At 35.4% G+C, this 57,671-nt stretch carries 28 protein-coding genes and 1 pseudogene (2 of these 29 only partly in view); 28 read left to right on the top strand and 1 reads right to left on the bottom strand.

Features of this window, described 5'->3' with window-relative positions; translation table 11 throughout:
* The 24 genes and pseudogenes from E1J38_RS01710 to E1J38_RS01600 all read left to right on the top strand — a co-directional run.
* Window positions 1–333, top strand: partial view of a geranylgeranylglycerol-phosphate geranylgeranyltransferase gene (locus E1J38_RS01710; protein ID WP_133354506.1) — the 3' end only. The gene continues 570 nt to the left of window position 1, outside the view; only the last 333 of its 903 coding nucleotides appear in the window; its start codon lies off the left edge, out of view; the stop codon is at window positions 331–333.
* A gap of 218 nt (window positions 334–551) precedes the next feature.
* Window positions 552–1,358 (top strand): pseudouridine synthase, encoded by an 807-nt coding sequence (locus tag E1J38_RS01705; RefSeq protein WP_133354508.1) that lies wholly within the window; start codon window positions 552–554, stop codon window positions 1,356–1,358.
* Between the two features lie 266 nt (window positions 1,359–1,624).
* Window positions 1,625–2,626 carry a GntR family transcriptional regulator gene (locus E1J38_RS01700; protein WP_133354510.1) on the top strand — a complete coding sequence of 334 codons (1,002 nt, stop codon included), beginning with the start codon at window positions 1,625–1,627 and terminating at the stop codon, window positions 2,624–2,626.
* Window positions 2,627–3,111: 485 nt separating this feature from the next.
* Complete coding sequence (locus E1J38_RS01695) at window positions 3,112–6,285, top strand: SusC/RagA family TonB-linked outer membrane protein (protein WP_186525797.1); 3,174 nt, start codon at window positions 3,112–3,114, stop codon at window positions 6,283–6,285.
* Window positions 6,286–6,295: 10 nt separating this feature from the next.
* Window positions 6,296–7,012 (top strand): annotated as a pseudogene (locus E1J38_RS15245) (RagB/SusD family nutrient uptake outer membrane protein); the annotation flags it as partial.
* A gap of 207 nt (window positions 7,013–7,219) precedes the next feature.
* Window positions 7,220–8,170 carry a RagB/SusD family nutrient uptake outer membrane protein gene (locus tag E1J38_RS15185; RefSeq protein ID WP_255449754.1) on the top strand — a complete coding sequence of 317 codons (951 nt, stop codon included), beginning with the start codon at window positions 7,220–7,222 and terminating at the stop codon, window positions 8,168–8,170.
* Window positions 8,171–8,215: 45 nt separating this feature from the next.
* The gene (locus tag E1J38_RS01685; RefSeq protein ID WP_133354516.1) at window positions 8,216–11,278 is read left to right on the top strand and encodes a SusC/RagA family TonB-linked outer membrane protein; all 3,063 of its coding nucleotides are present in this window, start codon (window positions 8,216–8,218) and stop codon (window positions 11,276–11,278) included.
* A gap of 25 nt (window positions 11,279–11,303) precedes the next feature.
* Window positions 11,304–13,022 (top strand): RagB/SusD family nutrient uptake outer membrane protein, encoded by a 1,719-nt coding sequence (locus E1J38_RS01680; protein ID WP_133354518.1) that lies wholly within the window; start codon window positions 11,304–11,306, stop codon window positions 13,020–13,022.
* A gap of 35 nt (window positions 13,023–13,057) precedes the next feature.
* On the top strand, window positions 13,058–14,110 hold the full coding sequence (locus tag E1J38_RS01675; RefSeq protein ID WP_133354520.1) for a DUF5627 domain-containing protein: 1,053 nt from the start codon (window positions 13,058–13,060) through the stop codon (window positions 14,108–14,110).
* A gap of 380 nt (window positions 14,111–14,490) precedes the next feature.
* Window positions 14,491–18,009, top strand: a complete 3,519-nt coding sequence (locus tag E1J38_RS01670) for an alpha-L-rhamnosidase-related protein (protein ID WP_133354522.1) — start codon at window positions 14,491–14,493, stop codon at window positions 18,007–18,009.
* A gap of 6 nt (window positions 18,010–18,015) precedes the next feature.
* Window positions 18,016–19,869, top strand: coding sequence for a DUF5060 domain-containing protein (locus E1J38_RS01665; protein WP_133354524.1), 1,854 nt, complete (start codon window positions 18,016–18,018; stop codon window positions 19,867–19,869).
* A gap of 178 nt (window positions 19,870–20,047) precedes the next feature.
* The gene (locus tag E1J38_RS01660; protein WP_133354526.1) at window positions 20,048–21,019 is read left to right on the top strand and encodes a Gfo/Idh/MocA family protein; all 972 of its coding nucleotides are present in this window, start codon (window positions 20,048–20,050) and stop codon (window positions 21,017–21,019) included.
* A gap of 4 nt (window positions 21,020–21,023) precedes the next feature.
* Entirely contained in the window at window positions 21,024–22,376 is a 1,353-nt protein-coding gene (locus tag E1J38_RS01655; protein ID WP_255449753.1) for a family 43 glycosylhydrolase, read from the top strand.
* Between the two features lie 23 nt (window positions 22,377–22,399).
* Window positions 22,400–24,661 carry a glycoside hydrolase family 3 N-terminal domain-containing protein gene (locus E1J38_RS01650; RefSeq protein ID WP_133354528.1) on the top strand — a complete coding sequence of 754 codons (2,262 nt, stop codon included), beginning with the start codon at window positions 22,400–22,402 and terminating at the stop codon, window positions 24,659–24,661.
* Window positions 24,662–24,666: 5 nt separating this feature from the next.
* On the top strand, window positions 24,667–25,812 hold the full coding sequence (locus tag E1J38_RS01645) for a glycoside hydrolase family 88/105 protein (RefSeq protein ID WP_133354530.1): 1,146 nt from the start codon (window positions 24,667–24,669) through the stop codon (window positions 25,810–25,812).
* A gap of 96 nt (window positions 25,813–25,908) precedes the next feature.
* Window positions 25,909–29,934: a hybrid sensor histidine kinase/response regulator transcription factor gene (locus E1J38_RS01640; RefSeq protein ID WP_133354532.1), complete on the top strand. Its 4,026-nt coding sequence runs from the start codon at window positions 25,909–25,911 to the stop codon at window positions 29,932–29,934.
* Between the two features lie 159 nt (window positions 29,935–30,093).
* Entirely contained in the window at window positions 30,094–30,840 is a 747-nt protein-coding gene (locus E1J38_RS01635) for a T9SS type A sorting domain-containing protein (protein ID WP_133354534.1), read from the top strand.
* Window positions 30,841–31,045: 205 nt separating this feature from the next.
* On the top strand, window positions 31,046–32,620 hold the full coding sequence (locus tag E1J38_RS01630) for a heparin lyase I family protein (RefSeq protein ID WP_133354536.1): 1,575 nt from the start codon (window positions 31,046–31,048) through the stop codon (window positions 32,618–32,620).
* A 142-nt stretch (window positions 32,621–32,762) separates the two neighbouring features.
* Entirely contained in the window at window positions 32,763–34,493 is a 1,731-nt protein-coding gene (locus tag E1J38_RS01625) for a sulfatase family protein (RefSeq protein WP_133354538.1), read from the top strand.
* A gap of 30 nt (window positions 34,494–34,523) precedes the next feature.
* Window positions 34,524–37,124, top strand: a complete 2,601-nt coding sequence (locus tag E1J38_RS01620) for a glycoside hydrolase family 2 TIM barrel-domain containing protein (protein WP_133354540.1) — start codon at window positions 34,524–34,526, stop codon at window positions 37,122–37,124.
* A 65-nt stretch (window positions 37,125–37,189) separates the two neighbouring features.
* Window positions 37,190–39,493, top strand: coding sequence for a T9SS type A sorting domain-containing protein (locus tag E1J38_RS01615; RefSeq protein WP_133354542.1), 2,304 nt, complete (start codon window positions 37,190–37,192; stop codon window positions 39,491–39,493).
* 260 nt (window positions 39,494–39,753) lie between these two features.
* Window positions 39,754–43,221, top strand: coding sequence for a glycosyl hydrolase (locus E1J38_RS01610; RefSeq protein WP_133354544.1), 3,468 nt, complete (start codon window positions 39,754–39,756; stop codon window positions 43,219–43,221).
* A 160-nt stretch (window positions 43,222–43,381) separates the two neighbouring features.
* The gene (locus tag E1J38_RS01605; protein WP_133354546.1) at window positions 43,382–44,953 is read left to right on the top strand and encodes a T9SS type A sorting domain-containing protein; all 1,572 of its coding nucleotides are present in this window, start codon (window positions 43,382–43,384) and stop codon (window positions 44,951–44,953) included.
* A gap of 136 nt (window positions 44,954–45,089) precedes the next feature.
* Window positions 45,090–47,003, top strand: a complete 1,914-nt coding sequence (locus E1J38_RS01600) for an ulvan lysase-like protein (protein WP_133354548.1) — start codon at window positions 45,090–45,092, stop codon at window positions 47,001–47,003.
* A gap of 1 nt (window position 47,004) precedes the next feature.
* Here the strand turns inward: E1J38_RS01600 and E1J38_RS01595 are convergent, their stop codons facing one another.
* Window positions 47,005–47,880 (bottom strand): AraC family transcriptional regulator, encoded by an 876-nt coding sequence (locus tag E1J38_RS01595; RefSeq protein ID WP_133354550.1) that lies wholly within the window; start codon window positions 47,878–47,880, stop codon window positions 47,005–47,007.
* A gap of 177 nt (window positions 47,881–48,057) precedes the next feature.
* Between E1J38_RS01595 and E1J38_RS01590 the strand changes: the two genes are divergently transcribed.
* The 4 genes in view from E1J38_RS01590 to E1J38_RS01575 are tightly spaced (at most 26 nt apart) and all read left to right on the top strand, a layout consistent with a single transcriptional unit that may run on beyond the window.
* Window positions 48,058–51,324, top strand: a complete 3,267-nt coding sequence (locus tag E1J38_RS01590; RefSeq protein ID WP_133354552.1) for a family 78 glycoside hydrolase catalytic domain — start codon at window positions 48,058–48,060, stop codon at window positions 51,322–51,324.
* A 26-nt stretch (window positions 51,325–51,350) separates the two neighbouring features.
* A complete protein-coding gene (locus E1J38_RS01585) occupies window positions 51,351–53,876 on the top strand; it encodes a family 78 glycoside hydrolase catalytic domain (protein WP_133354554.1) in 2,526 nt (841 codons plus the stop codon).
* Between the two features lie 16 nt (window positions 53,877–53,892).
* Window positions 53,893–57,141, top strand: coding sequence for a family 78 glycoside hydrolase catalytic domain (locus E1J38_RS01580; RefSeq protein ID WP_186525796.1), 3,249 nt, complete (start codon window positions 53,893–53,895; stop codon window positions 57,139–57,141).
* Window positions 57,142–57,151: 10 nt separating this feature from the next.
* Window positions 57,152–57,671, top strand: the 5' portion of a protein-coding gene (locus E1J38_RS01575; protein WP_133354558.1) for an L-fucose/L-arabinose isomerase family protein. The gene runs 890 nt beyond the window's last position; 520 of the gene's 1,410 nt are visible here — the first part of the coding sequence; it begins with the start codon at window positions 57,152–57,154; its stop codon lies off the right edge, out of view.

Raw genomic sequence — 57,671 nt, 5'->3', positions numbered from 1 at the left:
AAAGATTTAGAAAATATTAAAGGTGATTTAGTACTAGACTACCAAACTATCCCTGTAACTTATGGCGAAAAAGTATCAAAACTAATGCTAACTGTTTTAGCTATTTTTACGTTGCTGCCAACCTATTTATTGTTGTTTCATTACACAGTAGGTTATATGTATATCTTCTTTTACTCAGCCACAGGCTTGTTAGGTTTGTTCTTAATTCTGCTATGGCGTTCAAAAACCAAAATACATTACCTAATCTTGCATAACATCTTAAAGTTTATTTTACTTGCAGGAGTATTTAGTATTTTGCTTATTGATGTCAGTGTAATTCTAAATAGAATATAAATCATTGGGTTGCTATTAAGTCTGATAGGGCTTTTATAGATAATTTTATTCTTGTATTTGTGGGTATATATTTTTCGTGTTTAAAAGAGAAGCAAGAGTCTATTTCTAAGCATAAAAGTTCATCTTTATTACTAGTAAACAGTCAATTAATTAACTAATTGCAAATCGTAAATTAAAAATCATTTATTATAGCATATCTTTGTCGAAAATAAAATTCAATGAACAGGCAACGCGGAGGAAAACCACAGGGTAAACGTTTTAATAAGAGTCAATCAAAGCCTCATGTAAAACCAAAGGCTGAGGTAAATAAAAGTAACTCTAATGAAATCCGATTAAATAAATACATAGCAAATTCAGGCATTTGCTCAAGACGCGAAGCCGATGTTCATATTGCTACCGGTTTGGTATCTGTAAACGGAAAAATTATCACAGAAATGGGTTATAAAGTAAAGCCAAGTGATGAGGTACGTTATGATGGTGCCAGAGTAAATCCAGAGCAAAAAGTTTATGTACTTTTAAATAAGCCAAAAGGATTTGCTACAACTACAAGTGAGGGTAAGGGGCGCACAGTCATGGACTTGGTTGCTAATGCTACCACGTCACGAATTAAACCTATTGGGCGTTTAGGTAGAAACTCTAAAGGATTACTGCTATTTACAAATGATAAGGATATTGAAGATAAATTCAAAAATTCTAAACATGGTGTACCACGTTTATTTCATATAGAGTTGGATAAAAACCTAAAGCTAGAAGATTTAAAGAAAATTCAGAACGGATTTAAGATACAAGACAAACTCATTTCGGTTGAGGAAATTAGTTATATAGATGGTGCTGCAAAAAAAGAAGTTGGCCTTAAAATAAAGAACACGGGTAATACCATCATACGCACTATTTTTGAGTATTTTAATTATGATATCATTAGTGTAGATTGTGTTGCAATTGGACATCTTACTAAAAAGGACATTCCTCGCGGTCATTGGAAACACTTATCAAAAGATGAACTGAGCATGCTTCAAATGCTTTAACGAGTTTTATTTTTAGTTTTTTTATTTATAAATTTCTCTTATAGGAAATGTTATTTGCTGTATTCAGAAAGCTTAAGGTGTTTCTAGGAGCACTAGATCTTAGCTTTATTCCCATTGATACATTCTTGAATAATAGACAAGGATAGAGCAGGATAGATTATATTTTGAATTTTTATTTATTTGATTCATTCTGCGGTCTTCAAGTGTGAATATGAATTTCAATACACTTTATTTTTATAGGTTAGACTGTTTATTTAAGAAAATACATGGTAGATCAAAAAATTACAATAAAAAACTTAAGTGACAATGATAGTCCTAAATATATTAAAATAGCCAATGCAATAAAAAGCTCCATTGAAAGTAACAAGCTTAAGCAAGGAGACCGAATACCTTCAATAAATGAGTTTAGTAAAGACTACCGAGTTTCCAGAGATACCGTTTACAAGGCTTATGCCTTATTAAAAAAACAAGGTTTAATTAATTCTACTCCAAATAAAGGATATTACATCACAGAAAGTAGAAAGAAGGTGCTTATGTTAATAAGTACATTCAAAGCTTACAAAGAAGTATTTTATCATTCTTTTATGAGTTGTATACCAGATAACATTGCTGTTGATTTACAGTTTCATCACTATAATGTAAAAAACTTTAAGACCATGTTAGATGTTGATAATGCAAAGTATTACAAATACATCGTTATGGGGTTTGATCACCCCGGAGTCAGAAAAAGCCTAGCTATGATAGATAAAAAGAAACTACTATTAATTGATTGGAAAGCTAACTTACAGGTTTCAGGAGGGTATGTTTTTCAAGACTTTGGAAAAGCTTTTTATGCTTGTCTTGAAGAGGCAAAATGCTTATTAAAAAAATATAAAAAATTAGTATTCGTTTATCCGGAGTATACGTACCATCCTTATGAGAGTGTTGATTATTTTAAAGCGTTTTGTGAATCTAATAAAATAGATCATAGTGTTTGTGTTAACTCAGAAATGCTCACAGTAGAAAAAGGTACTGCTTACATTTGTGTGAATGATCGTATTCTTTACGAGCTTTTAAGTCAGAGTGCCAATGCAGATTATGAAATTGGTAAAGACGTAGGTATTTTGTCTTACAATGATACACCGCTTAAAAGATTCACGTATAAAGGAATATCTGTCATCTCTATAGATTTTAAAGAATTTGGAACTAAAGTAGCCGACTTTATTTCTTCAGATGAAATTCCAAAAACATATTTAGATACCAAACTTATTGTTAGAGACTCGCTATAGTATTTGTGTGTAACTTTCAAATGAATGACTATTTAAATATGTTATCATGTTTGAAGTTGGATAATTGTTTCCTTTTCAGTTTCTATATTATAGTGTAATTGTTCTTTCTTTATTTATCCTCAATAATAACAGGGTGTTAAATTCTAGTAAAATGCTAAATGGTAACTTTTTTTGGTAGTTAAATTATAGACATTAGTATTATTTACTTTGACAGGTTTTTTAAAATAAGTTAATGAGGTAAGGCGTAAATCAAATTTGTGTTTTAAAAGTTTTATTTTAAATTTAGGCAGCTTATTGTTTAACTATTAATCTAAAAATTAAATATTTTATGAAAAAATAACTACATATCAGGATAGAACAGGATAGGATAGAATGTCTTAATTTGTAACATTGTTGTTGATTACTATGACTTTTTTAGAATTGATTGTTCATTCTGGTCATACTAACTAGTAAAACTATAATATATGTTAAAACTAAAACTCAAAATGAAACAAAAATTTAAAGGACAATTTTCTGTTTCTGCATTAGCGCTTTTAGTAGCACTGGTCTTTTCCAGTTTTACAGTTGCTAATTTACAGGCTCAGGAAAAAATTTCTGGTGTTGTTACAGATGTTGGCGGTATACCTTTACCTGGGGTAAGTATATTGCAAAAAGGAACTACCCGCGGAGCGTCAACAGATTTTGACGGGAATTATTCGCTTGAATTAACGTCTGGTCAAAAAACCTTAGTGTTTTCTTACTTAGGTTTTAAATCTGTTGAGATTCAAGTAAACAACAGAACAACCATTAATGTAACTATGGAAGAAGACGTGGAAAGTCTTGATGAAGTGGTTATTGTTGGTTATGGTGCCCAGAAGAAAGAAAGTGTAGTTGGGGCTATTTCCCAAATTAAAGGTGATGACTTACAAGAGTTAAACTCAGGTATTACTAACGTTGAGCAAGCCTTACAAGGTAATTTGCCAGGTGTGGTTGCTATACAAGGTAATGGTGTGCCGGGTAATAATGATGTGCAAATCTTTATTCGTGGTCAGGCATCATGGAATGGTGACGGGCAGCCTTTAATACTTGTAGATGGTGCGCCAAGGGATATTGATAATATCGATTTTAACGATATTGAAAATCTATCCGTGCTTAAAGATGCCTCTGCTACAGCTGTTTTTGGTGTTCAGGGTGCTAATGGTGTTATTTTGATTACAACTAAAAGAGGTCAAAAAGGGAAAGCACAACTGTCTTTGCAGACCAACGTTACCACAAAGTTTGTTTCTAAGTTGCCAGAAAAACTAGATGTTTTTGATGCTATTATGGAAGCAAATTCATCCATATTGCGTGAGCTTGCTCAGAGGGAGGAAGCTTGGAATAATTATCGACCTATAGCCATTGCAGATAGATTTCGTAATCCGGCTAGTCCAGAGGAGGCTTTAATTTTTCCTAACGTAGATTGGCGTGATGCGCTTGTAAAAGATTTTGCTCAAGACTATCGTGTTAATTTATCTGTTCGAGGTGGCGGAAATAATGCTAGGTATTTTGGTAGTTTAGCTTACCAAAAGGTGTCCGATATTTTTGATGGCAATAGCTATGATACTGGTAAAAGCTATGAGAGTGGTTATGCTTATGATAGATTTAACTACCGTACTAATATTGATTTTGATATCACAAAAACCACGCAGTTTTCTGTTAGACTTGGTGGGTTTTATGGTATTCAAAAAACGCCTGGAAATATAAATTTGGTAACAAATTCCATATACGAGTTGGCTCCTAATGCTTTTACACCCATTTTTCCTGATGGGGCATTTGGTAGAGACGACGCAGATATTTTTGCAAACACAAATCCTTTAGTTATTTTAACAAATACAGGATATACTACCACCAATACCTTCAGTATAAATACTGACTTTGTTTTAAATCAGAACTTAGACTTTATAACCAAGGGTTTATCGTTTCAAGGACGTTTGACCTTAGATAATAGATCTACAAGCAGACAGCGTTTGTTAGACAATGGAGCAGATAGTCAAGAAAATGTGAGGTATCGTATATATAATCAAGATTTTGAAGAGCGAATAGAATCTCCAAATGGGGTGAATGATTTTGGTTTTGTGCCATTTCCATGGAGTTTGGAACCTGCACAAATACTTGATGGTAATGAAGGTTCTGCTAATCAACGTATGAGACGTAATTTATTATATGATTTTTCTTTTAACTATAACAAGACCTTTGCTGAAAAACATGCTGTTACAGGATTGTTTTTGGTAAGACGTCAGCAACGTGCTACAGGTAATGGTTTTCCTGTTTTTCGTGAAGACTGGGTAAGTAGGGTTACTTACGATTATGATAAAAGGTACTTCTTAGATATTAGTGGTGCTTACAACGGTTCTGAAAAATATGGTCCAGGATTTCGTTTTGATCTCTTTCCAGCGGTAGCAGCTGGTTGGACAGTATCTAATGAAGCATTCATGGAAGACATAGATTGGATAAATCTATTAAAATTTAGAGGGTCTTACGGTTTAATTGGAGATGATAGTGGAGGAAATAGATTTGAATATCAGAAAACTTGGACTAACAATGGTGGTGCTTTTATAAACCCTAATGCCTCTAATACACGTTCAGATTATGTGTTTTTCTCAGAGGCTAATGTTGGTAATCCTAATCTACAATGGGAAACAGCTATAAAGTATAACTATGCAGTAGAGCTAGGATTGTTTAATAATGCCATTAAGGCAGAAGTAGACTTTTTTGGGGAAAATCGTAATGATATCCTAATACCTAGTGGTCAAAGGGCCGTGTCAGAATTGTTTGGAGCTAGCCCACCTGCTTTTAATAGAGGTAAAGTTGAAGTGCGTGGTTATGAAATTGTGTTAAGTGCTAACCATACCTTTGCTAATGGAATTAATATTTTTGGTAATTTTAACTTTACGCAAGCTAAAGATCTAGTAATCGATAGAGAAGATCCAGAATTACGTCCGTTCTACCAAAAAGCTGCTGGTTTTCCTATTGGTCAGCAAAGAGGTGCTATTCCCGGAGATATTTTGGCAAGTTTAGATGATTTATATAGTTCAACGCCATTATTAAATAGACAAGGGGATATTCGTACAGGGTATTATAACTTAGTTGATTATGATGGTGATGGTGTATATAATCCTGCTTTAGATAACGTGCCATTTGGTTTTCCAACACGTCCACAAAGAACATGGGCTTCTACAGTGGGAGTAAAATACAAAGGATGGAGTCTTTCTGCTCAGTTCTATGGTACACAAAATACCAATAGAAATTATTCTAGTAGAACGTTCTCAAATGAAATAGATACATTCTTTGCGCATGAGAGAAACTATTGGACTAAAGATAACCCAACAGCTACAAGAACACAACCGCAGTTTTCTGATGGTAGTGTGCTAGGAGGAGATACCGATCCAAGAAGAGTATGGTTTGATGGGTCTTTAACAAGGTTAAGGGCTATAGCACTAAACTACAAAGTCCCAAAAACGATATGTGAAAGTATAGGGGTTAAAGCGCTAAGTATCTTTGCTAATGGTAATAACTTGTTCTTATGGACAGATTTACCAGATGATAGAGAATTTAACAGTAGTCAAACTCAAGATTCGACTTTTAGAGGAGACTATCCTACTATGGCACAATTTAATGTCGGTTTTAATTTAGATTTTTAAAAAAAGAGATATGAAAAATTTTAAAATAAAAATAGCATTGCTTCTAGGTTTGCTTTTTGCATTTTCTTGCGAAGAATATTTAGATATTGCACCAGAAGCTGAAATAGATATTACAGATGTTTTTGCGACCTTCCGTAGCTCTCAAGGTTTTGTTGAGGAGATGTACAATTTGGTTGTGGAGTATGGTACTTCCGGACATTCCTTCCAGGACTATACCTTTGGTGATGACACTTACAGGCAAAACCAATTCAGTGGCGCCGTAGACCGAGGTCTGTTGGACAATTGGGTAAGACAACGATTTGCTTACTTAGGTAAGAACACACACCAAGGCAGACCTGGTGACACCAATAACCCTCAAGCTAGACGTAGGCCCAGAGTATGGCGCGGAAGTTTATTAGGTATTCGTAAGGCCAATATAGTACTAGCCAACCAAGATTTGATGGAAGGTCTCAGCACTGAGGAAAAGAACGTAATATTGGGGCAGGCCTACTTTTTCAGAGCGTTTTTCCATAACGAGATCATGAAGTTCTGGGGGCGTTTTCCTCACATCACCGAAGTATACGAGGGTGCAGTTACCACACCACGTCCAGAGACCTATAAAGAGGTTGCATTATCCGTTAATGAGGATTACAAAAAAGCCATCGAGCTATTGCCCGTAAACTGGGACAATGAGTCTTACGGAGAGGTAACATTGGGCAACAATGCCGGTAGGGTAACAAAAGGAGCTGCTTATGCATTTCAAGGTAAAAATTTACTTTGGGCGGCTAGTCCGTTAATGCATTTCAATAACCAACCAGGAATCGACACCTATACCTATGATACGGAACTGGCCTCTATGGCCGCCGAGGCTTTTGCAGAGGTGCTCAAGTTGGAACAGGCAGGCGAATATTCACTGGCAAAGAACATGGAAGACTACAAAAAGGTATTATGGGAAGTGCCAGCAAACAGGTGGCCCGGCCTTGCTCCAGAAGCTCATGAATTAATCTTTGCAGGTTCGGGAGGTTCATCTGCTGGTCAGACAAGAGCTTTTATGGTAGCAGGTGTCCCAAGACCGATTGCTCAAAACTTGTCTGGAAATGAACAGGCTACCCATAATTATGTATACAACAATTTTGGAATGGCCAATGGTCTATCCATTGAGGACGATTTGAGCGGTGCTTATGGCCCTACGCTATACGACGCGACCAAGCCGTTTGATAACCGTGACCCACGTTTCGATGCATGGATTTTTGCCGATAGGGACACGATTTCTACCAGAGGAGGCGTACCAGCGGCAAATAAATTTGCCCAGTTATGGGACGATGGGAGCGGTAATTCTGGTGCTCACCGTGATGGGAGAGGTCTTTCGCGTACAGGATATATGTTCAAGAAGTTCTATCCAGAAATCAATGGCCAGCACCATGTACAGCGTGGGAACAATATCATTAGAAGGTTTACAGGAATGCGCATCCATATGAGGTTGACCGATGTTTACCTAATGTATGCAGAGGCTCTTCATGTAGCCAAGGGAGCAACTACGCCATCCAATGGTTTTGCATTAACTGCAGAACAGGCTATAAACACGTTAAGGGACAGAGCTGGAATACCCAATGTACACCCTGCAATTGTTGCAGACAACATCAAGTTTATGGATGAGCTGAGACGTGAGAGAGCAGTGGAGATGTCTTTCGAGGCACACAGATGGATGGATATCCGTCGTTGGGGAGTAGCCCATGAGGACAAATACAAAATGAAAACAGGATTATATTTTGATAAGGATTGGACCTTCTTCGAAGAATACCTGATTGTAGAAAGAGTTTGTGAGTATCCAAAACATTACTGGTTACCATTTGAACCTAACCAAACACAGTTTTATGAAGGTTTCCCTCAAAACCCAGGGTGGTAATAAATTTGTACAAACTATAAATATTAAAATACTAAAGAAAATAAAATGAAGATAAATAAAATATATAGGATGTTTGCCCTCATATGCTTCACCATGTTGTGCTTTGGTGGTATTGCCACTGCTCAATCGGCGGGCGTGGAAGTATCGGCAACCGTCGTTGATGAACAAGGGAACCCTTTAGGTGATGTCAACGTTTACGGTCCTAGCGGTATTAAAACGTCTACCGATGCCAACGGGGTATTCATTATAGCATTAGCTAATGACGAAACTGTTGTTATACAGAAAAAAGGATATGAATCACAGCTTGTTAGATTAACTAACATAGCTGGTAACGTAACTCTAGAAAAATCTGATTTCCTTGCTTCAGAAGACGATGAAATAAATATGGGTGTGATTACCAGAGACAGACGTGATATGGTTGGTTCTGTATCGTCAGTAAATACAAAAGACCGTTTAACGTATGATAATACGCAGTTTGTAAGAGATTATATTAATGGTTTAACAGTGGGTGTAAGAGGCTCAGGTAGTATCAGAGGCATTGGAAATGCCCTGTTTGTAATTGATGGTGTATTTGGAAGAGATCCTAACGTGTTAAACATGGAAGAGGTAGAGCAAATCACCATACTTAAAGATGCTAATGCCGTGGCCCTATATGGGAGCCAAGGACAAAATGGTGTCATCATTATTAACACTAAACGTGGTAAAATAAACAAAAAGGAGGTAAATGTGAATGTGCGTTCTGGTATTAGAACACCTTTAGCTTTACCAAATTACTTAGATGCTGCTACGTTTATGGAATTACGTGATGAGGCACGAATTAATGATGGTGCGTCACTTGATGATGGTGCCTTATTTAGAAACAGTATTGATGAAAATGGAGTAAATCGAATTGATAATACAAGAAGCGGTTTAGATCCGCTTACATATCCAGACACAGACCTACTAGATTTTGTGCAACCATTTATTAATACTCATAATGTTATTGCTGAATTTTCTGGAGGTAATGATAAATCACAATACTATGTTAACACAGGGTGGCTTTACAATGAAGCTTGGGTTAATATAAATGAAGATATCAATGCAGGGCTTAATCGCTTTAACGTAAGAGGAAATATAGATTTTAAGGTAAGCGACTGGATTACCAGTAGTATTGATGGGGTGGCAATCATACAAACTAATAAAAGTTCTAGATCCAACCTATTAAGTGCAAATACTACATTTTTACCGTTTGATTATGCACCTTTAATTCCTGTGAGTGCCTTAGATACTGAAAATAACCCAGATTTAGCAACGCTATTATCTGGAGCTAATGTTTTTAATGGTAATTTGCTTGGTACGGCTCAGCAAATTCGAGAAAATGCGCCCGTGGCACGAGCTATCGCTGGTGGTTATCAAAATAATGTATTTCGTGTAACGCAGTTGAATAATTCTATTAATTTTGATTTGTCTAAGGTTACAGAAGGACTGTCAGCAAAAACCTATTTAAGTTTTGATTTCTACGAGGCTTATACTACCTCAATAGCGAATCAATACAGAGCTTATGCTATTACTGGACAAGACAATGGAAAAATAACTGGTTTACAGGACTTTGGACAAGACAGAGGAGATTTATCCGAGAATGTAGCTTCTAATGGATTTGTTACTAGAATAGGTATGTATGCATTAGTTAATTATGATAAAACTTTCGCTACCAATCACTCAATCAACACTACGGTTTTAGGATATTACAATTCTGAAAGGAGAGATGGAGCCATTCAAACCGATAGAGATTCTCATTTAGGGTTTCAATTGACTTACGACTTCAAGAAAAAATTATTTGTTGATTTTTCTGGAGCTTATGCACACTCAATTAAATTAGCCGAAGGTAACCGAGGAGGTTTTTCACCAACAGTTGGGTTAGGCTACATTGTAAGTGAAGAGCCGTTTTTAAAAGATAGTGATTTTGTAAATTATCTTAAATTAAAGGCTTCTGGAGGAATTATTAGTTCAGACAGAGGAATTAATGGTTACTATTTATATGACGAAAATTATAGAGATGGGGCTAGTTTTACTTGGGCAGATGGATTGAATTCTAACAGAAGACAAACTATTACACAAGGAGCTAATCCTGATATGGGATTTGAAGAACGTATAGACTTAAATGTAGGTTTTGAAAGCTATTTAATGAATTCACTTTGGTTAGAAGCTAATTATTTTAGAACAGAATTAGATAAACAGCTGGTGTTTTTAGCCGATCAATATCCGTCATACTATAACACGTTTAGACCTAGAGATAATTTTAATGCTAATATATATACTGGTTTTGAATTAGGATTGAACTTTAACAAAACCTTTAATGACTTTTCAGTTGGTATTGGAGCAAACGTACTATACAGTCAAACAGAAGCTTCAAAACGTTCTGAAACTAATGAATTTGCATATCAAAACAGACAAGGTTTAGAACTATCTACTATTTTTGGGTTAGAAGACTTAGGGTTCTACTCAGAATCTGATTTTGATTTAGTAAATGGAGTTTATGAATTAAAGGATGGTTTACCTGAACCACAGTTTGCAGTACAACCTGGAGATATAAAATATAGAGATCAAAATGGTGATAATGATATAGATCAAGATGACCAAGTAGCTCTAGGGCAAAGTGCCAGTCCTTGGACTTATGGTGTAAACCTTAACTTGAAATACAAAAGATTTAATTTATTTGTATTAGGAACTGGTCAAACAGGAGCACTTGCTAATAAATTAACTGGGTTTAATAATTACTTTAGCCCAAATGGAAACGATAAATACTCTGAAGAAGTATTAGGACGTTGGACACCACAAACAGCTAACACAGCAACATTCCCAAGATTATCAGCTGTAGATAATCAAAATAACTTTCAAACTTCATCGTTCTGGTTATATGACAACAGTTTTTTCAGAATTAATAGAGCACAGTTAACGTATGAGTTTACGGATGCCTTATGTAATAAAATTGGAGTTCAAGATTTTAGTTTAAATTTACAAGGAACTAATTTGCTAGAAGTAGCTGAAAACAGAAGGATCCGTCAGTTAAACGTTGGTACTGGACCTCAGGCTAGATCATATACACTAGGTATAAGAATGTCATTTTAATAAAATAAAAAATTAGATATATAAAATGAAAAATTTAATAAAATATATAGTAATTATAGCGGTCTTTACGGGCGTAATTAGCTGTGATAATTTCTTAGAACCTATTGATGAAAACCGATTGGACTATGACTTTATTAGTTCAGATCCGGCATCTGCCGAAGGTATATTATTGAATGGGTATTCGCGTTTAATAGATCAGTTCTCATTTATTGAGGCTGCAACAGATGATGCTGTAAATAATCAATTAGATAATGACTTTAAGCGTATGGCAAGTGGTGGCTTAAATGCGCAGTTTAATCCTGCTTCACGTTGGAATAATTATGAAAGTGTGTTATGGGTAAATAAATTTTTGGAAATTATCAATGCTGGTGAGATTTTATGGTCTCCCAATGAAGAGATAAACCAAATGTTTTATATGCGTATGGAAGGAGAAGCGCTTGCTCTAAGAGCTTTGCATCATTTTTATATTTTACAAGCACATGCAGGTGTTGGTGCTTCTGGGCAATTGTTAGGAGTACCATACTTAACAGAGTTTATAGAGGCTGATGGTGATTTTAATACACCGCGTTTATCTTTCGAGGCTACTGTTCAAGCTATTATGGCTGATTTTGATGCGGCATTGGCGCTATTACCAACAGATTATTCAGATGATCCCGGTGCTGTTGATCCAATATATCAACAATATGATTTTGACAATTATCAGGTTGTTAATGGTTCTCCCTATAATTTGCGAATTTCTGGTAGAATAGTAAGAGCTTTAAAAGCACGTTTAGCGCTTTTTGCGGCCAGCCCATCGTTCTTGAATGATCAATCATATTACACAATGGCGGCCTCATTGGCAAGTGAATTATTAAATACTATAGGAGGTGTTTCTGGATTATCATCTAATGGAGTCGATTATTTTACAACATATAGTCCATCGACTACAGACGAAATGATTTGGAGAGGTTCTATACCAAATAATGTAAGTTCTGGTATTGAAAGACGTATGTTTCCACCTTCTGTAAATGGAAGAGGAGAAGTTAATCCTACTCAAAATTTTGTAGATGCGTTCCCTATGCAAGATGGTTTCCCTGCTACAGCAGCTAATGGTTATGACCCACAAAATCCATATGCAAACAGAGATCCTAGATTGGCTCAATTTGTTGTGCGTAATGGAGATTCTTTTGGAGGTGGTACCATTAACACTGGAGAAGGAGGAGGTATTGATAGATTAGATTCTATTCCTGAGTTTTCAACAACTACAGGTTATTATCTAAAAAAGACATTACACCCAAGCGTAAGATTAAATGATGATGGAACTGCTGTTGGTCAGAGAACATATGATGTATATTTTAGATATACAGAACTATTCTTAATATTTGCAGAAGCAGCTAATGAAATAGGGGGTCCAGATCATCAAGTTAATGGTATCACACCTCGTCAAGTTATTGCAGCAATACGAGAAAGAGCAGGGCTTGATCAACCTGATAATTATTTGGCATCTATTACATCACAAGCAGCTATGCGCGAGCTTATTAGAAATGAACGTCGTTTAGAACTTAGTTTTGAAGGTCACAGATTTTGGGATTTAAGACGATGGGGCTTATCTTTAAATGAATCAGCTGAAGGGTATTTCTTTAATGGAACCAATTATAATAGTATTCCGTCTGTAGAGAACAGAGATTTTCCTTCATTATATATGCCAATTCCTAATGATGAAGTTTTGAGATTTCCTGAAATAGAACAAAATGCAGGCTGGTAAAGCTAAACTTTAAAAAGAATTAAAAAATATTTAACATGAAAATAAAATTAATTATAATTTTCGCAGTCCTTCTAAGTATTATGGCTTGTGAAAATCAAGATAATATAGCTGCAGATTTTGGATCAACTTCGGTCTTTTTTCCTTATCAAAGACCTGCTAGGACTTTAGTTCAGGGTAATTACGATTTGGGATTTAATGACAATGATAATAATGGTCGTTTTGAAATTGGCGTTGTAATGTCAGGAGTTGTTGAAAATCGCATGGATAGAAGAGTGTTTTTTGAATTAGCTCCAGACTTAATAGATGCAGATTTATTAGGAGTAGATTCTGTGAATGTACAAGTACTACCAGCTTCTTATTATACAATAGAACAGTCAAGCCCAGTAACTATTCCCGCGGGTTCTATAAATGGACGTATTCCGGTTCAGTTAGAAGATGCCTTTTTTGACGATCCTTTAGCTTTTGCAGGAGTAGATGAAACACATTATGTAATTCCTCTGAGAATAACAGATTATGAGGGATTAGATTCTCTACTAACAGGAGTTCCTCTTATTGATAACCCTATTAAAATAAAAGATGAAGATTGGAACCCTGTTCCTAAAGATTATACGCTTTTTGGTATAAAATTTATGAACAAATATCAGGGTAAATATCTACGTCGTGGAGCTGATGTTATGACAAATAGTTCAGGTGAGGTAACGACTTCTGAATATAGAGCAGAATTTGTTGTTGATGATGAGGTGATTGATTTAATTACAAGTGGAAGGTCTAGTGTAAATTATGATAATCGTGTACGTAGAGGAGAACTTACTAGTCCAGGAAATGTTAATATCCAATTACTATTTAATAGTGATGAAACATGTACTATAACTAGTGCTGAAGACGATCCTTACAATGTGTCTGGATCTGGACGATTTGTTGAAGATGGTGATGCTTGGGGAGGTGAACAACGTGATGTTATCTACTTAGATTATACTTATACAGATGCTGTTAATAATGAAACACATGCAGTTAAGGATACGTTAGTAATTAGAAACAGAAATGTGGTGTTTGAACAGTTTACTATCGAACTTATAAACGAAGATTAGTTAAATAAACCTTAATTACTAATAAAAAAGCGAGCTATTATGGCTCGTTTTTTTTGTTTAGGATTACTTTGAAAATAATAGGCTGTATTAGTTTTTAGAATTATAGAATGAATAATTTCTGGTAAATTTTTAATATTCAGGATACTACAGGATAGATATAATTTTATATCCCCCTATTTTTGTTACATATTCGAGTTTAAATTTTTAGAGTAAGTAAAATTATTTGAGTTAGTCATTACTCTCCATGATAGAAATAATTTATCATGGAGAGTTTTTTTGGTTAAAAACCTATCTTTTTCAGGATAGTGCAGGATAAAGCAAGATTAGAAATAATTTAGTTTTATACACTATTAAAATTTTTAACCGTTAATAATAATTTAATGTCTAAAACCAATTTTTTCTTCGGACTTGTAATAGCAATTTTTAGCTTAAATGTTGTAATTGCTCAAGACAAACCAAATATCATTTTTATTCTTACAGATGATCAGCGTTTTGATGCGATTGGCTATGCAGGAAATCAATTTGTTGAGACTCCAGAAATGGATGATTTAGCAAAATCTGGAACCTATTTCCATACAGCTATTGTTACTACACCAATTTGTGCAGCTAGTAGAGCAAGTATTTTTACAGGTTTACACGAACGTACCCATAACTATAATTTCCAAACGGGGAATATACGTGATGAATACATGGCAAACTCGTATCCAACCCTCCTCAAAAATAATGGATATTACACAGGTTTTTTTGGAAAGTACGGTGTACGTTATAACGGTTTAGAGAAACAATTTGATGAATATGATGAGTATGATAGAAACAATCGTTTTAAAGACCGAAGAGGGTATTATTACAAAACTATAGACAATGACACGGTACATTTAACAAGATATACAGGGCAACAAGCATTAGATTTTATAGATAAAAATGCCACCAATGAAAAACCGTTTTGTTTATCCCTAAGTTTTAGTGCTCCACATGCCCATGATGGTGCCCCAGAGCAGTACTTTTGGCAAAATACCACAGACGGGCTTCTTCAAGATACTACCATTCCAGAACCAGCACTAGGCGATGATAAATATTTCTTAGCACAACCAAAAATGGTAAGAGATGGTTTTAATAGATTACGTTGGACTTGGCGTTATGACACCCCAGAAAAATATCAGCATAGTTTAAAAGGGTATTATAGAATGATTTCTGGAATTGATTTAGAAATCAAAAAAATTCGAGAAAAACTTAAAGCAAAAGGTATAGATAAAAATACGGTGATTATCTTAATGGGAGATAATGGCTACTTTTTAGGCGAACGCCAATTTGCTGGAAAATGGTTAATGTATGACAATTCCGTTCGTGTACCATTAATTATTTTTGATCCTAGAGTAGATAAACATCAAGATATTAAAGACATGGTACTCAACATAGATGTGCCACAAACCATTGCTGATATAGCGGGAGTAAAAGCGCCTGATACCTGGCAAGGTAAAAGTTTACTGCCTATTGTGAATCAAGAAACTAATAATATAGGCAGAGACACCATTCTTATAGAGCATCTATGGGATTTTGAACCCATTCCACCAAGTGAAGGGGTGCGTACAAAAAAATGGAAGTATTTCAGATATGTAAACGATAAATCTTTAGAAGAGTTATACGATTTAGAGAAAGACCCACAAGAGGTTAAAAATTTAATAGGTAAGAAAAAATATAAAGCTGTAGCCGATAAGTTAAGAGCTAAACTTGACGAACTTATTAAGAAAAATAGTGATGAATACCGTGCTGCACCAACAGATTTAACAGTTGAATTAATTAGAGAACCACAGTCTGATGTAGAAATTTTTGATTTAAAGCCTGAGTTTGGTTGGACGGTACCATTAGGTTCTAAGTTCCAAGGGGCTTACCAAATATTGGTGGCATCAAGCTTGAAGAATATTGATAACAACAATGGCGATGTTTGGGATAGTGGAAGAGTAGCCTCCAGTAAATCAACAGATGTTGAGTATGGAGGTAGTCCTTTAGAAATTGGAAAAAGCTACTATTGGAAAGTTAGAATTTGGGAACAAGAAAACAGAGTAGTCGATTATTCAGAAGCTCAAAAATTCACCACAGGAAAAAGTGATAGCTATATCATTTCAACAGAGAACAAATATCTTATAGATAAGGTACATCCAGTTAAAATCGAAAACAGAGGAGACTTTTACTTTATGGACTTTGGCAAGGCAGCTTTTGCAACCATCGATTTCAATTACACAGCTACAGAACCCCATACCCTAACGGTTAGAATTGGCGAAATGTTGGATGGCGAAGGGAATGTAAATAGAACACCACCAGCAAAAAGTAACATTCGCTATCAAGAAATTAAGGTTGATGTAACCCCTGGAAAAACAAAGTACCAAATAGCTATTGATCCTGTTCCAGATAAGCGCTTTAAAGGGCCAAGTAAAGCAATTCCTTTGCAAGAAGGGTGGCCTGTTTTGCAGCCGTTTAGATATGCGGAAGTTGAAGGTGCTCAAACAGCTTTAAAAGCAGAAGATTTCGAACAATTAAGATACACTAGCTATTGGGATGATAATGCAAGTAGCTTTGAAAGTAATGATGATATTTTAAACCAAGTTTGGGATTTCTGCAAATACTCCATTAAAGCAACCACGTTTGCTGGTCTTTATGTAGATGGCGACAGAGAACGCATTCCTTATGAAGCCGATGCGTATCTTAATCAGTTAAGCCATTACACCACAGACAGGGAATACGCAATAGCAAGACGTACTATTGAATATTTTATGAAAAATCCTACGTGGCCAACAGAGTGGCAACAGCATGTAGCGTTATTAATTTATGCAGATTACATGTATACTGGAAATACAGAATTAATAGAGCGATACTATGAGCCACTAAAACATAAAACGCTTTTTGAACTGTCTAATGAAGATGGCTTAATAACCTCTACAAAAGTTACTGAAGAGTTTATGTATAAGCTTGGGTTTGAAAAAGGTTATAGGAAACCATTAACGGATATTGTAGATTGGCCATCAGCTAATTTTGCAGGAAGCAAAACCAAAGGAGAACGAGATGGTTTTGTATTTAAGCCTTATAGTACAGTTATTAATTCATTCTTTTATGAGAACATGAAAATTATGGCTGAGTTTGCTACCATATTAGGAAAAACGCAAGAAGCTTTAGATTTTGAATATAGAGCAGCCAAAGCTAAAAAAGCAGTGAATGAACAAATGTTCGACAAAGAACGTGGCATTTATGTAGACGGTATTGGTACAGACCATGCTTCTTTGCATGCCAATATGATGCCTTTGGCTTTTGGACTAGTACCAGAAGAACATTTTAGTTCTGTTGTAGATTATGTGAAATCTCGAGGAATGGCTTGTAGCGTATACGGTGCACAGTTTTTAATGGATGGTTTGTATAATGCTGGTGAAGCAGATTATGCACTTGAATTATTAGCTAGTAAGGCTAAAAGAAGTTGGTACAACATGATTAGAGTAGGCTCAACAATTAGTCTCGAAGCCTGGGATTATGAATATAAAGTAAATTTAGACTGGAATCATGCCTGGGGAGCGGCACCAGCAAATGTAATTCCAAGAGGTATGTGGGGTATAAAACCAAAAACACCTGGTTTTGGTATAGCCACTATTAAACCACAAATGAGTAAATTGAAATCTAGTGAGATAACAGTACCAACGGTTAGAGGCCCCATAAAAGCGAGTTACAAGTTCAATAGTGCTAGATTACAAACTTATGAAATTGAAATTCCAGGGAATATGGTGGCTGAATTTTCTTTAAACGATTTAAATGGAAAAGATTTAATTCACAATGGAGAAAAAGTGCCGTCTGCTTTTGAATATATTAGATTATCACCAGGGAAGCATACGATTCAGCTTAAAATTAATTCCTTTTAATAGGCGATGATAAAACGTTTTTTTTCAATACTATGTGCTGTTTTTGCCTTAGTTTCTTGTAAAGACTATAAAGAAGTAAACATTGATGGCGAATTAAAAAAATGGCATAGAGTTACCCTAAACTTTGAAGGCCCACATACCAGTGAAATGGACGACAACAATCCATTTTTAAACTACCGGTTAGATGTTACTTTCAACAATGGTGAAGAAACTTTTGTTATTCCTGGATTTTTTGCTGCCGATGGTAATGCAGCTAATACCAGTAGCGATACTGGTAATATCTGGCAAGTTAGATTTACACCAAATATTACAGGAGAATGGACGTATACAGTTTCTTTCAAAGAAGGCGAAAATGTTGCCATAGCTGAAGATATTACCAATGCCTCCAGCGCTGGTTTTATGGATGGTCAAGCAGGTAATTTTATGATTACTGAATCTGATAAAACAGGTATTGATAATAGGGCTAAAGGTAAATTACAGTACGTTGGAGAATCTTATTTGAAATTTGCCGATAACCAAAAGTATTTTATAAAATTGGGAGTGGATGCGCCTGAGAATTTATTGGCTTACATAGATTTTGATGTATCTACAAATGCACTCGGATTTCAAAAGGCTTGGGAACCACATGCCAAAGATTTTGAAGAAATTGCAACACCTTATTTATGGCAACAAACCAAAGGTAAAAACCTTTTGGGTGCTATTAACTATTTGGCTAGTAAAGAATTAAATGTGTTTTCATTTTTAACCTTCAATGTAGATGGTGATGATAGAAATATCTTTCCGCACCTTTTGAAAGTGCCTATTGAAGACTATGAAAGGTATGCCAGTGTAAAGAAAAATAAAGAAGCCTGGGAAACCATGTTTTATAAAACACGTTTCGATGTGTCGAAATTGGATCAATGGGAGCGTATTTTTGAATATGCCGAAACTAAAGGTATGTTTTTACACTTTAAAACCCACGAAACTGAAACAGATCATTTAATGGACAAAGGTGTGTTTGGTGTAGAGGGTAAATTATACTATCGTGAACTTATTGCACGTTTCGGGCATCATTTGTCCATGAACTGGAATCTAGGTGAAGAGAATAATCAACCTACAGAGGAAGTATTGAAAGTAGCTAATTATGTTTCAAAATTAGATGCGTATAAGAGTCATTTAGTGTTGCATACGTTCCCTAATAAAGACGATAGATACCATGATTTTGTTGGCGATAAATCCCCATTAACAGGAGCATCTCTCCAGTTAAGTCATCCTGATTTTAACGATGTTCATGGTAGAGTTTTAAAATGGCGAAGATTGTCAAATGCCACTGGAAAAAAATGGGCATTGGCTGTTGATGAACCAGGGAAAGCTAATATTGCACTGTTACCAGACGATGAAGACCCAGAACACAATTATGCTAGAAGTAGAGCTATGTATGGGACACTCATGGCTGGTGGTTATGGTGTAGAATGGTATTTTGGTTATGCCAGTCCTAATTCAGATTTAACCTGTCAGGACTTTAGAAGTCGGGATTTATTTTGGGATCAGAATAAACATGCTTTGGATTTTTTCAACAACTATATCCCATTTTGGGATATGGAGCCTAAAGATGGTTTAGTATCTTCAGAAGACATTGCTTATTGTTTTGCTAAGGAAGGAGAGGTTTATGCAATTTATGTAGAGGCCAATGCAGATCATGTGACTTTAGATTTAGGAAACTCAGGTGAAGACTTTGAGATTAAATGGTTTGACCCCAGAAATGGGGGTAGCCTTCAAGAGGGTTCAATAACTTCGATTAAGTCTGATGGCTTAAAGCAATTAGGTGCGCCACCCTCTCTACCTGAAAAGGATTGGATTATTTTAATTCAAAAGCTATAAAGAATAGGCCTTAGCATTATCAAGATAGTGTCTAGATGGATTAGATTTTAACATCATAATCTCGAAATAGACATGGCTTTAATTAACCAATTGACCTTGTTTTACCATAACAGTACAGGACGGATTTTGGGGTGTCCTATTATATCTTTAGCCTTTAAATTATATTGTGATTAATTACATGAATTCTAACGTTATTAATTGGGGAATTGTTGGTTGTGGCGATGTTGCCGAAGTTAAAAGTGGCCCTGCGTTTCAAAAGGTGAAAAACTCTGCCTTAATTAGCGTCATGCGTCGAAATGAGGAAAAAGTAAAAGATTTTGCCACCAGACATCATGTGCCTAATTACACTACTAGTGCTTCAGAGTTAATTAATGATAAAAAGGTCAATGCGGTTTATATAGCAACACCTCCTTCTTCACATTTAAACTTTACAAAACAAGCTATTAAAGCAGGTAAAAATGTGTATTTGGAAAAACCCATGGTGCTTAATAGTAAGGAAGCCGATGAGCTTTTAAAGGTGTTGAATCAAAGTGATGTAAAAGTTACTGTAGCACACTATCGTAGAAATTTACCTCTATTCATGAAGGTAAAGGAATTGCTAGATGCCAATGTAATTGGTAAAGTATCTTCGGCAGAAATTAATATTGCACAATCTCAAAACGCCAATTTAATAGCTAAAACTGATGAAAATTGGAGACTTAATCCAGAGATTTCGGGTGGTGGCTATTTTCATGATATAGCACCACATCAAATAGATTTAATGTATTATTATTTTGGTGAAGTTGCCAAAATAACAAAAGGTAATGTTACTGGTAAAGCTCCCTCAAATGATTTAGTTGAGGGTGAAGTGGCATTTAAAAACGGTGTTCATTTTAAAGGTAGTTGGGATTTCGCTGCTTCTAAAGATAAGGATAGATGCATTATTACTGGAGAAAAAGGTACTATTTCGTTTTCTTTTTACAGTGATGAAATTAGTGTTGAAACTAGTAATAAAACGGAGACTTTTAAGTTTGAAAATCCTAAACATGTGCAGCAACCTATGATAGAACAAGTGGTTAGTTACTTTTTAGGACAAAATGAAAATCCATGTTCGGTTGAAGAAGCCGCAGTAGTCACTAAAATTATGGATGTCTTTTGCGGAATTGAATAAGATAATGAAAAGAGTTTTTAAAATAACAAATGGAATTGTCGGTGCAATGTTATTGGTTGTAACATCCGTTTACGCGCAAAATCCAATAGTCCCAAACGTCGGGTTAAACGATCCACATATTCATATATACAACGATACTGCTTACGTTTATGCTTCGCATGATAAATCTATTGACAATGATAAATTTATTATGGAAGATTGGTGGATATGGTCCTCACCGGATTTGATTAACTGGACCAAGCGCAGTGTTTTAAGTCCCAAAGATACCTATATTGGAAAAGAATTTTCAAGATGTTGGGCTACCGATGCGGCCTATAGAAATGGGAACTATTATTTTTATTTTTCCGAAGGTAACGAACAAACAGGGGTGGTAGTTGGAGAAACACCAGTAGGCCCTTGGAAGGATGTTTTAGGTAAACCACTATTGTCCTCAGATTTAACACCTACACATGAATACGATATGGCCATTTTTGAAGACAATGGTGAACATTATATCATATTTGGTGTATGGGATTATTATATAGCTAAACTAAATGAGGATATGATAAGTTTAGCAGAATCACCAAAGAAAATTGAAATAAATAACCCACGAGGGCCCTATAATCCCTATGGAGACAACAAAAAAATGCCAACAGACGATAAGCCTTTTGTGCATAAATATAACGGCAAGTATTATTTATCATGGGGTTGTTTTTATGCTATGGCTGATAATCTTTATGGACCGTATGATTATAAAGATTCTGTGATAAAGGAATCTAGTTTTGCAGAAGGTTTTGAGGCGCCCACATGGCCTAATGGGTTTTTACAAGGGCGTCATGGGTCTTTCTTTGAATGGCATAACCAATGGTATTATATTTATTGTGATGTTAGTCAAACAGGAAATCGTTATTTTAGGGATAGTTTTATAAGTTATATTCATTATAAGGACGATGGCGAAATGGCGGCCATAAGAGTTGATGGTATTGGAGTAGGTAATTATGATGCCGATATGAGTATTGAGGCAGAGGATTATTTTAATGCCAAAGGTGTCAAAAAAGTTGAAAACACGTTAGGAGGATTTTCTATTCAACCATTAAAAGATATCAGTTATGTGATTTACCCTAATGTGAAAGGGTTGGATGATAAAACAGTGTTGGAGTTAGAAGTTTTATCAAGCGAGGCTAGTAAAATTGAATTAAGAGAATCCAATGCAGATGGTAAATTATTAGCAATCCTAGAAATACCTAAAAATGATATTTATACCTTTCAAAAAAGACAATTTGATATAAAAAATTTAAACGATGTAAACTCAATTTGCTTTGTGTTTAAAAATAATCATCAAACCTTAGCAATAAATCGATTTACATTTAATAACTAAAACTATACAAACATTACAAACTAATGAGAAAATTACTTTTTTTAGCGTTATTGGCAGTTTTTGTTTCATGTGAAAAGGGAGACTCAAATTCCAAAGATTACAAAGATGCTTCTTTGTCAATAGATGAACGTGTAGAAGCACTATTACCAAAGTTGTCCATTGAAGAGAAAGTGGCACAAATGCGAATTTTTCATGCCAATATTGGTACAAAACCTGATGCTAATGGCAACTTAAAATTGTCAAAAAAAGTTATAGAAAAATTAAAGTTGGGCATTGCAGGAATTAAAAACCCTGGAGAGCATATTGATGCCGTTGCCGCCGCAAAAATGAACAACGAACTTCAAAAATACATCATTGAAAATAACCGTTGGGGTATTCCAGCGTTATTCGTAACAGAGTCATACAACGGTGTTGATGCAGAGGGTTGTACTCGATTTGGACGCCCAATGACATCTGCAGCATCTTTTAACCCAGAATTGGTGCAGCGCCAATGGGATGTTGTGGGTAGAGAAGCAAGACTACGAGGAATGCACATGTGCCATTCACCTGAAGCAGATTTAGTGCGCGATCCTCGTTTTGGTCGTATGAGTGAGGCCTTTGGTGAAGACACATATTTGACCACGCAAATGGTAAAAAACGCTGTTATTGGTGTACAAGGTAATTACGAAGGCTTAGGTAATGGTACCCATATTGGTGCAGTGACTAAACATTTTGCAGCTTACGGACAAGTGTTAGGTGGCTCTAACTTTGCAGCTATTGAAATTTCTCCTAGAACATTAATTGATGAAATATATCCGCCCTTTGAAGCTGCGGTTAAGGAAGCTAAAACTTTAGGTATAATGGCATCACATGGTGATATTAATGGTGTGGCGTCTCATGGTAATCCAGAGTTGCTTACTGGTGTTTTAAGAGACCAATGGGGATTTGAAGGTTATGTAGTTTCAGACTCAAATGATATAGCCCGTTTATTTTATTTTATGAATGTTGCCGAATCTCCAGAAGCTGCTGCACAAATGGGACTAGAGGCTGGAATTGATATCGATTTATATGCAGAAGATTCTTATGCCTATCTTCCTGAAATGGTAAAGAAAAATCCAGAACTTGAAAAACTAATTGACAGATCTGTAAGACGTGTTTTAAGAACAAAATTCATTTTAGGGCTTTTTGATAATCCTTACATTAATATCGAAGATGTAGAGAAAGGAAACAGAGCCGAATCGTCTTTAGAATTAGCAAAAGAATCAGATTTAGAGTCTATTATTCTCCTAAAAAATGAAGCTAAAACGTTGCCACTTGATGCTAAAAAACCTACTAAAATTGCTCTTTTAGGTCCTCTTGTTACAGAAAATACCAAAGCTATGTTTGAATCTGTGGTAGGCGACAATATTAAATTTGTTGCAGAAAAAGGGTTTCATTTAACAGATGAAAAAGGTGGTGAACCAAAATTGTTGCCAAGAGATGGAAAAGCCTTAGATAAATTGGTATCCATTGCTAGAAGTTCTGATGTTATTGTTTTATTTATGGGAGGCGATGAGTTTACCTCAAAAGAAGCTTTCTTTAATCATGCTTTAGGTGATAGAGCCACCATAGATCCGGTAGGCCCACAGGATGAATTAGTAGAGCGTGTAAAAGCCTTGGGTAAACCAGTTATTGTGGTATTAAAGCATAGAAGAACACTTTCTATTAATGCCATTGCGGAGCATGCCGATGCTATTTTAGACACTTGGGATTTAAGTGAATTTGGTGATGAATCTACCGCCAGAATTATTTTTGGAGAAGTTTCTCCTTCTGGTAAATCGCCTGTAACCATTCCAAGGTCTATAGGGCAATTGCCTTTTCATTATAGTATGAAAGAAATCAATTATAAAAAAGAATATTTGTTCCTTGGTAAAGGGCCTTTATACCCATTCGGTCATGGTTTAAGCTATGCTAATTTTGAATATTCTGATATTAAAATTTCAAATTCTGAAATGACACCAGATACTGAATTGGAAGTTAGCATAACAGTTACAAATACAAGCGATGTTAAAGCTAAGGAAGTGGTTCAAATGTATATTAAGGATGAAATTGGTTCAGTTACACGTCCTGATAAAGAACTAAAAGGTTTCCAAAAGATAGCATTTGATGCTGGAGAAAGCAAAACGGTGTCTTTTAAAATAACCCCAAAAATGCTGGAATTTACAGGAATTACAATGGAAAAAGTATTAGAATCTGGTGATTATACGGTTATGATTGGTACGTCTTCAAAAGACTATTTAGAAACAACATTTAAACTAAAAAAATAAATATCATGAATAAAACCATTTTAACATTAGTAGCGGTAGTGTTATTATTCAACTGCTCTACAGCTCAGAAAGTAACACCAGTAGAAGCTCCAAAAGTAGTTTCAACAATTGATAAGTCCGATATAAAAGCATCAATGATTAAAGCTTTAGAGTGGCAAGAAGCACACCCTATTTTTGCTATTTCACCAACAGATTGGACGGCAGGAGCTTATTATGTTGGTGTTGCTAGAGCGCATAAGTCCACCAATGATATGATATACATGGCAGCCCTAAAAAACCAAGGGTATTGGAACAATTGGCAAACATATAAACGTTTACATCATGCCGATGATGTGGCCATTTCATACAGTTATATTTATATAGATATGAAGGGCGGAAGAAGAAATTTTGTGGACTTAGAACCAACCAAAAAATTCTTGGATGCACATCTATATGATGACGATAATTGGAAAGCAGGTACTGATAAAAGCAGCATGGGTAAAACCATTTTGTGGTGGTGGTGTGACGCCTTATTTATGGCGCCTCCGGTTTTAAACTTGTATGCAAAACATACTAAGCAACCAAAGTATCTAGATGAGATGCATAAGTTTTATATGCAAACTTATAACCAATTGTATGATGAGGAAGAACAACTATTTGCAAGAGATATGCGTTTTGTTTGGCAGGGCAATGACAAAGATACTAAAGAACCAAACGGTAAAAAAGTATTTTGGTCTAGAGGTAATGGTTGGGTATTTGCTGGTTTAGCCTTAATTTTAGATGATATGCCAACAGATTATGAACACCGTCCGTTTTACGAAAAATTATACAAAGAAATGGCTGATAAAATACTAGAAATACAACCAGAAGACGGTTTATGGCGAACTAGTTTGTTGTGTCCGGAGTCTTATGATCACGGTGAAGTAAGTGGTAGTGGTTTCCATACCTTTGCTTTAGCTTGGGGTATAAATAATGGTTTATTGGATAAGAAGCATACACCAGCAGTTAAAAAAGCATGGAACGCTTTAAAAGCCTGTCAGCATGAGGATGGTCGTGTAGGTTGGGTACAAAATATTGGTGCCTTCCCAGAGCCAGCATCGGTAGATAGTTGGCAAAACTTTGGTACTGGTGCCTTTTTAATGGCAGGTAGCGAAGTTTTAAATTTGGATTAAAACTATAATTTTCATAATATAGAACGGGAACATGTTGTTCCCGTTTTTTGGCTATACACAGTTTTGAAACTATTTAAACTTAGAAATATTTGTTTTTTGTTCGCTCTTGTTTTGTTGCATTTAGGGCAAGCACAACATACAGATTATAATTTCAGTCATATTACTGATGCAGACGGATTGTCTCAAAACTCCATTATGGCTATTCATCAAGATAATTTGGGTCAGATGTGGATTGGTACAAAAGATGGCTTAAATAAGTATGATGGTACTGATTTTAAAATTTATCGTCATGAAAAAGATAACCCCAACTCCATAAGTAATAATGGTATTTTATGTATAGAAGAAGATAGCTCTGGTTTTATTTGGGTTGGTACATCTTTTGGGTTAAATAAATTTAATCCTCAAAGCAACGAATTTAAAACCTATTTTTTAAACAATTCTAATGCTCCCTTAGGTAATAGCATGATAGGAGTAGTAAAAGAACTTTCTAACAAAGATATTTGGGTGTGTCATTTTGGTGGGGTTTCAATATATGTCCCTTCTACAGATGTTTTTACAAAAATTATCAACTTACAAATAACAACATCTCTTATCCAAACCAAAAAAGGAGCGATTTATATTGGCACAAATAAAGGATTATACCACTGTTTTAAGAAAAGCGATGGCACGTATAAAGTTATATTAGTACCACAATCTAAAAGTTTTTATATTAATGATTTACTAGAATCCCATAACGGTAACATTCTTTTAGCAACAAAAACTCAGAGTGTAGTAGAATTTAATTTAGACACTAAAAGCATTAAACCATATTTTACTGAGAGAGAGCTAACAGGAAAAAGTAGAAACGTAAGGAAACTTATTTATGATGATGATGGGGCTTTGTGGTTAGCAACCTTTAACGGTCTTCACATTGTAGACAATCAAAGAAAGATCAGTGCCATCTATCATAATGGGAATGATTCTAAATCTTTAAACGATAATTTTATAAAAACGTTATTTAAGGATAAAGTAGGTACAATATGGGTGGGTACCTATTACGGAGGGTTAAATGTTTACAATAAATTTAATGCCAACTTTAGTAATATCAATCAGAATTCTTATCAAAAAGGGTTAAGTTTTAGGGTTGTAAGCTCCATAGAAAATTATAAAAATTTAATGCTATTTGGTACAGAAGGAGGTGGAGTTTCCATATTAAATAAAGATACAAATACAACGGTTCATTTAACATCCAAAAACCATTCAGAATTAAAAAGCGATAACATAAAATCATTATGTGTGAGTAATGACGGGGATTTGTGGATAGGTACTTTTGATAAAGGATTATTTGTATATAACATACAAACAAAACGATTTGTCAAAAAAATGTTGCCAGAGAGATTAATTCAATATCTCGACGATTCTGGAGTTCTAAAAATCACCCAATATTCTGATGATACCATGTTAATTGGTACCAATGGTAAAGGGCTGATTAAGTTCAATTTCAAGGACCATACATTTAAGATTTTTAATTCCAGATTAAAGCCCGTTGGTCTTACCAATAGTAATATCAAGACTATAATGGTAGATAGCGATAAAAATATTTGGTTAGGAACAGTACGCGGTTTAAACTGTATTACTCCTAATAATAAAGTAAAAAATTTTGTTTATGAGAATGATTCTAAAATTAAGTTTGAAATAAACACCATTTATGAAGATGTTAATAAAGACCTATGGATTGGTACTTTTGAAGACGGTTTATTTAAATTTACAAACAACCAGTTTGAATATATAGATCTAAAAGTAGGTAACGAAAAAATTGATGGTATAAGAAGCATTGTTAGAGCTGATGATAACAGCTTTTGGATGAGTACCTTTACACAAGGTATTGTGAAATATAATTTTACGAGTAAGACCGTAGTAGCGCATTATACAATAAAAGAAGGTTTACCAAGTAACGAGTTTAATAGAGATGCCGGTTTGCGATTGGGTGATGACTTTTATTTTGGAGGTACATCAGGGGTAACTGTATTTAATGAAGGTAAAATTGTGAAAAACCATTATGCACCACAAGTGATACTTACTGATTTCAAAATTAATAATCAGTCGGTTTTGGTGAATGATACACATAAGGTGCTTCAAAATACAATAAGTTATACCAAAAGTATAGAATTGCAACACCATCAAGGAAATTTTAGTCTGTCGTTCTCTATACCAAGTTTTGTGAATTCAAAAAGTAATAATTATAAATACCGTCTTAAGGGTTTAGAAACCGATTGGAATGAAACACCTAATAATGAAGTATCTTATACCATACAAAAGCCGGGAGACTATGTTTTTGAAGTTAAAGGTGTTAATAGCGATGGTGTTATTAATGAAACACCAACAACATTAAATATTTCTGTTAGGCCTGCGCCTTGGTTTACTTGGTGGGCATATGCTATATATATATTAATAGTTATTTCAATAATTTATTACTTATATAGTATTTCAAAATCTCGAACCAAATTAAAACACGAATTAGAATTAGAGCATTTAGAAGCAGAACAAATAAAAAAGATAAACCAAGCTAAACTTGAGTTTTTTACCAATATATCTCACGAGTTTAGAACACCTTTAACGTTAATCTTAGGGCCATTACAACAAATTATAGATAACTATCAGGGGAGTAGCAGTATATATAAAAAACTTCAGGTTATTAAAAGAAATAGTAATCATCTGTATCAACTTATCAATAGGTTAATGGATTTCAGGAAATATGAAAGTAATCAAATGGCATTGCAAGTAGCAGAGCATAATGTAGTAGATGTCTTAAAGAAGGTTTTCGAATCTTTTTCAGATTATGCTATTAGTGAAGGCTATCAATATAATTTTGAAACTCCTTCAAATGAAATACGGCTTTACTTTGATGAAAATAAGTTAGAACGCGTGTTCTTTAATTTAATTTCTAATGCTTTTAAATATACAGATAGTCAAGGTCAAATAACCGTTAAAATAAAGGAGGAAGGAGAAATGGTATTGCTTCTGGTTGAAGATAATGGTATTGGTATTCCTGAAACGTATAGGGAAAAAATATTTGACCGCTTTTTTGAGTTAGTTGATAATAATGCTGCTGATAGAGCTCTTAAAAAAGGAACAGGAATAGGTTTGGCTATTGTAAAAAATATAGTGGAGCTTCATCAAGGAAACATTAGTGTAACACCTAATATTGAGGAACAAGGTTCTATTTTCAAAGTTGAACTACTAAAAGGAAAGTCGCACTTCAAGGCACACGAGTTTTCTGAAGATGAGTCTCCAAAAGAATATATGGTTTATCATCAGAATCAATTAAAAGTCTCTGATATTGAAATTGAACCAAATTTCTCTTCAAAAATTCGTTCAAATAAAAAAATGTCTGTTTTATTGGTAGAAGATAACGAGGAACTTAGAACGTTTATGCGTACTGTTTTAATTGAAGAATACAATGTTTTTGAGGCAGAAAATGGTAAAATAGGGTTTAAAAAGGCAATACAAGAATCTGTAGATTTAATTGTGAGCGATGTAATAATGCCAGTTACTACAGGAACCGAACTGTGTAATTTAATTAAGAATGATATTAGAACAAGTCATATTCCGGTTATTCTATTAACGGCAAAATCAGATGTAGTACATAAAATAGAAGGATTAGAAAGTGGTGCCAACGACTATATTAGTAAACCGTTTGATATTCAGGAGTTAAAGTTGCGTATTAATAATTCCTTGACGTCTATACAAAATCTAAAATCTAAGCTAAATACACATGAGGTATTTAGTGCCGAGGACATAAAAATGTCATCTCTTGATGAAACCTTATACAAAAAGGCATTAGATATCATAGAGAGTAATATTGGTAATTATGATTTTGATATCCCCTTCTTTTGTGAAGAATTGGGAGTAAGTAAATCAGTATTATTTACTAAAGTTAAGGCTTGGACAGACTTTTCGCCTAAACAATTTATTCAGCACATAAGGCTTACCAGAGCAGCCCAATTATTAGAAATAGGAAAAGCTAATATCAATCAAGTAAGTGCTAAAGTTGGGTTTAAAGATCAAAAATACTTTAGTAGAAGTTTTAAGGCCAAGTTTGGTAAATCTCCACGAGAATACTCTAATTCCTTTATAGAGTAATGCATTAAGCTATCTGCACCGCATTCAACTCAATTCTTTAGTTGTAATAGCTTTTAAATGTTGTTAAAAAGGAGTTTTGTCCACGTTTTTAGGATTTTTAAATACTCGTTAGTCAATAATTTTGAATAAAATTTAACTAAAAACCTAAAACACGTATTCATGAAAAAAATTACTTTTATTCTATTTTTATTTAGTGCAACATTTACTTTTGCACAATTTTCCGGAGCAGGAGAATATTATTTGTTAAATAATTTCACCACAAATGGCGTTGTCTATTTGTCACATGATGGAGCTAAGGCTGTTAGAGCAACAGCCAATTCTGCAGAGGCTACAAAATTTGATTTTGTTTCAACAGGAGTTGCAGATCAGTATAATATTGTTGTTAACACAGACGATGGTATACTTAGAGCAAATAGTACTTCAGAAATCCCTGTAGTATCCTACAGTGGTACGCCATCTACTTCAAACCCTAATGTTTGGACTGTTACCGTAACGGCTAGTACAGGACCAAATGGAGAACCTACATACAATGTATGGACACCAAATACCAGTTCTGGAAGATTTTTAGTTTACAATAATAGTACAGACGCCATAGGCTATTCGGGTAGTAATTTTACCAGAACACAGTGGATTTTTACATCCACCAACCCATTAAGCAATAAAGAGTTTAATCAAAGTTCAATTTTTGTGTCAAATCCAATTAACAATGCAATTGAAATCAGTGGGCTAACATCAAACATTAATAAAGTTGAGGTGTATAACTTAGTTGGTAAGTCTTTAATTGTTAGAGATACAAAAGGTTTGTCATCTTTAAATTTAGACGCAACAGCCTTATCAAGCGGTGTTTATGTTGTTAAGTTTATTGGAACAAATACATTTGCAACAAGAAAAATTGTGAAGAGATAACATACTAAAGTACTGGGTGTAGTTTTTTGCTTAAGCAATTAGAACAACTCGGATTAATAATGATAAAAAGGCTTGGTTTATAAACCGAGCCTTTTTTGAGTCTAAGTGGGGCTAAACAAGTGATGTTTAATACGCGCTTCGGGAAGTTTAATAAATCTAAGTGAATAGCTCCATGTAACTCCAATAATCGATTTAAAAAATAGCTATGAAAACTAAAAGCATTAATACCTATTTGTTGTATTTAATTGTTATATTCCTGTCAAATACATTAAATGCACAAGTATTATGGTACGGAGATCCAAATTTATCAGTTAATGACAATTTTAGACGCCTAGACCCTAATGGCAATAGCAACCCAAGTGGTGATGATTGTGTTGATGATCCCAATAATCCACCTTTTGTCACTACACCAACAGACGCAGAATACGGCAAATTTTGGCGTATAACTAAACCTGTTTCTAGAAAGCGGGCTGAGTTTGCCAGAACTACAGGAGACGTAAATACATTTACCCCTCAAAAAGGCGGAACTTATTATTATGGTTGGCGTTGGAGATTTAATTCTGAACCAAATTTAAATGCTGGTATTGCAGTTTTTCAATGGAAAACTGCTGATGGTGGAGATATTGATACCAATAAACAGAATTATCCCTTCAGTATGGCTTATGATGGTACAATTTTAAGTTTAAATGCCTTCGGACCAGCAGAACCGAATTGGAACAGGCCAGGGTCTATAACCCAGCGAAGAACAACCTTATGGCAACATGTAATTCCCGAAGATGAATGGGTGACTTTTGTTATAAAAGTCAAGGTTGATGATAATTTTGATGTGGTTAATAATAGATATGAAGGCTATTTGGAGTTCTGGTTTAATGGAGTACAGCAAACACTTTCAAATCTTAATTTTAATGAATATCAAGTGGTTTTGGCAGATTCTGATAAAAGAGCCTATCATAAAACATTTGATGGTGTTGAAGTTTACCCAAAGTGGGGTTCTTACAATGAAAACGCATGTAATTTTGAGGTGATAACAGATTTTGATGATATGCGCGTCACAACTACTTTAGAATCTGCTTTACCTGATGATTCTGCCGGTAATAATGGATCAGAAGGACTTGAAGGGCTTTATAAAATAAAACATAGCGTAACTGGTAAGTACTGGACGGTAGCGGCATCTCCAAATCAAAATATAATCACCGCAGATGAGATTTTACCAGATAGTGAAACACAAATTTTTGAGATAAAATCTGTTGGAACTGCTGGTTATTACAATATTTCATGTTCAGATGCTAATTGGGATGCTGTAAGGTTTGAAGGGCAAAATGTGTATCCTACAACAACTTTAACACCAACTTCTGATACAAATAATACAAGAATTTTTGAATTTATTTCTAATGGTTCTGGTGCCTATGATATTCATACTCCGCAAACAACCACTCCAAGAATTTCCTTTGATGATTCTGGTAATGTTAGGTATATAACTTCATTTGGAACTAATACAAAATGGTTTTTAGAAAGTGTTAATTCACTTAGTAGTTTGGAATTTGATAAAAGTTCAGTTTTTGTAGCCAACTCGGTTAATAATACAATTCAAATTAAAGGTTTATTAAGCAATATAAATAAAGTTGAGGTATTTAATTTGTTAGGTAAATCTCTCATAGTAAAACAAACGGAAGGCGTTTCTTCATTAAACTTAGATGCTAGTGTATTATCAAACGGTATTTACTTGGTTATATTATCTGGGGAACGGTCTATTATAACTAAAAAAATTATTAAAAGATAGGATTAAAAAGTCAAAGTAGTTTTTTATACCAAAACAGTCGGGTTTTTTTAAATCTGGCTGTTTTTTTGTTTAGAAGTGTCAGGACAATGCAGGACAGTAATTTATAGGAATAGAGGTAATTTTAACACATTAAAACAAGCAAATGAAAACTATAAAATTAGCTATTCTTTTACTGTGCTTGCTTACATTAAGTTGTGGTAAAACTACTAATAATAGCCCTAGTTCAGAAAATGTAAAAACTTCACAAAATCTTCCAGAACGCCCAAACATACTTTGGTTAGTTACCGAGGATATGGGGGCTTATATCCCTCCTTTTGGCGATTCAACCGTAGTAACACCCAATTTAAGTAAACTGGCGAGTGAAGGTGTTATTTATCCAAATGTATACTCCACCTCTGGTGTTTGTGCACCTAGTAGAGCGGCCATAGCTACCGGTATGTATCCTTCCAGTATTGGTGCCAACCATATGCGTACCAATTCGTATACCGAAGTAACAGGTTTGCCCAAATATGAAGCGGTGCCACCAGCAGATGTTAAAATGATAAGTGAGTGGATGCGCACACAAGGGTACTATTGTACCAATAATCTTAAAACAGATTATCAATTTAAACACCCTGTTACGGCATGGGACGAAAGTAGTCCCTACGCGCATTGGAGAAACCGTGAAAAAGATCAACCATTTTTTGCAGTATTTAATTTTACCGACACGCACGAATCGGGTCTGTTTGAACCCTATGGACATAGGTATATAGAAACACGACATTATAAAGCTGGCGATAGAAGCTATCAATGGGGTAGAGGCAATAAAACGGAAGAAGAAACATCTGTATATCTTCCAAAAGATACCGAATTTAATATTCCACCATACCTTCCAGATACCGATGTTGTAAAGCGAGATATGTGGAAACTTTATAACAATATTGGTGAAATGGATCATCAAGTGGGAGCCATTTTAAAACAGCTTGAGGAAGATGGTTTGTTAGAAAATACCATCATATTTTTCTATGGAGACCATGGCGGTCCGTTACCTAGAGAAAAACGTTTGATTTACGATTCTGGTTTAAACACCCCCATGATTATTCGTTTTCCAAATAAATTAAAAGCAGGTACGAAAGACGACCAACTTATCAGTTTTGTTGATTTTGCACCAACATTATTGTCTTTAACTGGTGAAGCACCAAAACCCTATATGCAAGGTCAAGCTTTTTTAGGCAAGTACAAGGCAGAAGAACGAACATATATTCATGCAGCAGCCGACAGGTTTGATGGCTTTACCGATGCCATAAGAGCTGTTAGAGATAGTAGATTCAAATATATCCGTAACTACAGACCAGAACAAGGCTATTATTTACCAGTAGCATATAGAGAACGTATTCCAACCATGCAGGAGTTGTTAAAATTGAAAGCAGAAGGTAAATTAAACGATATTCAAATGCAATGGTTTAGAGAACAAAAACCGAAAGAAGAATTGTTTGATTGCCAAACAGATCCATATGAACTCAATAATCTTGCAGCAAACCCAGAAAATCAAGAAAAATTGAAAGAATTAAGTGCAGAAATGGATCGATGGTTGGCAGCGATTGGAGATCAACCAAACCTTGATGAAGCAAAACTCATTGAACAATTGTGGTCTGGTAAAAGTACACAACCAGTAACATCACAACCCATTATTACATCTGAAAATAGCTTTGTAAAAATGACTTGTGAAACCGAGGGTGCTTCCATAGGCTACAAAATTGTTGGTGTAGATGGTAAAGCACCAAATTCATGGAAAGTGTATCAAAATCCTATTCAATTACCTGAAAGTTCTAAACTCATAGTTCAAGCACATCGCATTGGCTTTATGCCAAGCGAAGTTGTAGAATTTAACTAAATCATTTTTTAAAAAAACAATTCAAAATAAATGAAAAAACTACTATCACTACTTGCACTAATCCTTACAGCATCCAGCTATGCCCAACAAGTAAGGCATATTGAAACAATTAATGAAGCGTGGTATTTTCACAAAGGAAGTTTAGAGACACCTTTTAATACAGATGAGACTGTTGTTTGGGAAAATGTTACCATTCCGCATTCATGGAATACCGAAGATATTTTAGATGACGAAGATGGTTATTATAGGGGAGAAGGATGGTATAAAAAAACGCTTACCATACCTCAAGTGTATGATAACCAACAAGTATTTTTACTATTTGAAGCAGCCAATCAAGTCACCTCTCTTTATATAAATGGTAAGCCTATTGGTGAAGACCATATTGGCGGGTATACTACCTTTGCGAGAGATATTACTTCAGCTATAAAGACAGGTAACAACGAAATTACTGTAAAAGTTAATAATGCCCATAACGACGAAATTGTGCCACAAGCAGCCGATTTTTCATTTTACGGGGGCATTTACAGAGATGTACATTTAATCATAACCAAACCTGTACATTTTGAAGTGGCCAATTTAGGTGCCAATGCCACTTTTGTGAGAACTCCCGAAGTTTCTGAAGCATCTGCAAAGGTTTCGGTGCAATCTAAATTAGTGCAACCTAAAAAAGGAAGTTATTATGTAAGGCAATCTTTATATGATGCTAATAATAACTTGGTAAAACAGGTAAAATCTAAATCCACTTTCGGGAAGGATGCCTACACTGAATTTGCAATAGCCAATCCAAATTTATGGTCGCCTGAAAGCCCGTATTTGTATAAACTCGTTTCAGAAATTGTAGATAGAAAAGGAGTTGTTTATGATAAAATTGAAAACCCAGTGGGCTTTAGATGGTTTAGTTTTGATGCTCATAAAGGCTTTTTTATCAATGGCAAACAAACCAAGTTAATTGGAACGTGTCGTCATCAAGATTTTTATGGTAAAGCCAATGCGGTGAGTGATGAAATTCACCGTAACGATATGAAGCTTTTAAAAGACATGGGTTCTAACTTTTTACGTATAGCCCACTATCCGCAAGATCCCGCCATTCTAGAAATGTGTAATAAGTTAGGGTTTGTAGCTACCTTAGAAATTCCGTTTGTAGATAAAGCGGCGGCTAATGAAGCAGGAAAACAAAACAGTATTAATATGCTAAAGGAAGCTATTCGTTTTAATTACAACAATCCCGCTATTGTAGCATGGAATTTAGGTAATGAAACCACTATGAAAGCCCCTGAAAGTTTAGGAGAAGACTATGTAAAACATTTTAAAAGTACCCACGAGGCCTTAGCAAAAACTATTAAGGAAGAGGACAAAACAAGATATTCCTATACCGTGTTTTTTAGAGAACCTGCCTACCAAGATAAATTAGGTATTAGAGTAACAGAAATAGTCGGTTACAACAAATATTACGGTTGGTATATTGAAGAATTAGAAGATATAGATAAAAACCTACGAGATTTGGTGAAACGCTCGTTGGAACTCGATCCAGACAAACCCTTTATTTTAAGTGAATATGGGGGTGGTGCAGACCCTAGATTAAGAACATACAATCCTACTCGTTTCGACTTTAGTGTAGAATATCAGTTTTTATTACACAAAGCTTATATGAAAGCCATTCTCAATATCCCAGAAATAGTTGGTGCCAATGTATGGAACTATGCCGATTTTCAGGTAGAACACAGAAAGGATGCGGTGCCTCATATCAATAATAAAGGTTTGGTGTCGGCAACAAGAGAGAAAAAAGACGCTTACTATTTGTACCAAGCGCTCTTAAAGAAAACACCCTTTTTGGCTATTGCATCCAAAGGATGGACTAATCGATCTGGTATTGAAGATAGCGATGGTGCCAATATTGCTACCCAACCAATAACTGTAGTAGGTAACACTGAAGAGGTAGAATTGTTTGCAAATGGTAAATCATTAGGGAAACAAGCCTTCGATTTTTCAACTGCAACATTCAACATACCATTTCAGCAGGGTCAAAATTTAATTGAAGTAGTTTCAGAAAAAGATGGAGTAACTTTAAAAGATGTCGCATTTATAGATTTTACACTTCAGCCTAAAAACCTAAAAAGTAAAACCAATCCATTTAAAGAAATAGCCATTAATGTGGGTTCTTACTGTTATTTCATCGAAACCGATAATGTAGATCATTTATGGATGCCTGACAAGCCTTATGAAAAAGGAAGTTTTGGTTATGTAGGGGGCGATTTTTTAAGATTCAAAAGCAGTCGAAGAAATAATATTGGTACCGACGTAAGTGTAAAAGGAACAGAAAATGACCCTATTTACCAAACGCAACGTATTGGCATAGAGGCTTACAAGTTTGATGTGCCCGATGGAACTTATGAATTGTCCTTATTGATGGCTGAATTAAAATCCAAAGGTGAGAATGTGATGACTATTTCGGTGAATGGAAAACAGATTTGGAATGCTATTAATTTAAAACAAACATACGGACCTGACCGCGGTGTTACCAAACGCTTTTTAATAACTGTCGAGGACAATAAGGGTATTAATGTTGAATTCAACGCTAAAAAAGGAGATACTCGATTGAGTGGTATTAAACTTAGAAAGGTGAATTATTAAGAAACTATAATTAATTTTACTTTCCACATGTTTATTATTTGAATAAAGAAATAAAAAATAAATTTATGAAAAAGATATTTTTTGCTAAATATGTAAGTATGCTGCTTTTTATGTTTGGATGTGTTTTGTTAACTTATGGACAAGTAAAGGAGAGTTCTTTATGGGGGCCTAACGGAGTTAATTGGGATCCAGCAGGGCGTCTTCCAGATTTTTCATATGCTGGGTATAAGTCATCAAATGTAAGTATACCAAATGTACCAGTAGTTGCTAACCTAAATTCAACAAGTGCGTTACCAGATGACAATATAGATGATACAAGTGCCTTACAAAGCTTAATTGATCAGCAAGCCACTCTACCACGAAATCAGCGAGGAGCCATATTTATTCCAAAGGGAAGGTGGGTAATTGATAATCAGTTAGAATTAAATGTTTCGGGAGTAGTACTGAGAGGTGAGGTTGATTCAAATGGTAAGCCACTAACTACATTCTACTTCCCAGATGGTACGGCCTCAACAACGTCTTTTCACATAAGAATGCGCGGGCAATTTGAAACCATTGATGTTGGAAACGTAAGTTCTAATGTTGAGCAAGGTGAAAATGTGTTTAACGTAACTGGTGGAAGTTCGTTAAATGTAGGAGATTTTATTCAACTAGAGCAACAAGACTCTGCAGATGATTCTTTCTCATCTTATATTCATGGAAATATAGATGCTATTGGCCCAAGCACCAAAGATCTTTTTATTTATCCTAAAATTTTCTATTGGTATGCATACGTTACCTCAGTAAATGGAAATACAATTACGTTCGACAGACCTTTACCAATAGAACTTAAAACAGAGTGGAACCCCTTCATTAGAAAAATGAATATGGATACGACTACCTCAGAAATGGGAGTTGAAAATATTTCCTTTGTATGTAATAATGATGTGGTTTTTGTTCATAATGATTATATGGGCTTTAGAATTATGGAGTTAAACGAAGTCATTAATTGCTGGGTAAAGAATGTTGAATTGGTGGATTTAGAATATGGTATCCGTATACACAGAAAAAGTGCACATAATACAGTAAGTGGCGTTTTAATAAGAGATGAACAAAGAAATGTTCCGCTACCCGCGGTAGAGCCCAAGAGTACATTTATTAACAGAATGAAACAAAGAGCAGGAGGAGGCCATCATCCTTTAGAGGTTTTTCAAGGATTTTATAATCTTTTTGAAGATTTTGAGTTTAAGGATATTCATTGGCACGAATTATCTGTTGAAGGTGTCGCTGCTTTTAATGTTTTTAGAAATGGAAAAGGTATTGCAATAGCCTTTGATAATCACAGAAATGCACCTTATGCTAATCTTTGGACAAACATAGATATTGGAAGACCAGAAAGATTATGGTTTAACAGTGGTTCTAATCAAATAGGTGTTCCTGGAAGGGAAAGAGGGCCTAATGCAGGATTTAGAACTACCTATTGGAATATTACTTATGAAAATGTAGTACCTGATATTGAAATTGAACCGGCGAGTACTGATGGTTTTGCTTTTCTAAACTACATAGGTGTTGAGGGAGCTCGTAAACAAAGCGCGCCTCTGGATAAGGTGAATAGCCAACTGGTTGAAGTTGCTGGTGTTGGCGAAAGTATAGCACAACCAGATTTATTCATCGCACAATTAAATAGAAGAAGTTCTCCTACAATAGCAAATAACTTTACAATAGAAACTTTAGGTGAAACATGTTTAGATAAAAAGAACGGAAGTATTACTATAAATGCATTAGTGGGTAGCGATTATGTAGTTACTGTAGATGGTCAAACTGTTAATTTTACAAATACAGCAACTATTGAGGGTTTAAGCCCTGGCGTATATGATTTTTGTATTTCTGTAGATGGAGATACTTTTAATCAATGTTATCAAGCAACTATAGAAAGTGGAGCTAGTTTAACAGGTAAAATCAATATAGATAAGAAAAAAGCTACTGTTAATATTACAAAAGGTACAGCGCCTTACACTGTTTTAAAGAATGGTGTTGCCGTTTTAGAAACTAATAATGCAAGCTTTGAAATAGATATTCAACATGGTGATGACCTACAAATAACAAGTAAGGCAGCGTGTCAAGGAAAACTTGAAAAGCAAATCAATTTATTAGAAAATCTTAAAGCTTATCCTAATCCGTCAAGTGGTGAATTTGAATTGTTTATACCTGCAAATCTTACATCAATTCATTTAGAGGTTTATAACACACAATCACAATTAATTCTATCTAAAATACATAAAGTTAATAACGGTGTGGTTCGCCTAGATATAAGTGACAAGCCAAACGGGATTTATTTTTTAAGAGTAAATTCTGAGGAACCAAGTTTTATAAAATTGGTAAAGAAATAAAAGGATTATGTAAAATATAAGGACGTGTCCAAATGCTTTTTAGTTACTTTGGTAAATAATGAAGGTGTTAAACTGTTTAAGTCAGAAAAGGCCAAACTCGATTAAGAGGTATGAAGTTATGGCGGGTGAATTAATATTTTACATCTTAAGAAATACTTAGGGTAACTTTAAGTAAGTTGCCTTTTTTGTTCAGGATAATAAAGGATATATTATTATTAGATATTGTATAACTTCGAGTTTAATTTTTAAAAAGTTTTTTTATGAGATTGTTAACTATTGTTTATAGTATTTTTTTAGTATTAATTTTTGGTTGTAATTCCAAGGAAGGTGAAGATGTTTCCTTAGTTGACACCTCTCCAACACTTCAAGAATTATCTAAAGGTTTTAAAGCGCCAGAAAGACAATACCACCCTGAAACTTGGTTTCACTTAATGGGTAATAACATAAGTAAAGAAGGCTTAACCTTAGATTTGGAAGCCATAAAATCCGCAGGTTTACAAGGCATTCATTTATTTAATAAGGCAGGTCGTCTTTATCCAAATGTAGAGCCCATTAAAATTTTATCTCCTGAATGGGAAGATATGATTCGTCATACAGCAGATGAATGCAAACGTTTAGGGTTAAAATTTACCATGCAAAATTGTCCTGGTTGGTCTATGACAGGTGGCCCTTGGGTGCCTGTTGAAGAAGCACAACGTGAAGTGGTAGAAACTACCTATCATATTTCAGGAGGGAAGAACTTCGATGAGGTTTTGGAAATCGATTCCTTGTACCATACTCCTGATTACGATTATAAGGATATTCAAGTACTCGCTTTTCCAACAGTTGAAGGTGATGATTTGGAACCCTTAAACCCTGCAAAAATTGAAACCAATAACACCGTAGTGCCTTGGGAGGCCATTTTCAACCCGAATTCTAAACTCATCGTTACTAGAACCACAACCCGCTTAAGCATGCCATTAGACGTATACAGGGCTAACGGTATTTCAAAAGTAAATAATCAAGATACTTGGGTGAAAACTAGTTTTGACACCCCTGTAACCTTAAGAACTATCACCTTTCCGCAGTCGCGACATATGATTATGGGTACCGAATACCCTGTTGTAGATGTTGTTGTTAAAGTTGAAGCATTAATTGATAATAAATTAACCAATATTACAACACTTAATTTACCTGATGCAAACTGGAATGACCGACGAAAATACCTAACTCTAACAATTCCTGAAACTACATCATCAGAATTTACTTTTACATTTGAAGGAACACATGCAATTGCTCCAGAGTTTATAAGATTAAGTGCAAAACCAAGATTACATAATCATGAAGCAAAAGCAGCTAAAGTGTTACGTCGTTTAGAAAAGGATGTAGAGATTGATTATGCTGAAAACACAATTATTGATGGGGCATATATAGTCAATCTCACCGATAAATTATCTGCTGATGGGAGACTTATCTGGGATGTTCCGGAAGGTAAGTGGACCATCGTGCGTTTTGGGCATATAAACATGCGCTTAACCAATAAACCTGCAGTGCCAGAGGCAACTGGTTGGGAGTCGAGTAAACTCGATAAAATTACCATAGAAAACCATTTGCGTAAGGGAATGATTGGGAATCTAATAAAAGATGGTGGCCCCATAGGCGATGGGAAATTGCAAGGTTTGTTAATTGATAGTTGGGAAAGTCATGTGCCTACGTGGACGATGAATTCTGAGGACATGTTTACGGAGTTTGAAACCCGAAGAGGCTATAGTATGAAAACCTATTTACCTGCTACTATGGGTTATATTGTAGATGATAAAGAGACGACTACCAAGTTTTTAAGGGATTTACGCCACACAATGGATGAGATATTCATCGATAATTTCTTTAAACATTTTGCCACTGTTGCTCATGATATGGGAGCTGAAGTGTATACCGAAGGGGCTGGAGGCGAAGTATTACCTGTAGACCCTATGCGTTATTATGGGGTTAGTGATATTCCAATGACTGAGTTTTGGTACCCAAAAGCACCATCTGATCAAAACGAATATGCAAAACCTATTTTTAATGCAGCATCTGCGACACATTTGTATAATAAACCAAAATTAGCAGCAGAAGCGTGTACACAAGTGGGGGTAAAATGGAACGAACATCCCTTTTTAGTAAAATATTTAATCGATTATAATTTTGCCAAAGGTGTTAATCATTTGGTGTTTCATACGTTTTCACACACCCCACAAACTGATGTTGCTCCAGGTTCTAGTTTTGGAGGTAATATTGGTTTTCCTTTGGTTAGAGAGCAAACATGGTGGCAATATATGCCAAATTGGATTGATTATTTAAGTAGAAACCAGTATGTATTACAGCAAGGAGAGTATGTAGCTGACGTGCTTTGGTACTACGGCGATCATTATGAGCGCCCTCCTTTCGATTTAGATACATTTCCAAAAGGCTATAGATTTGATTATTTAAATTCTGAAATTCTTCAAGAAAAGTTAAGTGTTCAAAATGGAAAAATTCATGTGGAAAACGGAGGTGATTACAGAGTTATTAAGCTTAGAGACTCTGAAAAGATGTTGTTATCAACAGCCCAAAAACTTAAAGAGTTGGTCGAAAATGGTGCGGTTGTTTTAGGTAACAAGCCCAAAGATTCTCCTAGTTTGATGGATGATGAAAATGATGTAAAACAATTACTTGATATTGCCAATGAGTTATGGGATGATACCGAAAGTGGTGCAAAACAAGTTGCTAAAGGGCGCGTGTATTGGGGTAAAACTTTAGAAGAGGTTTTACAAGAAGAAGAAATTGCACAAGATGTAATTGTGCCAGAGTCTCTAAATATCAATTGGATACATCGTGAAACCCAAGATGCCGATATTTATTTTGTAGCTTCAAAAGAAAACCACCCCTTAGATGTGTCTTTAAGTTTCAGAGTGTCAGACAGAACACCTCAAATTTGGGATGCTTTTACAAGTGAAATACAAGAAGCGAATATTTGGCAAACAGAAAATAATAGAACAAATGTTGCATTGTCTTTAGCAGCAAGTGGGAGCGCCATTGTTGTTTTTTCAAAAAGTGATGCAAAACCTTTAGAAACAAAAATCACATTGGAAGATAAAACCATTTTAGATGCTAAAATAGGTTGGTATAAAATTCATAAAACAAATGATTATCCAAAAGTGTCTTGGAAAAATGGAGAGTTTATCCCTTCAATAGCAGGAGATTATATTTTTTATAACAAAGAAAAAACAATTACTAAAAGAACTGTTTCTTTAGAAGATATTCCATTGCAAAACAACTGGAAATTAGAGTTTGACGATGGCTGGGATACACCGCAAACAATCGAGGCTTCTGAGTTAAAATCTTTAACTGAGTTTGAAAACGATGCTATAAAACATTACTCAGGAACAACAACCTATTCAAAAGTTATACATATTGAAAGTGTAGGTAAAAATACTGTAATGGATTTGGGTGAAGTTGCCAATATTGCAGAACTCTGGTGCAATGGCAAAAAAGTAGGAGTAAAATGGGCACCACCATTCCAATTTGATGTTACTGATTATGTGTTAGAAGGAGACAATAGCTTAGAAATTAAAGTGACGAACACGTGGCGCAATCAATTGATTTATGATAATTCTAGACCAAAAGATCAAAAGAAAACTTGGACTACAGCGGGACCAAAACCTCATGAAACCGAATTGGAGTCTTCGGGTTTAATTGGGCCTGTTGTTTTAAAGGTAATTAATTAGTAATCATTAAAGTAGTCTGATAATTATTGAATTTTCACGCTTTACCGAATAGATAGTTTTTTTCGTCGTAATCTCAGCATTGTACAGTATAGTTGCAAACAGGGTTTAAAGCAATTTTGTGAGAAATAAAAATTGCTTTAAACTATAATTCAGTACAGCTATGAAAAAGAATACTTTTAAATCCATATTGCTATTTAGTTTTGCACTTTTTTCTGTTTGTTTAATAGCACAAACAGCACCTGATGAAGATACGAACCCAGACTTAAGTTGCCCAGCTTCTGGTGAATTTGAAAACAATAGTACCAGAAATGTAGACATAACAAACCCTGTCAATGTGGGTACTGTTGATGATAGAAGTTGTTATTCCGATTATTCAGAACGTGATGTCTATGGAAAAACTTGGGGCGTTTATAATATCACCGATGGGTCTAACCACTGGGATGCACCTAACACTTTACAACCAAGAATAGAGCGCTCATTACCAAGATCTCAGGAAACAGGTGTTGGAAGTTATGCAAGATTTACGGGGACATTTAGGATTTTGGAGGCTGGCTACACGGGTATTGAGAGTCAAGACGGTAGCTATATTGCTCAAGCTAAAGGAAAGCATACAGGCGGTGGTGGACCTCCAGATCCTGCAATTTGTCTATATCTAGCAAAACCTATTTTTGGCACAGGCGCCAACGCAGGCAAGCAGGTAGCCTTCAAAATATTTGCTGAGCGTATTTTAGAACGTGGTGGATCGGGAAGTGGTAGAGAAGTTGTGGAGCTAATTGAGGTAGACAAAGATGCCGAAATTACTTTTGAGCTAGAGGTTGGTTTCAGGGAAGACCCAAACGATGCCACTAAAAAAATTCATTATTGTGATGCGGTAATTGATGGTGTATCTTTTCCTTGGAACATCCCAGATCCGGAAAGAGGAACGGAATCAGGTATTAGGTATGGTGCCTATAGAGTTAAAGGAGGTCGTGCTCAAATAAGATGGGCAAATACAACATACCAGAAGATGGAGGTTGTAGATACTGGTGACCCAGTTCCGTCAGACGATATTTATAGGTTGCGAAATGTAGCAACCGGTAAATTTTTAACTGCCGTTGGGAATAGTGCCACTCCAGTAACCATGACCGATTCAGGTGAGCCCTTCAATACCCATTGGAAATTTGTAGAAAGTGGCGCTTATCACAATATTGACAGTCAAGATAAGGGTAATAATATTGATGTACTAAGGGCAGTAGGTACAGACCCTTTTCTTGTAGTAAGTACAGGTAAAGATGCTCCAACTACAGATACCGATAAATCTTGGACAATTCATTATGACGAATTGGAGGATACTTACAGATTTGAATCAAGGTTTAGTGGTAGAATTTTATATCATGAAGCTGATGGGGGCGTTTATCATAAATTAAATGTTTTAGAAACCGATGATAGAGGTAGTTGGGAGGCTATACCAACAAGCCAGTCATTGAGTATTTCTGATATAGATCTCAAGGTATCTTCAATGAAAATTTATCCAAACCCAACAACTGATAGTTTTACAATTGCATTTAAAAATATTTCTGGTGTAAAAAGAATAGAAGTGTTTAACATTCTTGGTAAAGTTGTTTATAAAAATTCAACAGGTGCAGAGAATATTGAAGTTAATAACAGAGGCAGGTTAAACACGGGTATTTACCTTGTAAGGGCTGTTACAGATGAAAACAATGTATTCCATCCCAAACTCGTAGTTAAATAAGACATTTAAACATTTACAGACTATTGATGAAGCCAGAACAAATTTGATTCTGGCTTTTTTTGATTTTTTGAACAGGACAAAACAGGATGGTTTATAACGGTTATATTTTTAAATTCAACCTGTTAATTTTTACTAAATGAAAAGACGAAACTTTATACAATTATCTACGATTGCCGGTGTTGGTTTATCATTACCAATGGCAGGATTGCTAAATGCATGTGAAAGCCATCCAGAACACTCTTTAGAATTCAAAAACTTGATTACAAGTTTGTTAAAAGATTGGAGTGATGGCATGTTAAAAGTACAAATTAACAATCCGTCAAATTTAGAGGTTCACGGTGCTTTAGGGTGTCCGTCATGTTCTCATATTCATGGGCGTTGTATGGATGCTGTGTATCCGTTTTTATTTATGGCGGATAAAACCGGTGATGATAAATATGTTGAAGGAGCTAAATTGGTTATGACTTGGGCTGAAAATAATGTCTCTCAAGAAAATGGCGCTTGGACAGTGATCAAAAATCCAAAATCGTGGAAAGGTATTACCGTTTTTGGAGCGATAGCTCTAGCTGAAGCATTGCATTATCATGGTCATGTTTTAGATGAAGAAACTCGAAAAGCATGGACAGTACGTCTAGAAAAAGCGGGTCAATATATATATGACGAATTTACCATAGATTTTACAAATATCAATTATCCGGGAACAGCGGTTTATGGGCTAAACTTAATTGGTAACGTTGTCAATAGAGATGATTTTAAAGCCAAGAGTAAAACATTAGCATCTCAAGTAAAAGCTTATTTTACACCCAATGAAGGTTTGTTATTTGGCGAGTGTAAAAAGAGCTCAAGCAAGTTAAGCGAAAAAGGATTACACGGTGTAGACTTAGGATACAATGTAGAAGAAACCCTCAACAGTTTAGTGATGTATGCGCTTAAGGAAAAAGATGATGAGTTATTACAAATCTTAACCAAATCTCTCAACAGCCATTTAGAATTTATGTTGCCTGATGGTGGTTGGGACAACAGTTGGGGTAACCGCATGTATAAGTGGAGTTATTGGGGCAGTAGAACCTGTGATGGTAGTCAACCTGCATTTGGAATGATGGCTCATATTAATCCTGCTTTTGGAACAGCAGCCGTAAAAAATACAGAATTATTACAACGTTGCACAGCAGATGGGTTAATTCATGGAGGTCCTGGTTTTATTGAAGCAGGAATTCCACCTTGTGTACACCATACATTTACACACGCCAAACCTTTAGCAGCCTTATTAGATCATTGGGACCATTTACCAGAAATAAATGTAAATGCAGCCTTACCTAGAGCAACTGCAGATGGCGTCAAACATTTTAAGGATTTGGATGTGTTTTTGTTCGCCAGGGGCGATTGGAGAGGAACGGTAAGTGCCTACGATGCAGAATATCATTATAAGGAAGATTTTAGGCAAGCTTCAGGTGGTGCTTTAGGAATATTATATCACAACAAAGTTGGCTTGATCTGTGCTGCTAGTATGGCTAAATATGAAATGGTTGAAAAAAACAACCAACAAGTACAACCAGAAAAGGATATCTGTTTAACGCCTCGTATAGAAACTTTTAAAAATGAGATTTGGTATACCAATTTATACGATTTACCAGCCACAGTTACTTCTAGTGATGAAAACGGAAGTATAGAGTTGATGGCGGATGTAAAACTAAAAAATGGTGGCAGACAAGAAGTTGAGGGGACTGCTTCTACATTCGATATTGCCTACAATTGTACTGCTGATAAAACAGAGATTAAGGTAAGTACAAAACAAGATATTAAAGAGCAAACTGCCTTTGTGTTGCCAATTGTTTCTCCTTCAAGTGAAGTTGTAACAAATGTTAGTGAAAATGAAATCACCATTCAAAAACCTGAAGGCTTAGTTACGATTAAAGCAAGCGCACCAATTAAAATGAAAGCTCTTGAAGGTAAAAGAACCTTTAATATGGTACCTGGGGTGGAGGCTTTACCATTTGAAATCTTTTTTGAGGATAACAAGGCGTTGGAAATAATAATTTCAGTAAGTTAAATTAGTGTGTGGAATTTCGAAACTGTCCAGGAGCCAAACCTGTTTTACGTTTAAATAAACGATTAAAATACACATCCGATTCAAAGCCGAGTTCAAAGGCAATTTCTTTTTGACTTTTGTTCGTGTTTAAAAGTAATTCTTTCGATTTTTCTATTTTCAGAAGAAGATGGTACTGCAATGGTGAGATACCCGTTTGCCTTTTAAAATCGATTCTAAATTTAGAATAACTTACACCTAATTCTTGAGCTATTTTCTTCAAATTTAAAGTTGAATCAAGGTGGTCATACATAGTCCTTTTGGCCTGTGCTACAAGCGAATTTAAACTTTCAACATTACTGCCACCACTTTTAATATTGTATAAATCTGCCATAAGCTGTAGGCAAATACCAGATGCTAAACGTTGAAAACCGTAAGGTTCTTCATCAAATAATTTAAAAAGCGAATTAAAATGTTGTAATATCGATGGTTTGTTACATTTTGATATCACTGGTTCGTTTGTATTAAAAAAACCATTAGATAGAAACTGAGATGCAATCTGTCCTGAAAAGCCTACCCATCGTTCTGTCCAACCCGTACTTTTTTTTGGTTTGTACCTATGCCAAATACCAGGAAATAATAAAAAAACATCACCATCAGATACGTTTACTTTTCCTGTAGCTTTACTCTCAAAAACGCCTTCGCCTTTGGTTATTAAAACAACGTGAAATTCATTTAAAACGCGCCCTTTATCCCAAGTAAATATATACTGGTCAGGATGATCCATAGAAGGGTATTCTGTGTTTTTTTCAATAACATTTCGTCCTAAATTATTAATATAAAAACCCCATAATATTTCTATATTACTGGTAATTAAATATTTTCTATATTTATTTTTCATATCATTTTGTGCAACTAATATATCAATTTGTTAATTGTGAATTTGTATAAATTAAAAGAAATTTACAAACAAGTTGTAATTAGAGTGAACTGAAATCTTACGGGAGAGGGCAGGATGGTAATCACCACGTTTTTCATTTTATTTATTACTTCCAAACTAAACTAAATATTAAACCACATGAAGCTAAAGCGAGCCAGTAACATTTTTTCAAATTCTTTGTTGATTTTAATGCTAATTTGTGGACTGCTATGTGTCTCTTGTGAGCAATCTCTTTTGAAAATTACTGAGTTAAAGTGCGAGTACCGTACAAATCCTTTGGGTATTGATAATACGACTCCAAGATTTAGTTGGAAATTAGTTGATGAAAGTCAAGAACAAGGGCAAGAACAAACGGCATATCAAATTTTAGTGGCTAACAGTCTAGGGGCTCTAAACAATAACGAGGGTGATGTTTGGGATTCTGGTAAAATGGCAACTAATGAATCTGTAAATGTTAAGTTTGAAGGGAATACTTTAGAATCTGGTAAGCAGTATTTTTGGAAGGTGAAAATTTGGGATGCTAATGGTTTAGTATCGAATTGGAGTGAAGTTGCGCATTTTTCCATGGGATTACTATTGCCAAATGATTGGAAAGGCGTATGGATTTATAAAAAAGACCAAAACAAAAAAGACCACAATTGGTACAGAAAGAATGTGTCTTTAGATAAAACACCAGAATTTGCATTCATTCATGTGGCTTCCTTTGGGTATCATGAATTGTATGTAAATGGGAAGAAAGTGGGTGATGAGGTGATGAATCCTGTGAACTCTTTCTTTAAAAAGCGCTTACCCTATCTCACTTATAACATTAAAGATTATTTAAAAGAAGGAGATAACGTCATCGGAATTTGGCATGCAGCAGGTTGGGCAAGATGGGGACGTGTAAAAGATTATTTCGACCCACCTTTTGTATTCAAAGCTCAAGCTAATATCAGTTTAGGTGAAGAAACTATAACCTTAGTTTCAGATAGCTCTTGGAAATGCAAAAAAAGCTACAGTTCTTACAACAGTTCTTGGGATATATTGGATTTTGGTGGTGAAATTATAGATGAACGTTTACGTGAAGACAATTGGAATGCTGCTGATTACGATGATAGTAATTGGGAAAATGCCGTTGTTTTTGATGAAGCCGAAATGCAAGATGTTGCTGTGGCCGATATTAATTTGGGACCAAAAGGCGCAGTAAGAGCACCGAGTACAGATGCTAATCCGCCGACAAGTAAAATCACAGCGACCTTAAGTGCACAAATGGTAGAACCTCAAGTGAAATTTAAGGAAGTGAAACCTATTGGTGTCACTAAAAATGAAGATGGCCATTATGTGATTGATATGGGCGAAAACTACACCGGTTATTTCGAAATAAACCTTTATAATGGTAAAGCGGGTGATACCGTTACTTTTGAAATTGCCGACCATAAAGAGGTGTCCACATCTTGGGAACAGCGCAGTAAATACATTTATGATGAAACCGGCACAGGCCATTTTACCAACCGATTCAATTTGGCAGGAGGTCGTTTTGTAACGGTTTATGGTATTAATTACAAACCTGAATTAAAAGATATAAAAGGTTATGTAATTACAAACGACCGCAAGCAAATTAGCCAGTTTGAAAGCTCAAGCGAGTTGTTAAATAAGATATACCAAGTAAATCTAAATACCTACATCGCTAATACGATAGATGGTATTTTGGTAGATTGCCCCCATCGCGAACGCAGAGGTTGGGGAGAAGTTACCGTGGCCGCTATGTACGGTGACGCTCTACCTAATTTTGAAAGTGGCTCCTACATGATGCAATATGCGCAATTTATGCAAGATGCTCAGGCCGATGATGGTAAAATGCGAGCCGTAATAAATGGCGACGATTTTGAGTTTTTAATGTGGATGGCAAACAGTCCAATAACCATTTGGGAAACTTACCGTATGTTGGGCGATAAGCAATTGCTAGAAAATCATTACCCAACATTAAAAAAGTGGATGCATTGGTTATATGAACATTCTAATTTTGATACCCAAGATGCCTTGAAAATAGGTGAACGCGGTACATTGGAATTCCCAGGATTGGGTGATTGGTGTACCCCGAGAGGTAATTTTTGGAGTTCTAGTAATTCACCAGAATCCGAGCATTTTAATAATTGTGTATATGCCTTTATGCTAGAGTCAGCATTAGAAATAGCCAAGGCTTTAGATAAAACGGAGGATGTAAAACTATTTTCAGACCGTTTACAAGTACAACGAAAGGCAACACATCAAAAGATATATGATGCGCAAACTGGGAAATATGGTGAAGGGCATCAGGTAAATCAGGCTTTTGCTTTACTTTCTGGCGTTACTCCCGAGTCAGAAAAACAAAAGGTTTACGATAATTTAGTGGACCAAGTTTTATATAAATTTCCGTATTACGATACGGGTAGTTCGGGGCAAGCCCTTTACACGCGTTATTTTATAGAGCATGGTGAGCGCATGGATTTAATTTATGAACTGCTAAAAGACAAACGTCATCCTAGTTACGGCTACTTCTTAGAACAAGGCAAAACCGTGTGGCCAGAACGCTGGTCTGCTATTGGTAACAGTCAAATTCACACCTGTTACACGGGTATTGGTGGTTATTTTATTAAAGGTTTTGCTGGTATCAGACCAGACTCAGAGCAACCAGGAATGCAACAATTTATCGTAAAACCAGCTCCTGTTTGTGATTTAAACTATGTAAATGCAAGTTACCAATCGCCTTATGGTGAGGTCGTTTCCAATTGGAAAATTGCTGATAAAACAGCAACGTTTCATATTGAAATTCCCGTTAATACTTCTGCTAAGATTTATATTCCAGCTAATGAAATGAACTCAGTTTTTGAAGGTGGAATGAGTATTGAAAAATCAGAGGGAATTAAACATATTGGTTCGGAGAACAGCGACGCGGTTGGTAATTATATTATTTTTGAAGTAGTATCGGGTGTTTATGATTTTGAAGTATCTGAATTACCAAAAGTAAGTTATCCAGAGCCTTTAAATATACCTAGTAATTTGGCATTAATAGGACGAATGAATGCGTCTTCAATGACTATCGATTCTGAAAAACTACCACTTTTTGAAGCGTTTAGAGCAAATGATCAAAAGTTAGAAACGCATTGGAAAGCTAGTTCTAAAACCAACGAATGGTTGGAAGTAGAATGGTTTAAACTCCAAACATTTAACAAAATTGTCATTCACGAAAAAGGTAATCATATTACAAATTATAAAATTCAATATTTTGAAAATGAAATCTGGGAAGATTTAGCAGTGGATACATCTTGCGGTTCAAATAAAATACATCAATTTCAAACCGTAACAGCTTCAAAATTTAGAATTCTAATAGAAGCTTCTGATGCTATTCCTGGAATTTCAGAATTAGAAATATATCATACAAACTAAAATAATTCAAAATTGATATAAATACTATGAGATTTATAAAGAAAAATTCAATTTTATTAATAGTCTTAGGAGCAATATACTTTTTTTTAAGTGGTTGTCAGCAATCAAACAAAAAAGATTCTGAGATTGCCTTAAGTGAAGATATATCTCCTTCAATACAGTGGGATAATGCAAAATGGATTGGTTATACTAAAGATAACCGTCCCGAAAAATGGGCAGCTAGAGATTTGGTTCGCAACCAACCACCCATGAATATTAATACTTGGGAGCCAACGGAAGAAGACTTGAAAGTAACCCGACGCAAAACCCATCCTTCCATGCTTTTGAGAAAATCGTTTTCAATATCAAAAGATATTGCATCGGCGCAAATAGCAGTCTGCGGTCTGGGATTGTATGAACTCTATTTAAACGGACAAAAAGTAGGTGACCACGTGCTGGACCCTGCGCAGACATCCTATGATAAACGTGCTTTTTATGTGCTTCACGACGTCACAGAACTTCTAAATGAAAACAATAGTCTTGGGGTAATATTAGGTAATGGTTTTTATGGGCAGAATATGGCATTTTCTCCGGGACTTTCATACGGGAAACCTCGAGCAATGTTGGTAGTTAATATAGTTTACAAAGATGGAACCAAGGAGCAGATAGTAACCGATGAAAGTTGGAAAGCAAATAACAGTCCAATCCTTTTTGATAATATCTATTTAGGTGAAACTTATGATGCACGTCAAGAACTAAGCGATTGGAGTAGCTTTAGTTTTGATGATACTTCATGGGAAACGGCAGAATTATTGGAAGCGCCCACAAATAATTTATTAGAGCAAGAATTGGAACCTATGCGGAAAATTAGACCAGTGCATCCTATTGCCCTATGGCCTGCAGAAAACGGTTGGATATTAGATATGGGTCAAAACATGACGGGTTGGTTAGCCATTTCTGTAAAAGAAAAAGAAGGTACTGTTGTAAAAATGCGTTTTGCCGAACACCTCATGCCCAATAAACAAAATATAGACCCAGCCTCTACGGGTATTCACGTTACGGGAAATACCCAAACCGATGTGTACATCTGTAAAGGCGATGGTGTTGAAACTTGGGAGCCGCGTTTTACCTATCATGCCTTTCGATATGTTCAAATTGAAGGGTTGAGTAAAGAACCAGATTTAAGTCAATTTACAGGTTGGTTGGTGCGCACAGATGCAGAAAGAATAGGGACCTTTAAATGTTCAGACCCACTCATAAATAAGTTTTATGAGGTGTCTATGTGGACTATCGAAGATAATATTCAAGGCTTGTTGAGTGATTGTCCGCACCGCGAACGTTGTGCGTGGATGGGTGATGCTTATGTGGTAGCTGAAGCCGCTAGTTTTAATTTTGATTTAAAACGTTTGTGGCAAAAAACATCTTCAGATATGGAAACAGTTTTAGGAGTTTCTAAAGCACATTTTAAAGACCCTTTTCCTTATGATGCACGCACGCCCTCCAATATTTCTGTTGGAAAACGACTTTGTTTACAAGCGCGACCAGATTGGGGAGCCGCCACTATTATGGTGCCATGGTTTTCGTATGTGTATTATGGTGATACCGCCATAATTGAAGGCGCTTGGGATATGATGGAAGGATGGATGGATTACCTAGATGAAAAGGTACAAGTAGATGGTATTATTAATGGTGGTTTTGGAGATTGGTGTCCTCCTGGAGGTAATCCAGAAATGGATACGCCACCCGCATTAACGTCAACGGCGTTGTATTATCAGTCTTTAGTAGCTATGGAAAAAATGGCATTGGTGCTCAATAAAAAGGAAGCTGCGAGTAATTATGCTGATAAAGCCAAATTGGTTAAGGAGGCTTTTAATCAGAATTTTTTTAATGCAAAAACGAAGTCCTATGGTTCCCAAACAGGTAATGCCTTTGCGTTGTATTCCGGTTTGGTTCCTGAAGGTTTAGAGGAGATGGTTGCTGATGATTTGGCAAACCTTATCATGAAAGCTAAAAAAGGGCATTACAGTACCGGTATTTTTGGGCACCGTCCTTTATACACGGTGCTGAATGATTACGGACATGAGGCGGTTACAAAGCACTTATGGAGTATTACCGATTATCCTAGTTTAGGTTTCATGACCGAAGAGCATGATTTAACGGTATGGCCAGAACATTTAGCAAATTGGGATAAAAAGAAACGCTATTACCGTAACTCGTTCAATCACCCCATGCAAAGTGGGTTTGCTGCGTCGTTTCATGAAAGTTTAGGAGGCATAAGACCTAATGAGGACTATCCTGGATTTAAAAAGTTCTATTTACAGCCAACATTCCTTGAAGGTCTAAATTGGGTAGAAGTAACCCATAAATCACCACAGGGTATTATAGAAAGTTCATGGAAAAAAGAGGGTGAAGAAACTATTTGGACGATTACAGTACCTGAGAACTCTGAAGGGATTGTTCAGCTACCGCATTATCAAAAACAAAAAATCACATTAAATAATACATCAGTGCATGCAAATGTATTTAATGTATCATCAGGTAAACACATCATACGAATATCAAATTCAAAGTAAAAAACAAAGTTTTAAAATGAAGCATCTAAGAAATTTTGGAACATATTTAATCATTGTATTGGTTATTAATCTGTTTAGCAGTTGTATTACTAAACCTTCCGAAGTAAAGGTTACGGAGCTGAAATGTGACTATAAATCGAACCCTTTAGGTATTGATAATACAAGCCCAAGATTTAGTTGGAAATTGGTTGGAGATACCATAACTAGAGGTCAAAAACAAACCGCATACCAAATATTGGTTGCAAGTAGTTTAGAAAATTTGGAAAGCAATAATGGCGATGTTTGGGATTCTGATAAAATTGAAACTAACCAATCGGTAAATGTCAACTATCAAGGAAAAACATTAGAATCGGCTAAACAGTATTTCTGGAAGGTGAAAATTTGGGATAAAGATGAATTAGTTTCAAACTGGAGTACACCAGCCAAATTTTCAATGGGCTTATTAAACCAATCTGATTGGAAAGGCGATTGGATTTTGAAGCCCGATCAAAAAAAGACAGACCATAACTGGTACAGAAAGAATTTTGAATTAAAAGAAAATCCGTCTTCGGCTTTCGTTTTTGTTGGCTCTTTTGGCTATCACGAATTATATGTAAATGGTGAAAAAATTACAGAAAATGTATTGAACCCAGTGTCTTCATACATGAAAAAACGGATTCCTTACCTCACTTATGATGTTGCTGATAAATTGAAGAAAGGTGATAATGTGATAGCCATTTGGCATGCCGCGGGTTGGTCTCGATGGCGCCGTATTAGAGAGTACCGAAATATTCCATTTGTGTTTAAAGCACAGGCAGAAATTGTTGTTGGCGATGAGCATATCACTTTGAAAACTGATACCTCTTGGAAAACCAAAAAAAGTCATTCCGAATATTATGGCGATTGGGATATTCTACGATTTGGTGGCGAAACTATTGACGATAGAAAAAGGGAAGACGATTGGTGTAATGCCGATTATGACGATAGCGATTGGATAAATGCCACAGTTTACAATCATGAAGAACTCAACAAAAACATTCCCAAAGGTAATAACATTAGTTTTGCTTTAAATAGTAATAAAGATAGAAGTTTGCGGTCTTTATACGAACCCATAAAAGCCAAATTAAGTGCGCAAATGGTGGAGCCTCAGGTAAAATTTGAAGAATTTAGGGCTAAGGCTATCCGAAATAATAGAGATGACACTTACCGTATAGACATGGGACGCAACTATACAGGCTTCTTCGAAATGAAGTTACAAAATGGAGTGGAAGGCGACTCGGTGCTTTTTGAAATAAGCGACCAAAAAGAAGTGGTGATGAATTGGAAACAAAAAAGTAAATACATTTTTGGGAAGTCAGGAAAAGGCACATTTACCAATCGTTTTAATGTAGCTGGAGGTCGTTATATAACCGTATATGGTTTAAAGTATGAACCAAGAGTGTATGATGTTAAAGGGTATGTGGTAACCAATGATAGAAAACAAATTAGTCAATTTAAATCTTCAGATTCTTTATTAAACAGAATTTACAAAGTAAATCTTGATACCTATTTGGCCAATACTATGGATGGTATTTTGGTTGATTGTCCGCATCGTGAGCGTCGCGGTTGGGGAGAAGTAACGGTTGCTGCTATGTACGGAGATGCATTACCTAATTTTGAAAGTGGCGCTTACATGGATCAGTACCTTCAATACACCAGAGATGCGCAACTTCTTGACGGACAAGTAAGAGCCGTATTAAATGAAGAAGACCGCCCATTTTTAATGTGGAAGGCTAACAGTCCATTAACCGTTTGGGAAACCTACCGCATGTTAGGTGATAAAAAGGTGCTGGAAGACAATTACGAATCCATGCAAAAATGGATGAATTGGTTATATGAGAATTCTAATTTTAGTCAAGGAGGGGCTCTAAAAATTGGTGAGCGCGGTAAACGAGAAATGCCTGGATTAGGCGATTGGTGTACGCCACGTGGTAATTTTTGGGATAGCAGTAATTCTCCGGGAGCAGCTCACTTCAATAATTGCCTATATGCTTATATGTTACAATGTGCTAAGGGTGTGGCTAAGGCTTTGAGTAAAACGGACGATGAAAAGGAATATGCGAAGCGATTAGAAGTGCAACAAAAAGCAACACATGCGTTGTCATATAATGCAGATTCTGGAAAGTATTTAGATGGTATTCAGGTGAATCAAGCATTTGCATTGTTAACAGGTGTGACTCCAGAAACAGAGAGAGAAAAAGTAACCTCCCAATTGGAAAACAATGTGTTATATGATTTTCCGTATTACGATACAGGGAGTTCTGGGCAGGCGCTTTACACGCGCTATTTTATTGAATCAGGCGAACGTATGGATTTAGTTTACGAGTTGTTAAAAGACAAACATCACCCAAGTTATGGCTACTTTTTAGAGCAGGGGCATACCACATGGCCAGAGCGTTGGTCTGCTGTTGGTAATAGTCAAATACACACCTGTTACACCGGTATTGGAGGCTATTTTATAAAAGGATTTGGCGGTATTCGTCCCAATCCGGAGCAACCGGGTATGCAGGAGATGTTGATTAAACCTGCAGTTGTAGGCGATTTAAAATTCGCCAATACCGAATACAAATCCATGTATGGCAATGTGGTCGTGAATTGGGAAACACAGGATAACAGAGCTTCGTTTTATATTGAAATTCCAGTAAACACTTCGGCTAAGGTGTATTTACCAGCAAATGATAAAAATGATATTTACGAAGCGGAACAATTAGCTGAAACATCTGAAGGTGTTGAATATATCGGTTCAGAAATAAATAAAGCGGTTGGCAATTACATCATATACAATGTATCGTCGGGTATTTATGATTTTAAAGTGAATGCCTTACCAAAAACAAAATTTCCAGACCCAATACATGCACCAAGCAATTTAGCATTAATTGGAAGAATGAATGCGTCATCCATGTTTATTGAAACAGAAAAATTACCAGGATTTGAAGCCTTCAAGGCTAATGATGACAATGAAGAAACTAGATGGCTCGCCAATGGTAACACGAATCAGTATTTAGAGGTAGAATGGGTAAAGCCTCAAACATTTAATAAAGTAGTTATTGATGAATACGGACAGAATATTTCAAAATATACCATTGAGTATTTTCAAAATGATGAATGGGTTATTTTGGCTAACGGCTCTAAATGTGGCGCAAATAAAGAGCACGTTTTTGATGCGGTAACTTCTAATAAGTGTAGGGTATTTATTGAAGAAGCAGATAAAGCCCCCTCAATTAAAGAAATTAAAATTTTTAAATAAATAATAGTAGATGAAAGTAGGATTATTTGGTATCGGTTTAGATACGTATTGGCCTCAGTTTGAAGGTTTATTAGAACGATTAGAAGGCTATCAGCAGCAAATAGCCGATAAAATGGAAGGTTTTGGTGCCGAAGTTGTAAATGTAGGTTTGGTAGATTCGCCTGTGGTAGCCCGTGAGAAAGCACAAGTTTTAAAAACCGAAGATGTGGATATATTATTTTTATATGTATCTACTTATGCTTTGTCATCTACAATATTACCTGTGGTGCAAAAAGTGAAATGCCCTGTAATAATTTTAAATATCCAACCTGTAGCGGCCATAGATTATGAAAGATTCAATAAACTGGGTGATAGAGGTAAAATGACAGGGGAATGGTTGGCACATTGTCAAGCCTGTTCGGTACCTGAATTTGCTAATGTACTCAATCGTTCAGGAATTGATTATGAGTTTGTAACCGGTTATTTAGATGAACAAGCCGTTTGGGATGATATCCAAGACTGGATTGATGCCGCTAAAGTTGCTGCTGTAA

Origin of the sequence: Seonamhaeicola sediminis (assembly GCF_004358095.2) — a bacterium.
In the GTDB taxonomy this organism is placed as follows: Bacteria; Bacteroidota; Bacteroidia; order Flavobacteriales; family Flavobacteriaceae; genus Seonamhaeicola; species Seonamhaeicola sediminis.
The sequence above is the reverse complement of the archived record's forward strand: the minus strand, read 5'-3'. Positions and strand labels throughout refer to the sequence as shown.

Excerpts from the sequence above, each read along its gene's own strand:
- E1J38_RS01705 (WP_133354508.1), top strand. The coding sequence starts at position 552 with ATGAACAGGCAACGCGGAGGAAAACCACAGGGTAAACGTTTTAATAAG.
- E1J38_RS01700 (WP_133354510.1), top strand. The coding sequence starts at position 1,625 with ATGGTAGATCAAAAAATTACAATAAAAAACTTAAGTGACAATGATAGT.
- E1J38_RS01695 (WP_186525797.1), top strand. The coding sequence starts at position 3,112 with ATGAAACAAAAATTTAAAGGACAATTTTCTGTTTCTGCATTAGCGCTT.
- E1J38_RS01685 (WP_133354516.1), top strand. The coding sequence starts at position 8,216 with ATGAAGATAAATAAAATATATAGGATGTTTGCCCTCATATGCTTCACC.
- E1J38_RS01680 (WP_133354518.1), top strand. The coding sequence starts at position 11,304 with ATGAAAAATTTAATAAAATATATAGTAATTATAGCGGTCTTTACGGGC.
- E1J38_RS01675 (WP_133354520.1), top strand. The coding sequence starts at position 13,058 with ATGAAAATAAAATTAATTATAATTTTCGCAGTCCTTCTAAGTATTATG.
- E1J38_RS01670 (WP_133354522.1), top strand. The coding sequence starts at position 14,491 with ATGTCTAAAACCAATTTTTTCTTCGGACTTGTAATAGCAATTTTTAGC.
- E1J38_RS01665 (WP_133354524.1), top strand. The coding sequence starts at position 18,016 with ATGATAAAACGTTTTTTTTCAATACTATGTGCTGTTTTTGCCTTAGTT.
- E1J38_RS01660 (WP_133354526.1), top strand. The coding sequence starts at position 20,048 with ATGAATTCTAACGTTATTAATTGGGGAATTGTTGGTTGTGGCGATGTT.
- E1J38_RS01655 (WP_255449753.1), top strand. The coding sequence starts at position 21,024 with ATGAAAAGAGTTTTTAAAATAACAAATGGAATTGTCGGTGCAATGTTA.
- E1J38_RS01650 (WP_133354528.1), top strand. The coding sequence starts at position 22,400 with ATGAGAAAATTACTTTTTTTAGCGTTATTGGCAGTTTTTGTTTCATGT.
- E1J38_RS01645 (WP_133354530.1), top strand. The coding sequence starts at position 24,667 with ATGAATAAAACCATTTTAACATTAGTAGCGGTAGTGTTATTATTCAAC.
- E1J38_RS01635 (WP_133354534.1), top strand. The coding sequence starts at position 30,094 with ATGAAAAAAATTACTTTTATTCTATTTTTATTTAGTGCAACATTTACT.
- E1J38_RS01630 (WP_133354536.1), top strand. The coding sequence starts at position 31,046 with ATGAAAACTAAAAGCATTAATACCTATTTGTTGTATTTAATTGTTATA.
- E1J38_RS01625 (WP_133354538.1), top strand. The coding sequence starts at position 32,763 with ATGAAAACTATAAAATTAGCTATTCTTTTACTGTGCTTGCTTACATTA.
- E1J38_RS01620 (WP_133354540.1), top strand. The coding sequence starts at position 34,524 with ATGAAAAAACTACTATCACTACTTGCACTAATCCTTACAGCATCCAGC.
- E1J38_RS01615 (WP_133354542.1), top strand. The coding sequence starts at position 37,190 with ATGAAAAAGATATTTTTTGCTAAATATGTAAGTATGCTGCTTTTTATG.
- E1J38_RS01610 (WP_133354544.1), top strand. The coding sequence starts at position 39,754 with ATGAGATTGTTAACTATTGTTTATAGTATTTTTTTAGTATTAATTTTT.
- E1J38_RS01605 (WP_133354546.1), top strand. The coding sequence starts at position 43,382 with ATGAAAAAGAATACTTTTAAATCCATATTGCTATTTAGTTTTGCACTT.
- E1J38_RS01600 (WP_133354548.1), top strand. The coding sequence starts at position 45,090 with ATGAAAAGACGAAACTTTATACAATTATCTACGATTGCCGGTGTTGGT.
- E1J38_RS01595 (WP_133354550.1), bottom strand. The coding sequence starts at position 47,880 with ATGAAAAATAAATATAGAAAATATTTAATTACCAGTAATATAGAAATA.
- E1J38_RS01590 (WP_133354552.1), top strand. The coding sequence starts at position 48,058 with ATGAAGCTAAAGCGAGCCAGTAACATTTTTTCAAATTCTTTGTTGATT.
- E1J38_RS01585 (WP_133354554.1), top strand. The coding sequence starts at position 51,351 with ATGAGATTTATAAAGAAAAATTCAATTTTATTAATAGTCTTAGGAGCA.
- E1J38_RS01580 (WP_186525796.1), top strand. The coding sequence starts at position 53,893 with ATGAAGCATCTAAGAAATTTTGGAACATATTTAATCATTGTATTGGTT.